Source organism: Bacillus sp. 179-C3.3 HS (assembly GCF_047229225.1).
Lineage (GTDB): Bacteria > Bacillota > Bacilli > Bacillales > Bacillaceae > Bacillus.
This window is the reverse complement of sequence record NZ_JBFEFT010000019.1, coordinates 1-57,671: the sequence shown is the minus strand read 5'-3', so window position 1 is coordinate 57,671 and position 57,671 is coordinate 1. Positions and strand designations below refer to the sequence as shown.

Annotated in this window: 53 protein-coding genes (1 of these 53 running past the window's edge); 52 read left to right on the top strand and 1 reads right to left on the bottom strand. The window is 40.9% G+C overall.

Annotated features, from left to right (window positions below):
* The 15 genes from AB1K80_RS12550 to AB1K80_RS12480 form a co-directional block, all read left to right on the top strand.
* Positions 1 to 199, top strand: the 3' end of a protein-coding gene (locus tag AB1K80_RS12550) for a chemotaxis protein CheW (RefSeq protein WP_412856959.1). Its footprint begins 263 nt before the window's first position; 199 of the gene's 462 nt are visible here — the last part of the coding sequence; its start codon lies off the left edge, out of view; it ends in the stop codon at positions 197 to 199.
* Positions 200 to 211: 12 nt separating this feature from the next.
* Positions 212 to 838: a chemotaxis protein CheC gene (locus AB1K80_RS12545; protein ID WP_412856958.1), complete on the top strand. Its 627-nt coding sequence runs from the start codon at positions 212 to 214 to the stop codon at positions 836 to 838.
* Positions 838 to 1,338 (top strand): chemotaxis protein CheD, encoded by a 501-nt coding sequence (locus AB1K80_RS12540; RefSeq protein ID WP_412856957.1) that lies wholly within the window; start codon positions 838 to 840, stop codon positions 1,336 to 1,338. Before AB1K80_RS12545 ends, AB1K80_RS12540 begins: the two co-directional genes overlap by 1 nt.
* Positions 1,339 to 1,362: 24 nt before the next feature.
* A complete protein-coding gene (locus AB1K80_RS12535) occupies positions 1,363 to 2,130 on the top strand; it encodes a FliA/WhiG family RNA polymerase sigma factor (RefSeq protein WP_412856956.1) in 768 nt (255 codons plus the stop codon).
* Positions 2,131 to 2,151: 21 nt separating this feature from the next.
* Positions 2,152 to 2,691: a Swarming motility protein SwrB gene (locus AB1K80_RS12530; RefSeq protein WP_412856955.1), complete on the top strand. Its 540-nt coding sequence runs from the start codon at positions 2,152 to 2,154 to the stop codon at positions 2,689 to 2,691.
* A 155-nt stretch (positions 2,692 to 2,846) separates the two neighbouring features.
* Entirely contained in the window at positions 2,847 to 3,581 is a 735-nt protein-coding gene (gene rpsB / locus AB1K80_RS12525) for a 30S ribosomal protein S2 (protein WP_412856954.1), read from the top strand.
* A 92-nt stretch (positions 3,582 to 3,673) separates the two neighbouring features.
* Positions 3,674 to 4,555 (top strand): translation elongation factor Ts, encoded by an 882-nt coding sequence (gene tsf, locus AB1K80_RS12520; protein WP_412856953.1) that lies wholly within the window; start codon positions 3,674 to 3,676, stop codon positions 4,553 to 4,555.
* Between the two features lie 134 nt (positions 4,556 to 4,689).
* Positions 4,690 to 5,412 (top strand): UMP kinase, encoded by a 723-nt coding sequence (gene pyrH, locus AB1K80_RS12515; protein ID WP_412856952.1) that lies wholly within the window; start codon positions 4,690 to 4,692, stop codon positions 5,410 to 5,412.
* Position 5,413: 1 nt separating this feature from the next.
* Positions 5,414 to 5,971, top strand: a complete 558-nt coding sequence (gene frr / locus AB1K80_RS12510; RefSeq protein ID WP_412856951.1) for a ribosome recycling factor — start codon at positions 5,414 to 5,416, stop codon at positions 5,969 to 5,971.
* Between the two features lie 129 nt (positions 5,972 to 6,100).
* The gene (locus tag AB1K80_RS12505) at positions 6,101 to 6,883 is read left to right on the top strand and encodes an isoprenyl transferase (protein WP_412856950.1); all 783 of its coding nucleotides are present in this window, start codon (positions 6,101 to 6,103) and stop codon (positions 6,881 to 6,883) included.
* Positions 6,884 to 6,895: 12 nt separating this feature from the next.
* Entirely contained in the window at positions 6,896 to 7,690 is a 795-nt protein-coding gene (locus AB1K80_RS12500; RefSeq protein ID WP_412856949.1) for a phosphatidate cytidylyltransferase, read from the top strand.
* A gap of 39 nt (positions 7,691 to 7,729) precedes the next feature.
* Positions 7,730 to 8,881 carry a 1-deoxy-D-xylulose-5-phosphate reductoisomerase gene (dxr, locus tag AB1K80_RS12495; protein ID WP_412856948.1) on the top strand — a complete coding sequence of 384 codons (1,152 nt, stop codon included), beginning with the start codon at positions 7,730 to 7,732 and terminating at the stop codon, positions 8,879 to 8,881.
* Positions 8,882 to 8,887: 6 nt separating this feature from the next.
* Entirely contained in the window at positions 8,888 to 10,153 is a 1,266-nt protein-coding gene (gene rseP / locus AB1K80_RS12490) for an RIP metalloprotease RseP (protein WP_412856947.1), read from the top strand.
* A gap of 79 nt (positions 10,154 to 10,232) precedes the next feature.
* The gene (locus AB1K80_RS12485) at positions 10,233 to 11,930 is read left to right on the top strand and encodes a proline--tRNA ligase (protein ID WP_412856946.1); all 1,698 of its coding nucleotides are present in this window, start codon (positions 10,233 to 10,235) and stop codon (positions 11,928 to 11,930) included.
* 142 nt (positions 11,931 to 12,072) lie between these two features.
* Positions 12,073 to 16,326, top strand: a complete 4,254-nt coding sequence (locus AB1K80_RS12480; RefSeq protein WP_412856966.1) for a PolC-type DNA polymerase III — start codon at positions 12,073 to 12,075, stop codon at positions 16,324 to 16,326.
* 85 nt (positions 16,327 to 16,411) lie between these two features.
* On the opposite strand, the gene AB1K80_RS12475 is transcribed toward AB1K80_RS12480, so the two are convergent.
* Positions 16,412 to 17,305, bottom strand: a complete 894-nt coding sequence (locus tag AB1K80_RS12475; protein WP_412856945.1) for an AraC family transcriptional regulator N-terminal domain-containing protein — start codon at positions 17,303 to 17,305, stop codon at positions 16,412 to 16,414.
* 170 nt (positions 17,306 to 17,475) lie between these two features.
* Between AB1K80_RS12475 and AB1K80_RS12470 the strand changes: the two genes are divergently transcribed.
* The 37 genes from AB1K80_RS12470 to AB1K80_RS12290 all read left to right on the top strand — a co-directional run.
* On the top strand, positions 17,476 to 18,456 hold the full coding sequence (locus tag AB1K80_RS12470) for an aldo/keto reductase (RefSeq protein WP_412856944.1): 981 nt from the start codon (positions 17,476 to 17,478) through the stop codon (positions 18,454 to 18,456).
* Between the two features lie 263 nt (positions 18,457 to 18,719).
* A complete protein-coding gene (gene rimP, locus AB1K80_RS12465) occupies positions 18,720 to 19,193 on the top strand; it encodes a ribosome maturation factor RimP (RefSeq protein WP_412856943.1) in 474 nt (157 codons plus the stop codon).
* Between the two features lie 32 nt (positions 19,194 to 19,225).
* On the top strand, positions 19,226 to 20,341 hold the full coding sequence (nusA, locus tag AB1K80_RS12460) for a transcription termination factor NusA (RefSeq protein ID WP_412856942.1): 1,116 nt from the start codon (positions 19,226 to 19,228) through the stop codon (positions 20,339 to 20,341).
* Positions 20,342 to 20,356: 15 nt separating this feature from the next.
* Positions 20,357 to 20,647, top strand: a complete 291-nt coding sequence (rnpM, locus tag AB1K80_RS12455) for an RNase P modulator RnpM (protein ID WP_412856941.1) — start codon at positions 20,357 to 20,359, stop codon at positions 20,645 to 20,647.
* The gene (locus tag AB1K80_RS12450; protein WP_412856940.1) at positions 20,634 to 20,936 is read left to right on the top strand and encodes a YlxQ family RNA-binding protein; all 303 of its coding nucleotides are present in this window, start codon (positions 20,634 to 20,636) and stop codon (positions 20,934 to 20,936) included. Before rnpM ends, AB1K80_RS12450 begins: the two co-directional genes overlap by 14 nt.
* 19 nt (positions 20,937 to 20,955) lie before the next feature.
* Positions 20,956 to 23,073 (top strand): translation initiation factor IF-2, encoded by a 2,118-nt coding sequence (gene infB, locus AB1K80_RS12445; protein WP_412856939.1) that lies wholly within the window; start codon positions 20,956 to 20,958, stop codon positions 23,071 to 23,073.
* Positions 23,070 to 23,348, top strand: coding sequence for a DUF503 domain-containing protein (locus AB1K80_RS12440; protein ID WP_412856938.1), 279 nt, complete (start codon positions 23,070 to 23,072; stop codon positions 23,346 to 23,348). The genes infB and AB1K80_RS12440 overlap by 4 nt, the downstream gene beginning before the upstream one ends.
* Positions 23,349 to 23,365: 17 nt before the next feature.
* Positions 23,366 to 23,716 (top strand): 30S ribosome-binding factor RbfA, encoded by a 351-nt coding sequence (gene rbfA, locus AB1K80_RS12435; RefSeq protein ID WP_412856937.1) that lies wholly within the window; start codon positions 23,366 to 23,368, stop codon positions 23,714 to 23,716.
* A 70-nt stretch (positions 23,717 to 23,786) separates the two neighbouring features.
* Positions 23,787 to 24,716: a tRNA pseudouridine(55) synthase TruB gene (truB, locus tag AB1K80_RS12430; RefSeq protein ID WP_412856936.1), complete on the top strand. Its 930-nt coding sequence runs from the start codon at positions 23,787 to 23,789 to the stop codon at positions 24,714 to 24,716.
* An 18-nt stretch (positions 24,717 to 24,734) separates the two neighbouring features.
* Positions 24,735 to 25,700 (top strand): bifunctional riboflavin kinase/FAD synthetase, encoded by a 966-nt coding sequence (ribF, locus tag AB1K80_RS12425; protein WP_412856935.1) that lies wholly within the window; start codon positions 24,735 to 24,737, stop codon positions 25,698 to 25,700.
* A 140-nt stretch (positions 25,701 to 25,840) separates the two neighbouring features.
* A complete protein-coding gene (rpsO, locus tag AB1K80_RS12420; protein ID WP_012009997.1) occupies positions 25,841 to 26,110 on the top strand; it encodes a 30S ribosomal protein S15 in 270 nt (89 codons plus the stop codon).
* Positions 26,111 to 26,291: 181 nt separating this feature from the next.
* Positions 26,292 to 28,409, top strand: a complete 2,118-nt coding sequence (gene pnp, locus AB1K80_RS12415; protein ID WP_412856934.1) for a polyribonucleotide nucleotidyltransferase — start codon at positions 26,292 to 26,294, stop codon at positions 28,407 to 28,409.
* Positions 28,410 to 28,513: 104 nt separating this feature from the next.
* The gene (locus AB1K80_RS12410; RefSeq protein ID WP_412856933.1) at positions 28,514 to 29,491 is read left to right on the top strand and encodes a polysaccharide deacetylase family protein; all 978 of its coding nucleotides are present in this window, start codon (positions 28,514 to 28,516) and stop codon (positions 29,489 to 29,491) included.
* Between the two features lie 33 nt (positions 29,492 to 29,524).
* Positions 29,525 to 30,754, top strand: coding sequence for a M16 family metallopeptidase (locus AB1K80_RS12405; RefSeq protein WP_412856932.1), 1,230 nt, complete (start codon positions 29,525 to 29,527; stop codon positions 30,752 to 30,754).
* A 70-nt stretch (positions 30,755 to 30,824) separates the two neighbouring features.
* A complete protein-coding gene (locus AB1K80_RS12400; RefSeq protein WP_412856931.1) occupies positions 30,825 to 31,748 on the top strand; it encodes an aminoglycoside phosphotransferase family protein in 924 nt (307 codons plus the stop codon).
* A gap of 47 nt (positions 31,749 to 31,795) precedes the next feature.
* Entirely contained in the window at positions 31,796 to 32,068 is a 273-nt protein-coding gene (locus tag AB1K80_RS12395; protein WP_412856930.1) for a YlmC/YmxH family sporulation protein, read from the top strand.
* A 123-nt stretch (positions 32,069 to 32,191) separates the two neighbouring features.
* On the top strand, positions 32,192 to 33,094 hold the full coding sequence (gene dpaA, locus AB1K80_RS12390) for a dipicolinic acid synthetase subunit A (protein ID WP_412856929.1): 903 nt from the start codon (positions 32,192 to 32,194) through the stop codon (positions 33,092 to 33,094).
* Positions 33,091 to 33,687, top strand: coding sequence for a dipicolinate synthase subunit B (gene dpaB, locus AB1K80_RS12385; protein WP_412856928.1), 597 nt, complete (start codon positions 33,091 to 33,093; stop codon positions 33,685 to 33,687). The genes dpaA and dpaB overlap by 4 nt, the downstream gene beginning before the upstream one ends.
* Positions 33,688 to 33,824: 137 nt before the next feature.
* Complete coding sequence (gene asd / locus AB1K80_RS12380) at positions 33,825 to 34,844, top strand: aspartate-semialdehyde dehydrogenase (protein WP_412856927.1); 1,020 nt, start codon at positions 33,825 to 33,827, stop codon at positions 34,842 to 34,844.
* 92 nt (positions 34,845 to 34,936) lie between these two features.
* Entirely contained in the window at positions 34,937 to 36,151 is a 1,215-nt protein-coding gene (gene dapG / locus AB1K80_RS12375) for an aspartate kinase (protein ID WP_412856926.1), read from the top strand.
* Positions 36,152 to 36,181: 30 nt separating this feature from the next.
* Complete coding sequence (gene dapA / locus AB1K80_RS12370) at positions 36,182 to 37,048, top strand: 4-hydroxy-tetrahydrodipicolinate synthase (RefSeq protein WP_412856925.1); 867 nt, start codon at positions 36,182 to 36,184, stop codon at positions 37,046 to 37,048.
* Positions 37,049 to 37,216: 168 nt separating this feature from the next.
* Complete coding sequence (rnjB, locus tag AB1K80_RS12365; RefSeq protein WP_412856924.1) at positions 37,217 to 38,884, top strand: ribonuclease J2; 1,668 nt, start codon at positions 37,217 to 37,219, stop codon at positions 38,882 to 38,884.
* 121 nt (positions 38,885 to 39,005) lie between these two features.
* Complete coding sequence (locus AB1K80_RS12360) at positions 39,006 to 39,734, top strand: ClpP family protease (RefSeq protein WP_412856923.1); 729 nt, start codon at positions 39,006 to 39,008, stop codon at positions 39,732 to 39,734.
* A complete protein-coding gene (locus tag AB1K80_RS12355) occupies positions 39,731 to 39,967 on the top strand; it encodes a YlzJ-like family protein (RefSeq protein ID WP_412856922.1) in 237 nt (78 codons plus the stop codon). Before AB1K80_RS12360 ends, AB1K80_RS12355 begins: the two co-directional genes overlap by 4 nt.
* 109 nt (positions 39,968 to 40,076) lie before the next feature.
* Positions 40,077 to 42,443: a DNA translocase FtsK gene (locus AB1K80_RS12350; RefSeq protein ID WP_412856921.1), complete on the top strand. Its 2,367-nt coding sequence runs from the start codon at positions 40,077 to 40,079 to the stop codon at positions 42,441 to 42,443.
* A 160-nt stretch (positions 42,444 to 42,603) separates the two neighbouring features.
* Positions 42,604 to 43,329, top strand: a complete 726-nt coding sequence (locus tag AB1K80_RS12345; protein WP_412856920.1) for a GntR family transcriptional regulator — start codon at positions 42,604 to 42,606, stop codon at positions 43,327 to 43,329.
* Between the two features lie 102 nt (positions 43,330 to 43,431).
* Positions 43,432 to 44,661: an MFS transporter gene (locus AB1K80_RS12340; RefSeq protein WP_412856919.1), complete on the top strand. Its 1,230-nt coding sequence runs from the start codon at positions 43,432 to 43,434 to the stop codon at positions 44,659 to 44,661.
* 316 nt (positions 44,662 to 44,977) lie between these two features.
* A complete protein-coding gene (locus AB1K80_RS12335) occupies positions 44,978 to 48,094 on the top strand; it encodes an MMPL family transporter (RefSeq protein WP_412856918.1) in 3,117 nt (1,038 codons plus the stop codon).
* Between the two features lie 144 nt (positions 48,095 to 48,238).
* Entirely contained in the window at positions 48,239 to 49,519 is a 1,281-nt protein-coding gene (gene yfmF, locus AB1K80_RS12330; protein ID WP_412856917.1) for an EF-P 5-aminopentanol modification-associated protein YfmF, read from the top strand.
* A complete protein-coding gene (gene yfmH / locus AB1K80_RS12325; protein WP_412856916.1) occupies positions 49,516 to 50,811 on the top strand; it encodes an EF-P 5-aminopentanol modification-associated protein YfmH in 1,296 nt (431 codons plus the stop codon). Before yfmF ends, yfmH begins: the two co-directional genes overlap by 4 nt.
* Positions 50,812 to 50,959: 148 nt before the next feature.
* Positions 50,960 to 51,430: a MarR family winged helix-turn-helix transcriptional regulator gene (locus tag AB1K80_RS12320; protein ID WP_412856915.1), complete on the top strand. Its 471-nt coding sequence runs from the start codon at positions 50,960 to 50,962 to the stop codon at positions 51,428 to 51,430.
* On the top strand, positions 51,414 to 54,533 hold the full coding sequence (locus AB1K80_RS12315) for an MMPL family transporter (protein ID WP_412856914.1): 3,120 nt from the start codon (positions 51,414 to 51,416) through the stop codon (positions 54,531 to 54,533). The genes AB1K80_RS12320 and AB1K80_RS12315 overlap by 17 nt, the downstream gene beginning before the upstream one ends.
* Before the next feature lie 29 nt (positions 54,534 to 54,562).
* A complete protein-coding gene (gene ymfI / locus AB1K80_RS12310) occupies positions 54,563 to 55,291 on the top strand; it encodes an elongation factor P 5-aminopentanone reductase (protein ID WP_412856913.1) in 729 nt (242 codons plus the stop codon).
* Positions 55,292 to 55,364: 73 nt separating this feature from the next.
* Positions 55,365 to 55,622 (top strand): DUF3243 domain-containing protein, encoded by a 258-nt coding sequence (locus AB1K80_RS12305; RefSeq protein ID WP_412856912.1) that lies wholly within the window; start codon positions 55,365 to 55,367, stop codon positions 55,620 to 55,622.
* A gap of 131 nt (positions 55,623 to 55,753) precedes the next feature.
* Entirely contained in the window at positions 55,754 to 56,545 is a 792-nt protein-coding gene (locus tag AB1K80_RS12300; RefSeq protein ID WP_412856911.1) for a DUF3388 domain-containing protein, read from the top strand.
* Between the two features lie 23 nt (positions 56,546 to 56,568).
* Positions 56,569 to 57,468, top strand: a complete 900-nt coding sequence (locus AB1K80_RS12295) for a helix-turn-helix domain-containing protein (RefSeq protein WP_412856910.1) — start codon at positions 56,569 to 56,571, stop codon at positions 57,466 to 57,468.
* 72 nt (positions 57,469 to 57,540) lie between these two features.
* A partial coding sequence (locus AB1K80_RS12290; RefSeq protein WP_412856965.1) for a CDP-alcohol phosphatidyltransferase family protein occupies positions 57,541 to 57,671 on the top strand: 131 nt, incomplete at its 3' end.

Below are 57,671 nucleotides of genomic sequence, written 5' to 3'. Positions count from 1 at the left end.
TGAGGTTGGCTGGATTGTTGATGAGGCAAACGATGTCATCACAGTACATCAAGATGAGGTAGAATCTTCTCCAGATTCAGCTGAAAAAGAAGGCCAATCATGGGTTACAGGGATTATTAAACATGATCAGCGTCTATTTAACATCATTCATGCTGGGGCTGTTCTCGACAAAAACATTCAAGGTATACCTGTTCATTAAGGAGGATGTGGAATGGACATTTTCAATGAGATAAAAGATGAGCAGTTAGATATATTAAGAGAGGTTGGGAATATAGGAGCAGGCCATGCAGCGTCTGCTCTGGCCAACCTTTTAAATCGAAAAATAGATATGGCAGTCCCATATGTTAAGATGCTGTCGTTTGAAGAAATCATGGATTTCTTTGGTGGTGCAGACCTACCAGTTGCAAGTATCTTCCTGCGAATGGAAGGAGATTTATCTGGCTCTATCTTTTTCATTATGCCGTTTGAGCAAGCAGAACAATTTGTTAGAGAGCTTGTACAAGACCCGGCATTTGATATTGATACCATCCATGAACATGTCCTAGGGACATCCGCACTGCATGAATTAGGAAACATCTTAGCGGGCTCTTATTTATCAGCACTTGCCGATCTCACAAAATTGCAGCTTTATCCAAGTGTTCCTGATGTGACACTTGATATGTTTGGTGCTGTGATTAGTGAAGGATTAATGCAGCTTAGTCCACTTGGTGATCAGGCGATTGTCATTGATACATCCATTTTTGATGATCAAAATAAGCAAGAGCTGAAAGGCAATATGTTTTTATTACCGGACTTTGAATCGTATGAAAAACTATTCGAAGCGTTAGGGAACCTATAATGAACGTGCAAAATCCGGCAGTCGTAAAAGTTGGTATAGCGGACGTTCAGTTTGTGAAAGGCCCAGATCGAATTCGGACAACGGGCCTTGGTTCTTGCGTTGGACTTGTCTTGTTTGATCAAGAGAAAAAGCTAGCAGGTCTTGTCCATGTCATGCTTCCTGATTCATCACTTGCTAAAGGAACGGTAGAAAACTTGGCAAAATATGCAGACACAGGGGTCAAGCATACAATTGATCTGCTTTTAAAAGAAGGAGCCCGTAAACACGCACTAAAAGCGAAGCTCGCCGGTGGTGCTGAAATGTTTAAATTTAAATCAACCAATGATTTGATGAGAATTGGGCCTAGAAATGTATCAGCTGTTAAAGAACATCTGTCTCTTTATCAAATTCCGATCATTAGTGAGGATACGGGTGGAAACAATGGCCGTACAATTGAATTCGATCCGCTTACGACAGACTTAGAGATCCGCACTGTGAAGCAAGGAATTACGAAGATATAAAAAAGGAAGTATAGGGGGAGAAAGATGCAATCCTTAAATTACGAAGATCAGGCGCTATGGGCTAGATGGAAAGAGTGGAAAGACCCAGCTGCTGGAGATGATCTTATGCGTCGCTATATGCCGCTCGTCACATATCATGTTGGAAGAATTTCCATCGGTCTCCCGAAGTCAGTGCATAAAGAAGACTTGATCAGTCTAGGGATGCTCGGTTTATATGATGCCCTTGAGAAATTTGACCCTGGAAGAGATCTGAAGTTTGATACATATGCATCCTTCAGAATTCGCGGGGCTATCATTGACGGTCTTCGTAAAGAGGACTGGCTGCCTCGTACATCAAGAGAGAAAACAAAAAAAGTAGAAGCGGCTATTGAAAAGCTTGAACAGCGCTATTTGCGAAATGTGACACCAACTGAGGTTGCAGAAGAATTAGGCATGAGTGAACAGGATGTTGTCACAACAATGAATGAAGGCTTCTTTGCGAACTTACTCTCAATTGATGAGAAACTGCACGATCAAGAAGACGGTGAGAACGTTCAAGTCATGATCCGTGATGAGAAGACGGTGACACCTGAAGAGAAAATGCTGAAAGATGAGTTAATTGAACAACTTTCGGAAAAAATTACAGAGCTTTCGGAAAAAGAAAAACTCGTGATTAGTTTATTTTATAAAGAGGAATTGACATTAACGGAAATTGGTCAAGTCCTTAACTTATCCACTTCGCGCATTTCGCAAATTCATTCAAAGGCATTGTTCAAGCTAAGGCATTTGCTTGATAAAGCCATTCAATCCTAAAGAGTTAGTGAGTGAAAAAATATGCTATGGCTAATTAGCTTTATGCTACATGCTGCACTTATTTATTTTGTGATTATTCTATATACGAGAATGAATTCGCTGAAAGCAACAGAACAAAAACAGCGAGAGCTTCTAGAAGAAACGGAAAATACCCTGGCTGCTTTTTTGATGGAAGTCAAAGAAGAGAATGAGAAACTATCAAAGGTAGCAGCCGCTTCCCCTCGTTCTTTAAATGAAGATCTGAATACGGATCTTCAGCTAGCAGAACAACCTCAATCATCAACTGAATCCCAACAATCGATCATTAGTGAAGATCCAGTCCCAGAGCACTTGTCGGCTCTCCTTAGCGACGTTGAGGTGCAGGAAGAGAAGGTTAATGTCCCGGATTCAAGTGAAGACATAGAAGACACTACGCCTTCTGTAAACGAAAAAGAAGACACATTCCAAGATCAAGTGAAAGCCCTATATGATCGCGGGCTGACGCTAGATGAAATCGCAAAAGAATTAAAGACTGGTAAGACAGAAATCGAGCTTTTATTAAAATTTAGCGGAAAGCTGTAAAGGATTCTTGATTGTCAGTCGATCATATGTTATATTATTTCTTGGTGTTAAATACACACGCTTAATGATTCAGATGAAGGTGCTGCCGTGGCGCAGTTTTATGTGAACATGACTTAAGCGGAGGAAAAAAAACCATCATATTAGGAGGCAATAAAATGTCAGTTATTTCTATGAAGCAATTGCTAGAAGCTGGTGTTCACTTCGGTCACCAAACACGCCGTTGGAACCCAAAAATGAAGCGTTACATCTTTACAGAGCGTAACGGTATCTACATCATCGATCTTCAAAAAACGGTGAAAAAAGTAGAAGAAGCTTACAACTTCACGAAAAACCTTGCTGCTGACGGAGGAAAAATCCTTTTCGTTGGAACAAAGAAACAAGCACAAGATTCAGTGAAAGAAGAAGCAATCCGTTCTGGTATGTTCTACGTAAACCAACGCTGGCTTGGTGGAACACTTACAAACTTTGAAACAATCCAAAAGCGCATCAAGCGTTTGAAAGATATCGAAAAAATGCAAGAAAACGGTACGTTCGACGTTCTTCCTAAGAAAGAAGTCGTTCAACTGAATAAAGAATTAGAGCGTCTTGAGAAATTCTTGGGCGGAATCAAAGAAATGAAGAGTCTTCCAGATGCACTTTTCATTATCGACCCTCGTAAAGAGCGTATTGCAGTTGCAGAAGCTCGTAAACTGAATATCCCAATCATCGGTATCGTTGACACGAACTGTGATCCAGACGAAATTGATGTTGTGATCCCTGCAAACGATGATGCAATCCGTGCTGTAAAACTTCTAACTGCTAAAATGGCAGATGCTATTCTTGAGTCTAAACAAGGCGAAGAAGAAGCTGTTGTAGAAGAAACAACAGAAACTGAAACAACAACTGCGTAACCTATTTAAAAAGGTGATAAGAGGGATATGCCTTTTATCACCTTTTTTTCACCTAGTAATCCGTGTTTTCACATAGAAGGAGGAAATGTAAAATGGCAATTACTGCACAATTAGTAAAAGAATTGCGCCAAAAAACTGGTGCGGGTATGATGGACTGTAAAAAAGCGTTAACTGAAACTGATGGTGACATCGAAAAAGCAATCGACCTTTTAAGAGAAAAAGGTATCGCAAAAGCTGCGAAAAAAGCAGATCGTATTGCTGCTGAAGGTTTAACTCTTACGAAAACAAATGGCAACACTGGTGTTATCTTAGAAGTAAACTCTGAAACTGATTTCGTTGCGAAAAACGAAGGGTTCCAATCACTTCTAAACGAACTTGCAGATCATTTACTTGCAGCAAAACCTGCAACACTTGAAGAAGCTCAAGCTTCTAAAATGGAAAACGGTTCAACAGTTGAAGAATATATCACAAATGCCATTGCAAAAATCGGAGAGAAAATCACTCTACGTCGTTTCGCTGTTATCACAAAAGACGATAACGCTGCATTCGGTTCTTACCTGCACATGGGTGGCCGTATTGGTGTATTAGCTGTTCTTGATGGAACAACTGATGAAGAGCTTGCAAAAGACGTTGCAATGCACGTTGCTGCTGTTAACCCTAAATACATCTCTCGTGACCAAGTGTCAGAAGAAGAAGCAAACCGTGAGCGTGAAGTATTAACACAACAAGCGCTTCAAGAAGGCAAGCCTGAAAACATCGTTGCGAAAATGGTTGAAGGTCGTCTAAACAAATTCTTCGAAGAAATTTGCTTACTTGACCAAGCATTTGTTAAAAACCCAGATGAAAAAGTGAAACAAGTTGTTGGTGCGAAAAACGCAACAGTTCAAACGTACGTTCGTTATGAAGTGGGCGAAGGCATCGAAAAACGTCAAGAAAACTTTGCTGAAGAAGTAATGAGCCAAGTGAAAAAATAATGTTTGAAAAGCTCTCTGGGGCTTTTGTAGGGAGCACAACCACTGTGTTCCCTATTTTTTAGAGGATATTGATTTACAAAAGACAGTTTCTTACGCATAATAAGAGACGGTATAGTTTACACTTGGAGGTTATCATGAGCAAACCGAAATATAAACGCATTGTACTGAAGCTAAGTGGTGAAGCACTAGCAGGTGATGCTGGAAATGGCATTAATCCGACTGTCATCCAATCAATCGCAAAGCAAGTAAAAGAAATTGCAGAACTTGATGTTGAAGTTGCAGTCGTTGTAGGCGGTGGAAACCTTTGGCGCGGAAAAACAGGTAGTGACTTAGGAATGGACCGAGCGACAGCTGACTATATGGGCATGCTTGCAACAGTAATGAATTCACTGGCTTTACAAGATAGTCTAGAAACACTTGGTATTCAGTCTAGAGTACAAACCTCTATTGAAATGAGACAGGTTGCAGAGCCATACATAAGAAGAAAAGCGATCCGTCATCTTGAGAAGAAACGTGTCGTCATTTTTGCTGCAGGTACTGGAAACCCTTATTTCTCAACAGATACAACAGCAGCGCTTCGTGCAGCAGAAATTGAAGCTGATGTGATTTTAATGGCGAAAAACAATGTAGATGGTGTCTACAGTGCTGATCCTCGTACAGATGCGGAGGCAGTAAAATATGAAAAGCTTTCTTATCTTGATGTATTAAAAGAAGGGCTTGCTGTCATGGATTCTACTGCGTCCTCATTATGTATGGATAATGATATTCCATTAATCGTATTTTCCATTATGGAAGAAGGAAATATAAAACGTGCCGTAAATGGCGAATCAATCGGAACAATCGTGAGGGGGAAATAACGTGTCAAAAGAAGTGTTGAACCAAACGAAGGATAAAATGGAGAAAGCTGTACAAGCATACGGACGTGAATTAGCAACTGTTCGTGCTGGAAGAGCAAACGCTTCTCTATTAGATAAGGTCACAGTGGACTATTACGGTGCACAAACACCACTTAACCAAATCGCATCGATTTCAGTTCCAGAAGCACGTATGCTGATTATCACACCTTACGATAAAACAGCGATCGGTGATATCGAGAAAGCCATCCAAAAGTCTGATCTTGGCATCACACCAACTAGTGACGGGAATGTGATCCGTATTGCGATCCCTGCACTAACAGAAGAAAGACGTAAAGAGCTTGTGAAAGTTGTGAAGAAATACTCAGAAGATGCGAAGGTAGCTGTTCGTAACGTTCGTCGTGATGCAAACGATGATTTGAAAAAGCTTGAGAAAAATGGTGAGATCACTGAAGATGAATTAAGATCATCTACAGAAGATGTTCAAAAATTGACAGATGAATATGTATCTAAAATCGATGACGTGACGAAAGATAAAGAAAAAGAAATCATGGAAGTTTAAGAAAAAAATCTGTACAATAGATATTAGTGAAAAGACCCTCTTCATGTTTACAGGGGGTTTTTTTGTTAATACTGTTGATGACTATATTATTAGCGGGAACGCAACCTTTTTGGGTGATGGAGGAATCTCATGCTCAATATACTCAAAAATTGGAAGAATCAGCAAACAGCAGCTTCCAACTTAGAAAGTCTGACAAAAGAAGATATATTAAATGGAGATATTCCTGAACATATCGCCATTATCATGGATGGGAACGGAAGATGGGCGAAAAAACGTGCGCTTCCACGGGTAGCAGGACATCATGAAGGGATGAAAGTCGTCAAGCGCATGACAAAGCTTGCAAATGAGCTCAATGTCAAAGTGCTGACTTTGTATGCTTTCTCTACGGAAAATTGGAAACGTCCAAAACTAGAAGTAGACTTTTTAATGAAGCTTCCTGAAGAATTTTTGAACATCTACCTGCCTGAACTCATCGAGGAAAATGTCCGTGTGCGCTTAACAGGTGATCCAAACGGTCTTCCGCCGCATACGAAACAAGCGGTAGAGAACGCAGTAAAGAGTACGGCAAACAATGACGGGCTTATTTTGAACTTTGCGCTCAATTATGGAGGGCGGACAGAAATCGTCTCAGCATGCAGACAAATTTCTGAAAAAGTCAAAGAAGGTAAGCTACAAGCAGAAGACATCACAGAAGAAATGTTTTCAGCTTATTTAATGACAGAATCTCTTCAAGATCCGGATTTGCTCATTCGTACGAGTGGAGAAATTAGATTAAGCAACTTTATGCTTTGGCAAATTGCCTACAGCGAATTTGTCTTTACGGATGTGCTTTGGCCTGACTTTTCTGATGTGCATTTGATAAACGCGATTGGAGAGTATCAGCGCCGCGGCCGGAGGTTCGGTGGAATTTAGAGGGTGGTGCAGATGAAACAAAGAATTTTGACGGGTGTTTTGGCAGCTGCGGTGTTTTTGCTCGCTGTCTATTATGGACAGATGCCATTTACCCTGCTGATTTATTTAATGGGAAGTGTCGCTCTCTTTGAGCTGCTCAGAATGAAACAGATTTCGATTTTCAGCTTTCCTGGTGTCGTCAGCTTAATATTGCTTTGGCTTTTAATGGGCGGAGAGAATAGCTTTTTCACCAACGTGGACGCATCGAAAATACAGATTGCTTTATTCGCAATCTTAATTCTTTTAACTTATACAGTACTGAGCAAAAACTCTTTCACATTCGATGAGGTTGCCTTTGTTGTATTAGCCACATTATATATTGGCGTAAGTTTTTATTATTTTATTCAAATCAGAGGTTTATATGGCATGAGTGCGATCTTCTTCGCGGCGGTGATCATTTGGTCTACCGACTCAGGCGCCTATTTTATTGGGAAATCAATGGGGAAACGAAAGCTTTGGCCTGAGATTAGCCCAAACAAAACAGTAGAAGGATTTATCGGTGGAATCGTCACAGCGGTCGTGTTGTCTTTTGTGTTTCAGGCGATTACAGGATTTTTGCCATCATATCTGCTTGTTATGTTTATTACCCTTTTGCTCAGTGTTTTTGGGCAACTTGGCGACCTTGTGGAATCTGCTTTAAAGCGTCATTATCATGTGAAGGATTCAGGGAGCATCCTTCCTGGTCACGGCGGAATTTTGGACAGGTTTGACAGCTTTTTATTCGTTCTACCGTTTTTATACTTACTGCTGGCTACGTTTGCTAGCTAATCCGATAGAAACAAACTGAACGAGAGAAGGAGTGGCAATTTGAAAAATATTTCGCTATTAGGCGCAACAGGATCAATTGGAGAACAAACATTAGATGTCATCAAACAGCACCCGGATACATTTCAACTGAAAGCCATGACATTTGGCAGAAATGTAGAAAAGGCGATTCCAATTATTGAATGCTTCCAGCCTGAATTCGTCGGGTGTATAGACGAAGAAACGTACCTCACGCTTAAAAGGCATTCATTTACATACGATGTCAAAATGGCGATCGGTGATGAAGCCAACATCGAGGCTGCTACGTATGAAGCAGTAGACGTTGTTGTGAATGCACTTGTAGGAAGTGTTGGACTTGTTCCTACTTTAAAGGCGATTGAACAAAAAAAGACGATCGCACTAGCAAATAAGGAAACACTTGTGACAGCTGGACATATAGTAAAAGAGTACGCCAAACAATATGATGTCCCTTTACTGCCTGTCGATAGTGAACATTCCGCTATTTTTCAATGCCTTCAAGGTGAACTAGCTAAAAATATTGAACGTTTAATTGTGACGGCTTCAGGTGGCAGCTTCCGGGACAAAGGACGAGCTGAACTTGAGGGCGTAACAGTTGAACAAGCATTGAATCATCCAAACTGGTCGATGGGAGCAAAAATCACAATAGATTCAGCGACCATGATGAATAAAGGGCTTGAAGTGATTGAGGCACACTGGTTATTTGATATACCATATGATCGAATTGATGTACTTCTACATAAAGAAAGCATCATTCATTCCATGGTGGAATTCCATGACAAAAGTGTCATGGCGCAGCTTGGTACACCTGATATGAGGGTCCCGATTCAATACGCGCTCACATACCCAGACAGAATGCCTTTAAAAGAAGCGAAATCATTGAATCTTTGGGAGTTAGGACAATTGAATTTCCAAAAAGCGGATTTTAACAGGTATCGCTGCTTACATTTTGCTTATGAATCAGGTAAAATAGGAGGGACAATGCCTGCTGTGCTCAATGCAGCAAATGAAATTGCAGTGGATGCATTTCTGACAGGCAAAGTCACGTTCCTGCAAATTGAAGAATTGATTGAGAAGGCACTAAACAGACATCATGTGATTTCCAAGCCTAGTTTGCAAGATATCCATGAAGTGGACAAAGATACACGAGACTTTGTTCAATCAATCCTCACATAAGGTGGTATGTTCGTGAATACAGTCATTGCGTTTATTATTATTTTTGGAACGCTCGTTTTTTTCCACGAGCTTGGCCATTTAATCATGGCGCAACGCGCAGGTATTTTATGCCGCGAGTTTGCCATTGGTTTTGGGCCGAAGATCTTCTCTTTTAAACGAAAAGAAACCGTTTATACCATTCGACTCCTCCCGATCGGTGGATTTGTTAAAATGGCAGGAGAGGACCCCGAAGTGATTGAAATTAAACCAGGTCACACAGTCGGGCTCTTATTCAATGACCAAAATGAAGTGGAAAAGATCATTTTAAATGATAAAGAAAAATATCCTGATGCGCTTGTCATTGAAGTCGAGCAAATTGATCTCGATCATGCCATGAGAATTTCAGGATATGAAGCTGGAAATGATGATATCCTGACTGGCTACAATGTGAGCCAAACGAGCTTCTATATTGTAGATGGGGAAGAAATTCAAATTGCCCCTTACAATCGTCAATTTAACTCAAAAACTGTCTGGCAGCGTATTAAAGCCATTGCAGCCGGTCCAATTATGAACTTTATCTTGGCGTACGTGATTTTGGTTGCTTTAGGATTTATCCAAGGGGTCACTGTGGATGAGCCAGTACTCGGTAAGCTGACGCAAGATGGCAGAGCGGCACAAGCTGGGCTTATGCAAGGTGATGAAATCATCTCCATTAATGGGGAGAAAATGAATTCTTGGACAGATGTGGTCCAAACGGTTCAAAAGAACCCTGATAAAAAAATGGATGTTCTGATTGACCGAGACGGTAAACAAAATACAGTTGAAGTGATACCAGAAGCTGTAAAGGCAGAAGACAAAACGATTGGCCGGTTTGGATCATATCCACCAACAGAAAATGGATTCCTCAAAGTGATTTCATCTTCAGGCACAACTGTTGTCTCCACCGCAGGGCTCATTTTAACGAACTTGCAAAAAATTGTGACAGGTCAATTTTCAATTGATATGCTTGCAGGTCCTGTTGGTATTTATGACATGACAGGGGAAGTGGCCAAGCAAGGTGTCCTGACCCTCATGCAGTTTGCTGCTTTCCTCAGCATCAACTTAGGAATCGTGAACTTATTGCCGATTCCTGCATTAGACGGAGGACGTTTACTGTTCTTGTTCGTCGAAGCCATTCGCGGCAAACCTATTAATCGTGAGAAAGAGGCGCTTGTCGTCTTTATCGGTGTCGCATTCCTCATGCTGTTAATGTTAGTGGTTACGTGGAATGACATCCAGAGATTATTTTTATAAAAACGACATCTCTTGTTTCTCCAAGTGGGAAACAAGAGTTTTTGTGAGAAGTTCTATTCATTAAATGAGGTGTAAACATATGAGACAATCCCTGACTTTCATTCCAACTCTTCGAGAAGTGCCTGCAGATGCAGAGGCAAAAAGTCATCAGCTATTAGTTAGAGCTGGATTTATTAGACAAAATACAAGTGGAATCTATCATTACTTGCCACTTGCACATAAAGTCATCCAACGTATTCAAACGATTGTACGTAAGGAAATGGAAAAGGCAGGAGCGGCGGAGTTGTTAATGCCAGTACTGCAACAAGCAGAAATGTGGCAAGAATCAGGCAGATGGTACACGTACGGTCCTGAACTTATGCGTATGAAAGACCGTCATGGCCGCGAATTTTCTCTTGGTCCAACGCACGAAGAAGTCATTACATCACTTGTACGCAGTGAACTAAAATCGTATAAGAAGCTTCCTTTGACGTTGTATCAAATTCAATCGAAGTTCCGTGATGAACAAAGACCAAGATTTGGCTTGTTGCGTGGACGTGAATTCATTATGAAGGACGCATATTCGTTCCATGCATCACCAGAAAGCCTTGATGACACTTACAACAAAATGTTTACGGCTTACTCGAATGTTTTCTCAAAAGTGGGCCTTAACTTTAGACCCGTTATTGCAGATTCAGGTGCCATGGGTGGAAAAGATACACATGAATTTATGGCACTGTCTGAAGTAGGCGAAGATACAATTGCTTATTCTGATACGTCGAACTATGCAGCAAACATTGAAATGGCTGAGGCGGTGTATCAAGGGGAAGAGGCAAATCCTGCTGATTTCAAAGAGCTTGAGAAAGTCCACACGCCAGATGTGAAGACCATTCAAGATGTTTCAGCATTTCTAGAGGTAGCCCCATCAGAATGCATTAAATCCGTTTTATTTAAAGCAGACGATGCGTATGTTCTTGTTCTGACGAGAGGCGATCATGAAATCAATGATGTCAAAGTGAAGAATCTAGTGGGAGCGGAGCTAGTAGAGCTCGCGTCACGTGAAGAAGTACTTGAAGTCATTGGCACAGAGCCTGGGTTTGTTGGCCCAATGCAGCTAGACGCAGATGTGGAGATTTATGCTGATTTGGCTGTGAAAGGAATGACCAATGCAGTCGCAGGTGCGAACGAATCAGATTACCATTATGTCAATGTGAATCCTGCTCGTGATGTATCTGTGAAAGAATATACAGATCTTCGTTTCGTTCAAGAAGGAGATGCATCACCAGATGGTCAAGGTACTCTTCAGTTTGCAAAAGGAATTGAAGTAGGACAAGTTTTTAAACTGGGCACACGTTATTCAGAATCAATGGATGCGACATACCTTGATGAGAACGGACGTGCGCAGCCGATGATCATGGGCTGCTATGGAATCGGGATTTCTAGAACCCTTTCTGCTATCGTTGAACAGCATTATGATGAGAATGGCATCATTTGGCCAGAAACGGTTGCGCCGTATGATCTTCATCTCCTTGCACTCAATATGAAAAATGACGCACAAAAAGAACTAGCAGAGACTTTATATGAGCGTTTAGCAGACGAAGGCTATGATGTGCTATTCGATGATCGTTCTGAGCGTGCAGGTGTAAAATTTGCAGATAGTGATTTAATTGGACTGCCAATTCGCATTAGCTGTGGAAAACGTTCAGACGAAGGCATTGTCGAAGTGAAATTTAGAAAATCAGGTGAGTCACATGAAGTGTCCGTTGATGAGCTAATTTCCTTCCTACGTCAAGCGTAAGCATGTATACTTGAACAAAAAAATGAGGGTACCTCCTATTGAAAAGAGGTACCTTTCTGATTTACAAAAGGAGGGTTCTGTCTTGGATGAACAACTACCGATCACTCGTCGGCAATTTCACATATTACTGAATCAGATTCAAATGACAGATGATGACCTCAGTCGTTACTTTGAAGAAGGTGAAATCGTCAAATTGACGGTGCATAAAGCGACAAAAACGTGGCATTTCCTTTTTAAATTTAAGGCGCTACTCCCTTACGAGGTATATGCCATGTTTGTTCGTCGGCTGACCAATGCATTTTCTCATATTGCACAGGTGACTTGTACCATTGAAGTCAACGATCCGCATATCACAGAGGAGCTCGTGCAATCATATTGGTCACATTGTGTGGAAGAGCTTCAAGGAATTTCTCCTCCAATCATCAGCCTACTTCAGCAGCAAAAGCCAGTCCTGACTGGGCATAAACTCGTGATCAAGACAAAAAGTGAAACAGAAGCCCTTGCGATTAAAAAGAAATACAGTCCAATGCTTCAGGCTGCATTTAAACAAGTGGGCTTCCCGGAGCTGCAATTTGATACCGAAATTTTTGTATCAGATCAAGAGATTCAGAAATTTAGAGAACAAAAGCTGGCAGAAGACCAAGAAAGAGCGATGCAAGCCCTCACTGAAATGGAGAAAAAGGAAAGTGAAGCGCAGGACGAAGCTCCATCTGGTCCTCTGATGATTGGTTATCAAATCAAAGATAATGAAGAAATCCGTACGCTTGATAGCATCATGGACGAGGAAAGAAGAATTACTGTCCAAGGATATGTGTTTGATGCCGAAACAAGAGAGCTGAAAAGCGGCAGAACACTTTGTATTTTTAAGATAACGGATTATACAAACAGTATTTTAATTAAAATGTTTGCGAGAGAAAAAGAAGATGCCCAGCTCATGAAAACGTTGAAAAAAGGCATGTGGGTCAAAGCTAGAGGAAGTATTCAGAATGACACATTTGTCAGAGATCTTGTCATGATTGCAAATGACGTGAATGAAATGAAACCTCAGCTAAAAGAAGATACAGCGCCAGAAGGTGAAAAGCGTATTGAACTCCATTTGCACTCACCGATGAGTCAAATGGATGCTGTTACCGGCATTGGAAGGCTAGTCGAGCAAGCCAAAAAGTGGGGACATGAAGCCATTGCCTTGACAGATCATGCGGTCGTTCAATCGTTTCCAGATGCATATGCCGCAAGTAAAAAGCATGACATCAAAATGTTGTATGGCGTGGAAGTGAACCTGGTTGACGATGGCGTACCTATTGCGTATAACCCAGAGCATCGCTTGTTAGAGGATGCGACATATGTTGTCTTTGACGTAGAAACAACTGGGCTGTCCGCTGTTTATGACACGATCATTGAGCTTGCCGGAGTAAAAATAAAAGGCGGCGAAATTATCGATCGCTTTGAAGCATTCGCGAACCCTCATCACCCATTATCAGCCACAACCATTGAATTAACGGGTATAACGGATGATATGGTGAGAGATGCGCCGGATGTGGTAGATGTCGTACGAGATTTTAAAGAGTGGATTGGAGATGACATCCTTGTCGCGCATAATGCGAGCTTTGATATGGGCTTTTTAAATGCCGCCTATAAACGTCTCCTTAAAACAGATAAAGCATCAAACCCTGTTATTGATACGCTCGAGCTTGGCCGATTTTTGTACCCTGAATTTAAAAATCACCGACTCAACACATTGTGTAAAAAGTTCGATATTGAACTTACGCAGCATCACCGCGCGATTTATGATGCAGAAGCCACAGGTTATCTCATGCTTAAGATGCTCAAAGATGCGGGTGGAAAAGAGATTGCCTACCATGATCAATTGAATGAAAACATGGGACAATCTAATGCTTTTCAGCGTTCACGTCCTTACCATGCGACACTGATTGCACAAAACGAAACAGGCTTAAAGAATCTATTTAAGCTTGTGTCACTTTCTCATATTCATTATTTCTATCGTGTGCCGCGCATTCCGCGCTCACAGCTTGAGAAATATAGAGAAGGGCTGATCGTTGGTTCTGCTTGTGATAAAGGTGAAGTTTTTGAAGGGATGATGCAAAAATCTCCAGATGAGGTTGAAGACATTGCGGCATTTTATGACTATTTAGAGGTACATCCGCCAGAAGTGTATCAGCATTTGCTACAGCTGGAGCTAGTTCGAGATGAACGTGCATTAAAAGAAATCATCACAAATATCGTGAAGCTTGGTGAAAAGCTGAATAAATTAGTCGTCGCCACAGGGAATGTGCACTATTTGCATCCTGAGGACAAAATTTATCGTAAAATCCTGATTTCTTCACAGGGTGGGGCCAACCCGCTTAACCGTCATGAACTGCCAAAAGTTCATTTCAGAACGACGGATGAAATGCTAGAAGCCTTCTCCTTTTTAGGTGACGAAAAGGCAAAAGAGATCGTCGTGACGAATACAAAAAAAGTGTCTGATATGGTCGAAAGTATTAAACCGATCAAAGACGATCTTTACACGCCAAAAATTGAAGGTGCAGATGAAGAAATTCGGGAAATGAGCTACCAAATGGCCCGAAGCATCTACGGAGACGAATTGCCGAAGATCGTAGAAGACCGTATTGAGAAAGAATTAAAAAGTATCATTGGGCATGGTTTTGCCGTTATTTATTTAATTTCTCATAAGCTTGTAAAGAAATCACTCGATGATGGCTATCTTGTAGGCTCAAGGGGATCTGTCGGTTCATCTCTTGTTGCGACATTAACAGAAATTACAGAGGTCAATCCACTTGCACCGCATTACGTTTGTCCAAGCTGTAAACATTCTGAGTTCTTTAACGATGGTTCGGTTGGCTCTGGTTTTGACCTTCCAGACAAAAACTGTCCAGAATGCGGAACGCCTTATAAAAAGGATGGTCACGACATCCCGTTTGAAACCTTTTTAGGCTTCAAAGGTGATAAAGTTCCTGATATCGATCTGAACTTCTCAGGCGAATATCAGCCGCATGCACATAACTATACGAAAGAATTGTTTGGTGAAGAGTATGTGTACCGTGCGGGGACAATTGGTACCGTTGCAGAAAAGACAGCATACGGCTACGTGAAAGGCTACGCTGGAGATCATAACCTCCATATGCGAGGTGCTGAAATAGACCGACTTGTACAAGGGTGTACAGGGGTTAAACGGACAACAGGTCAGCATCCAGGCGGTATTATCGTTGTGCCGGAATATATGGATATTTACGATTTTTCACCGATTCAGTTTCCGGCTGATGCGACTGGGTCTGAATGGAAAACGACACATTTTGACTTCCACTCGATCCATGATAATTTGCTTAAACTGGATATTCTTGGGCACGATGATCCAACGGTGATTCGTATGCTCCAAGATTTGAGCGGAATTGACCCGAAAACGATCCCAACGGATGATCCAGAAGTGATGAAAATTTTCCAAGGGACAGAGCCTCTTGGTGTGACAGAAGAGCAAATTGGATGTAAAACAGGGACACTTGGCATCCCAGAGTTTGGGACAAGATTTGTGCGTCAAATGCTTGAAGATACGAAACCAAACACGTTCTCTGAATTGGTTCAGATTTCTGGTCTATCACACGGGACAGATGTTTGGTTAGGAAATGCACAAGAACTCATTCATAATAAGACATGTGAATTGAGTGAAGTAATTGGCTGTCGTGACGATATTATGGTCTACCTCATCTATCAAGGATTAGAACCGTCCCTTGCTTTTAAAATCATGGAATCTGTACGTAAAGGGAAAGGGCTACCTCCAGAATGGGAAGAGGAAATGAAGAATAATAACGTCCCGAATTGGTACATTAATTCATGTAAAAAAATCAAATACATGTTCCCTAAAGCTCACGCAGCAGCTTACGTTTTAATGGCTGTTCGAATTGCTTACTTTAAGGTGCACCATGCACTTCTATACTACGCTGCATACTTTACGGTACGTGCGGATGATTTTGATATTGAAACCATGACAAAAGGGTCAAATGCGATTCGTGCTGTCATGGACGATATCAATGCGAAAGGGCTAGATGCATCACCAAAAGAGAAAAACCTATTAACGGTCCTTGAGCTTGCGCTTGAAATGTGTGAAAGAGGCTATCATTTCAAAAAAGTCGATTTATATCGCTCAAGTGCAACCGAATTTATCATTGATGGGGATGGCTTAATCCCGCCATTTAACTCTATTCCAGGGCTTGGAACGAACGTTGCGTTAAACATTGTCCGGGCAAGGCAAGATGGCGAGTTCCTCTCAAAAGAAGATTTACAAAAACGTGGAAAAGTCTCTAAGACGATCCTTGAATATTTAGATCGACAAGGCTGTCTAGAAGCACTTCCAGATCAAAACCAGCTATCTTTATTTTAAAAACAAGAAAAAGCGTCCAATATGGGCGCTTTTTCTTTGTGTAAACAATAAAATTATTATGTAAACTAATAATCGGCAGTTAAATTCAATAACTGCTATTCTTTAAAAACTGGTCCATATCCGCTTTTGGCGATAAACCAAACATCCGGCGATATTCACGGCTGAATTGCGAAGGGCTTTCATATCCAATCTGATAGGCAACGCTGGCAACGTCTGATGTTTCAGTCATAAGGAGACGTTTGCCCTCGTTTAGTTTTAATTGCTTTTGGAATTGTATCGGGCTCATCCCGGTAAATGCTCGAAAATGCCGATGCATGGTAGGAACACTCATATTCGCCATTTGTGCTAAATCCTGAACGCGAAGACGCTTATGATAATGAGCTGTGATATGGTCGATGATATGAGAAATGCGAGATGCATGACTTCCTTCAATCATCATTTGCGTGAGTGCCATTCCATTTTCTCCATTTAATATCCAATAGAGAATTTCCTTTTTATATAAAGGCGCTAGCACTGGAATATGCGTAGGGGTTTGTAATAAGCCGACGTACCTGCTGACAGCCTCTTTCAGCAAAGGTTGTGATTCACTTGTAAACATAGCACGTTTCACACCTGTTTGATCGCTGATTTTCTCTTTCATCTCTTGGTATACCTCGATCAACTCTGCGGAAGAGAATTCAATCTTCAATGCCAAATAGGGCGCAGAAGATGATGCTTGGATGACCTGTCCGATCACCGGTAAGTCAATAGATGCAACGATATATTGGTTTGGGCCATATTGAAAAGCTTCATCTCCAAGCCAAACTTTTTTCTCCCCTTGTAAAATCATACAAAAAGAAGCTTCATTCACGCGTGCTATGCGTTCACTTGTCGTAGATTCACGTATAAAAAAAAGGGAAGGAACGAGGGTTGGATGAACGCCATCTTCACTTGTAAATTGTTCAATGATGTCTTTCAGATGTGCATCGTCATTCTTCATAAGATCATTCCTTTCAAACCGTAGCTCACGTTTATTTTACTCAAATTCATCTGACTAAGAAAGGGTTTGATCCGATTAGGCAAGTACATGATATCAATGTGTATGTCAATGCGGGGGCTTTCCTGTCATGATGAATATAGATTAGATAAATGAAAAAGCGAGGGATCGAGATGGATTATGTCAAGTTAGGTCATACAGGACTGGATGTTTCAAGATTGTGTCTTGGGTGTATGAGTTTTGGCGAAGCTGATAAATGGATTCATCCATGGGTTTTAAATGAAGAGAACAGCCGGGTCATCATAAAAAAAGCGCTAGATCTAGGCATCAACTTTTTTGACACAGCCAATGTCTACTCGCTTGGAACAAGTGAGGAATTTTTAGGGCGAGCGATAAAAGACTATGCAAGCCGTGATGAAGTAGTCGTTGCGACGAAGGTACATGGCAAGATGCATGAAGGGCCAAATGGATCGGGATTGTCTAGAAAAGCCATCATGAGTGAAATAGATAAAAGCTTAAAAAGATTACAAATGGATTATGTCGATTTATATATTGTACACCGATGGGATGTGCACACCCCAATTGAAGAAACAATGGAAGCACTTCACGATATCGTAAAGGCTGGTAAGGTAAGATACATCGGAGCATCTGCTATGTACACATGGCAATTTCAAAAAGCGTTATATACAGCTGAGAAAAATGGTTGGACACGCTTTGTGTCGATGCAAAATCATTATAATTTAATGTATCGTGAAGAAGAAAGAGAGATGCTTCCGTTTTGTGAGAGCGAAAAGATTGGTATCACGCCATACAGTCCGCTTGCATCAGGCAGGTTAATACGTGATGGACAAGAGATAACCGAGCGTTCAAAAACAGATCACATACAAAAAATGAAATATGATGCAACACAAGTTTCAGATGAAGGGATTGTCAAGCGTGTGGCAGAGCTTGCGAAAGAGCGTGGTGTTTCGAGAATTCAAATTGCCTTGGCTTGGCTACTTCACAAGAAACAAGTAGCTGCTCCTATTATCGGGGCGACAAGAATTAACCATCTCGAAGAAGCACATGGCGCGCTATCTGTGCAATTATCAGAAGTAGAGATCTCGTTTCTTGAAGAGCTGTATGTCCCCCATTCAATCGTAGGTCATAACTGATCATTTGATATGAGAAAGACCTTGATTTATCCTGTGTTTTCAAAGCAACTTCATTTGCATAAAAAAAATGGATATGGTATAGTTTTTATGGAAATGCTAACGATTACCGAGACAAGAGTGGGGAAACCCGCTCTTTTGTATTGAACAGGCAATTTTTGTCTCGACATTATTCATCCGTTTTCTGCTCCCCTGCTCACATAAAGCGGGGTTTTTATGCAGAATGATTGATAAGAGCGTTTATCGAAAGCACAAGGAGGAAGAGAATGAGCAAAAAAGTAGTGGATATCGTAAGCGACATGGTACAGCCAATTTTAGATGGCTTTCAGCTAGAGCTCGTTGATATTGAATTTGTCAAAGAGGGTCAAAACTGGTTCCTTCGCGTATTTATTGACTCTGACACAGGTGTCGATATCGAAGAGTGTGCCAAAGTGAGCGAAGCCTTAAGTGAAAAGCTTGATGAGGCAGATCCGATTAGCCAAAACTACTTTCTTGAAGTATCCTCTCCTGGAGCGGAGCGCCCATTAAAGAAAAAAGCTGATTTTGAAAAAGCACTTGGAAAAAATGTTTTCATGAAAACATACGAACCAATTGATGGCGAAAAAGCATTTGAAGGTGAGCTTACAAGCTTTGATGGTGAGATAGCAACAGTGACAGTGAAGATCAAGACAAGAAAGAAAGAGATCCAAATTCCATACGAAAAAATAGCGAACGCAAGATTAGCAGTTTCGTTCAATTAACCTTTTCATTGATATAAGGGGGAACCATAAAAATGAGTAGTGAGTTGTTAGATGCCCTGACGGTTCTAGAGAAAGAGAAGGGTATTGGTAAAGAAATTATTATTGAAGCGATAGAAGCTGCACTCATTTCTGCATACAAACGTAATTTTAATCAAGCACAAAACGTGCGTGTTGATTTGAACCGTGAAACAGGAACCATTCGTGTCTTTGCGAGAAAAGACGTTGTGGATGAAGTGTATGATTCTCGCCTCGAAATCTCTGTAGATGATGCAGTCAGCATCAATCCGAACTACATGGTAGGTGACGTTGTTGAGATTGAGGTCACACCAAAAGATTTCGGACGCATTGCTGCACAGACAGCGAAACAAGTTGTTACGCAGCGAGTGAGAGAAGCAGAGCGAGGTGTGATTTACACTGAGTTCATCGATCGCGAGGAAGACATCATGACGGGGATCGTTCAGCGAATCGACAGTAAATTTATTTACGTGTCACTCGGTAAAATTGAAGCCTTGCTACCTGTCAACGAACAAATGCCGAACGAAGAGTACAAACCACATGATCGGATTAAGGTGTATATTACAAAAGTAGAGAAAACGACGAAAGGACCACAGATTTATGTGTCGAGAACACATCCAGGTCTTTTAAAGCGTTTATTTGAAATTGAAGTGCCAGAAATTTATGATGGTACTGTAGAGCTTAAATCGGTCGCCAGAGAAGCTGGAGATCGATCTAAAATTTCTGTACGTACAGACGATCCTGATGTCGATCCAGTTGGCTCTTGTGTTGGACCAAAAGGTCAACGTGTACAAGCGATTGTCAATGAATTAAAAGGCGAAAAGATTGACATTGTTCACTGGTCTAATGACCCGGTTGAGTTTGTTGCCAATGCCCTGAGTCCATCAAAAGTACTTGATGTCATTGTCAATGAAGATGATAAGGCGACAACAGTGATTGTCCCTGATTATCAGCTATCATTAGCGATTGGTAAAAGAGGTCAAAATGCGCGCCTCGCAGCGAAGCTGACAAGCTGGAAGATTGACATTAAAAGCGAAACAGATGCGAGGGAGCTCGGCATTTTCCCAAGAACTGAAGACTCTGAATCTCTTTTCTTAGAGGCAGAACCAGTTGCTGAGGAATCTGACGAATAAGAGGTGATATAAAAGGTGAAAAGCCGAAAAAAAATCCCGCTTAGAAAATGCGTCGTGACGGGAGAAATGAAACCGAAGAAAGAATTGATTCGCGTTGTTCGTTCTAAAGAAGGTGAAGTGTCTGTCGACGAAACCGGAAAAATGAACGGGCGCGGTGCCTATCTTTCTCTCGATAGAGAAACCATTCTTGCGGCGAAGGACAAACGCAGTTTACAGCAGCAATTTCAAACACAGATCGACGAACAAATTTTTGAGAAATTACTAGAACTAGCTGAAAAGGTGAAAAAACCTAATGACAGAATCTAAATGGTATCCTTTGCTTGGTCTAGCAAATCGAGCTCGTAAAGTCGTGTCAGGGGAAGATCTCGTGATTAAAGAAATTAGACATGCGCGTGCAAAACTGGTTCTTCTTGCAGCAGATGCCTCAAGTAACACAGAGAAAAAGGTATCTGACAAATGCAAATTTTATCATGTTCCGGTTAGAAAAATTGAAGACCGTTCCGTACTCGGACGTTCTATTGGAAAGGACGCTCGCGTAGTTGTCGCTGTCACTGACCAAGGCTTCGCAAAGAAGCTCATAAGCTTGCTCGATTAATTTATTTGGGGGTGAACGAATGGCTAAAGTGAGAGTATACGAATACGCAAAAGCCATAGATGTTTCAAGTAAAGATATTATAGCAGCGCTTAAGGATATGAACGTGGAAGTGAAAAATCATATGGCGACACTTGAAGACGACACGGTGAAAAAGCTAGACGCCATATATAAAAAAGCGAAAGCAAAAGAGACAGCGAACGAGAAACCCGCAGAACAAAAAAAACAATCATCAAACAAAATTAATGATAGAAAGAAGAATGACGTGCAGAATAATCAATTTAATAAAAACAAAAAAAACAACAACCAAAACAAAAATAAAAACAAACGCGGGGGGAACAAACCGCAGAACCAACAAGCGAGACCAATGAAGCCGAAAAAAGAACTTCCTGAAAAAATTGAATTTACAAATTCAATGTCAGTTGGTCAGCTTGCCGATGAACTAGGAAAAGAATCAGCTGAAATCATCAAAAAACTGATGATGCTTGGTGTGATGGCAACCATTAACCAAGAGCTCGATAAAGATACCGTTGAATTAATCGCTTCTGAATACGGGGTACCGGTAGAAGAAGTCATCATTTTCGAAGAAACGGAACTAGAAAAGTATGAAGTGGAAGATAAAGAGGAAGATATGCAAGTACGTCCTCCAGTTGTCACCATCATGGGACACGTTGACCACGGAAAAACGACACTTTTAGATAGTATTCGTAAAACAAAAGTCGTTGAAGGCGAAGCTGGTGGAATTACGCAGCACATTGGGGCATACCAAATCGAAGACAACGGCAAGAAAATCACTTTCCTTGATACACCTGGACACGCAGCGTTCACTACAATGCGGGCACGTGGTGCTGAAGTGACTGATACAACAATTTTAGTTGTTGCAGCAGATGACGGTGTGATGCCACAAACAGTTGAAGCTCTTAACCATGCGAAAGCGGCTGAAGTGCCAATCATCGTCGCTGTCAATAAAATTGACAAACCAACAGCGAACCCTGACCGTGTGATGCAGGAATTGACAGAGCATGGTCTTGTGCCAGAAGCTTGGGGCGGGGATACGATTTTTGTTCCACTATCTGCGAAAACTGGGGAAGGCATTGATGAATTGATCGAAATGATCCTTCTTGTCAGCGAAGTAGGAGAGCTTAAAGCCAATCCGAACCGTGCGGCAAAAGGAACCGTTATCGAAGCTGAACTCGATAAAGGTAGAGGATCTGTCGCAACCCTTCTTGTTCAAACAGGTACACTTCACGTTGGTGATCCAATTGTAGTCGGAAATACATTCGGCCGTGTGCGTGCCATGATCAATGACATTGGTCGTCGTGTGAAAACAGCAGGCCCATCGACACCTGTTGAGATTACAGGTTTAAACGATGTACCGAATGCAGGAGATCAGTTCCTCGTATTCAAAGACGAAAAAACAGCTCGTCAAGTGGGTGAAGCTCGTGCTTCAAAACAAATTGATGAACAGCGTTCAGACAAAGCGAAATTATCTTTAGATGACTTGTTTGAGCAAATCAAACAAGGCGATGTCAAAGATATCAACCTCATCGTGAAAGCAGACGCACAAGGTACTGCTGAAGCCCTAACGGCATCACTTCAAAAAATTGAGGTAGAAGGCGTAAAAGTGAAAATCATCCATACGGGTGTTGGAGCTATTACAGAATCTGATATCATCTTAGCCAGTGCTTCTAACGCGATCGTTATCGGGTTTAACGTACGTCCTGATGGGAACGCTAAGAGCACAGCTGAAACAGAAAATGTAGATATCCGATTACACCGCATTATCTACAAGGTCATCGAGGAGATTGAAGCTGCGATGAAAGGGATGCTTGACCCTGAATATGAAGAAAAAGTCATTGGTCAAGTGGAAGTTCGTCAAACATTCAAAGTATCTAAAATTGGAACAATTGCGGGTGGCTATGTCACAGAAGGAACCATTACAAGAGATAGTGGCATCCGTTTAATCCGTGACGGCGTTGTCATTTTTGAAGGCGAAGTAGACGTATTAAAACGATTCAAAGACGACGTGAAAGAAGTTGCACAAGGATATGAGTGTGGGATTACCATTAAGAAATACAATGATATCCGTGAAGGTGATGTCATGGAATCATTCGTTATGCAAGAAATTGAAAGAAAATGATCGGTTATACCGAATGTGAGTGCATGATCTATGATGCGTCCTCACTGAAGGAAAAGCGAGCGGTTCTACAGCGTATCATGACAAGAACGCGACATAAATTCAATATAACCATAGCTGAAATGGATTATCAGGATACATGGCAGCGTACATCAATTGGAATCGCCGTGATTTCCTCCTCTCGGGTTCAAGTGGAAAAAGAACTTCAACGAGTGCTAAGCTTCATTGATTCTTTTCCTGAAATTGAACGAACGATCACGAAAACTGAGTGGTTTTAATTAGAGGTGAAAAGATCATGAGTATGAGAGCAACCCGTGTGGGTGAGCAAATGAAAAAGGAATTAGGAGATATCCTTGGCAGAAAGCTGAAAGATCCGAGAATCGGCTTTTTAACTGTCACTGATGTCGAAGTATCCGGTGATTTGCAAATTGCCAAAGTCTACATTTCCGTCCTTGGTGACGAAAAGAAGAGAGAGGAAACCTTAAAAGGCTTAGCGAAAGCGAAAGGGTACATCCGCTCTGAAATTGGCAGTCGAATGAGACTTCGCAAAACACCAGAACTTCACTTTGAATTTGATGAATCCGTTGATTACGGAAATCGAATTGAAAGCCTAATTGCTGAACTAAACACAAAAGATCACGAATAAGACGTTGAAATAAGGATAGACGATCGATCGTCTGTCCTTTTTCATCGTTTCCGAAAGGAGAGAACCAAAAATGCAGAACGGTATTCTTTTATTACATAAAGAAAAAGGCATGACCTCTCACGATTGTGTATTCAAAGTGAGAAAGATCTTACACACGAAAAAAGTGGGACATACAGGTACGTTAGACCCCGAAGTCACAGGGGTTCTCCCCATTTGCATTGGCAGAGCGACAAAAATAGTTGAATACTTAACTGAAAAATCAAAAACATATGATGCGGAAATCACGATCGGGATGTCTACAACGACAGAAGACCAAACGGGTGAGATCGTTGAGGAGAAAAAGGTACAACACCCAATGACAGAGGAAGAAATTGATGCTGCCCTGAAACAATTCGAAGGAACGATAGAACAAACCCCGCCAATGTTTTCCGCTGTGAAGATAGGGGGGAAAAAGCTCTATGAATATGCAAGAGAAGGAATTGAAATTGAGCGTCCCTCCCGTCAAGTCACCATCCACCGGATTGAGAGAACAACCCCTGTGACATTTGAAGAAGGCAATGTGACATTTAGATTCACTGTTCATTGTTCAAAAGGGACATATGTGAGAACGCTAGCAGTAGATATCGGAAAAAAGTTAGGTTATCCAGCCCACATGTCCCATCTTATTCGAACTGGATCAGGTGACTTTATACTTGCGGAATGTATCACGCTTGATGAGCTGCGCTTCATAAGAGAAGAAGGAAAGGAAGAAGACATTCTTGTTCCAATTGAACGCGCGCTCAATCATTTGCCGAAATGGGAGATAAGTGATACATTAGCAAGTAAAGTGGAAAACGGTGCAGTCCTGCCAATGCCGAATGAATTTGCACATTTAGCAGAGGAGGATCGCGTTGCTGTCTTTACGTCCTCAGGCCGTTGTATCGCGATTTATATGAAACATCCGACCAAATTGGGGCTCATGAAGCCGGCAAAGATCTTATTCCAGGACAAGCAATCTTAAAGAAAAGGTGACCATCTCGTGAAGACTATACATATTTCACACCCACATACACTGAATCAAAAAGATCAAGTCCCATCTGTGATGGCTTTAGGGTATTTTGACGGCGTTCACCTCGGACATCAAAAAGTAATTGGTGCGGCGAAAGACATTGCGGAAAAAGAAGGAATGGCGCTCGCTGTCATGACCTTTCATCCGCATCCATCACATGTGTTGCAAAAAGCACGTGAACCGAAAGACTTAATTACCCCGCTTGAGGATAAAATCGACTTCATTGAAAAGCTCGGAGCTGATTATCTCTACATTGTTCAGTTTTCTGAAAGCTTTGCAGCACTATCCCCTCAGGCGTTTGTGGATCAATATTTGAACGAACTGAATGTGAGGCATGCGGTAGCCGGTTTTGATTTTACATTTGGACGGTTTGGTGCAGGCACCATGGAATCGTTCGATGAATATGGGAAGGGACGATTAGCGGCAACGATTGTACCTAAACTATCTAATCAAGACCGGAAAGTGAGCTCAACGCTCATTCGTTCTGCTTTAAAAAACGGAGACGTTGAATATGTCAGTGAGCTATTAGGAAAACCGTATCAGCTTCGTGGTATCGTCATACATGGTGATAAACGCGGCCGGACAATTGGTTTCCCAACAGCCAATATCGGTTTATCGGCAGAATACATTATACCTCCTACAGGTGTGTATGCAGTGAGAGCAGAAGTGAAAGGCAAAATGTATGATGGCGTTTGTAACGTTGGCTACAAACCCACTTTTTATGAAAAGCGACCCGATCAACCTGCGATTGAAGTGAATTTGTTCGACTTTAACGAAGAGATTTATGGTGAACCGGTTAAATTGCAGTGGTACAAGCGTATCCGTAGCGAACAAAAATTTAACGGGATTGAAGAATTAACCGCTCAAATTCGTCAAGACAAAGAAGAAGTGATTCAATTTTTTCAAAACGAACAAAAACAACCGAAAAATTCATAGAAAAACAGCACTACCATTTGCAAATTCAGCATATTTTTAGTATGATTATTCCTGTAGCTTTAAAACCACTTACTTGGCAGGCCGACTTCACCGACGGTTGCGAGGTAGATGGGGCTAACATGATTTGGAGGTGAAACAGGATGGCTATTACTCAAGAGCGTAAAACTCAATTAATTAGTGAGTTCAAAACACACGAATCTGATACTGGATCTCCAGAAGTTCAGATCGCTGTCCTAACAGAATCAATTAACAACTTGAACGAGCATTTACGTACTCATAAGAAAGATCACCACTCACGTCGCGGTCTTTTGAAAATGGTAGGTAGACGTCGTAATCTTCTTACGTATCTACGTAATAAAGACGTAACTCGTTACCGTGAGTTAATTAACAAACTAGGCTTACGTCGATAATCGTAAAAAGCGGGAGGATTCCCGCTTTTTTATCGTATAATCACTAATATTTTATGGTTAAAATGTTGAAAGAATGGCAAAAACCCTTCTACATACACCTTTCACATTGATATGTGAAAATCATTTTGTTCATAATAAGAATTAACTAAAATTTCAAGATAAGAGAGGAGTTTTTCTCAGAATGGGACAAGAGAAACATGTCTTCACCATAGACTGGGCTGGACGTCAACTAACGGTTGAAACTGGCCAGCTTGCAAAGCAAGCAAACGGAGCGGTTCTCGTACGCTACGGAGATACAGCTGTGCTTAGCTCAGCAACAGCTTCTAAAGAACCAAAACCACTTGATTTCTTCCCGCTCACTGTGAACTACGAAGAAAGATTATACGCAGTAGGTAAAATTCCTGGTGGTTTCATTAAAAGAGAAGGTCGTCCTAGTGAGAAGGCGATCCTTGCGAGCCGCTTAATTGACAGACCAATCCGTCCATTATTTGCAGATGGATTTAGAAACGAAGTACAAGTTATTAGTATCGTCATGAGTGTGGATCAAGATTGTTCATCTGAAATGGCTGCAATGTTTGGCTCATCATTAGCATTATGTGTGTCTGACATTCCATTTGAGGGACCAATCGCCGGCGTTACAGTAGGACGAGTTGATGGAAAACTAATCATCAATCCAAACGTTGAGCAGCTTGAACAAAGCGACATCAACCTTGTTGTAGCAGGTACAAAAGATGCCATCAACATGGTTGAAGCTGGAGCGGATGAAGTGCCAGAAGAAACGATGCTTGAAGCGATCATGTTTGGGCATCAAGAAATCAAACGCTTAATCGAATTCCAAGAAGAGATTGTGAAGGCAGTCGGTAAAGAAAAAACCGATATTCCTTTATACGAAGTAGATCAAGCGTTAGCAGACGAAGTAAAAGGTCTTGCTGAAGCAGATTTACTAAAGGCAATCCAAGTACATGAAAAGCATGCCCGTGAAGATGCGATCAGTGCTGTGAAAAAAGCAGTCATTGAGAAATTTGAAGCAGAAGAGCGTGACGAAGCGACAATGAAACAAGCGAAAGACGTCTTGAATAAGCTTGTCAAAAACGAAGTTCGCCGCCTGATCACGGAAGAAAAAATACGTCCAGATGGACGCGGTGTAGATCAAATCCGTCCACTTTCTTCAGAAGTAGGACTTCTGCCAAGAACGCACGGTTCAGGTCTATTTACAAGAGGACAAACACAGGCGCTCAGTATTTGTACATTAGGTGCACTTGGCGATGTGCAAATTCTTGACGGTCTAGGCGTTGAAGAATCAAAACGTTTCATGCACCATTACAACTTCCCGCAATTTAGTGTTGGTGAAACTGGCCCAATGCGTGGCCCAGGTCGCCGTGAGATCGGACATGGTGCACTAGGTGAACGTGCATTAGAACCAGTGATCCCATCTGAAAAAGATTTCCCATACACGGTTCGTCTTGTTTCAGAGGTTCTTGAATCGAACGGATCTACTTCACAAGCAAGTATTTGCGCGAGCACACTTGCTATGATGGACGCAGGTGTACCGATTAAGGCACCAGTTGCAGGAATTGCAATGGGACTTGTAAAGTCTGGTGACTACTATACAGTGCTGAGTGACATTCAAGGAATGGAAGATGCACTTGGTGATATGGACTTTAAAGTAGCAGGTACGTCTAAAGGTGTTACGGCACTACAGATGGACATTAAAATTGATGGTCTATCAAAAGACATTTTAGAAGAAGCTCTTCAACAAGCGAAAAAAGGAAGAATGGAGATTTTAGATAGCATGCTGTCTACAATACCTACTTCTAGAGAAGAATTGTCACGTTACGCACCAAAAATCTTAACGATGACAATCAATCCTGATAAAATTCGCGATGTCATTGGACCAAGCGGTAAACAAATTAATAAAATCATTGAAGATACCGGTGTGAAAATCGATATTGAACAAGACGGTACAATCTTTATTTCTTCTACTGAACAGGACATGAACCAAAAAGCGAAGAAAATTATTGAAGATATCGTAAGAGAAGTTGAAGTTGGTCAACTATACTTAGGTAAAGTGAAACGCATTGAAAAATTTGGTGCGTTCCTAGAAATCTTCAGTGGTAAAGATGGGCTGGTTCATATTTCTGAGCTTGCGCTTGAGCGCGTGGGCAAAGTAGAAGATGTTGTGAAGATTGGTGACGAGTTACTTGTAAAAGTCACTGAAATTGACAAACAAGGCCGAGTCAACCTGTCTCGCAAAGCCGTTTTACGTGAAGAAAAGGAAAAAGAAGAAAAGCAGTCGTAAGTGAGGATCAATAAGATGTGTAAGAAGCCAGGTATCCGTGCCCGGCTTCTTTCTATTCTACGGGTAACACAGTAGTTCTAGCTTGTTTCCCTTTCTCATAATTTATGGTAGAGAGGGAGGGACAATCATTGAAAAAAATGTTACCAATTATTGTGTTTCTGTTTTTACTGCTTTTGTCTTATCAAACAATGAAACAGCCGGCAACTGTTGCATATATCGAAACAATGAAAGGACATGCGGAGGTTGTATCTGTTTCTAAAGATATTTTGTATCAAGAGATTGAATCGAAGTCGTCTGACTATGAAGTGAAGGCGCAAAATGCTAAGATTGATAAAGTGTGGAAAAAAATGCCCGGCTTAAACGGACAAACTGTTGATATCATGGCTTCATATGAAAAAATGAAAGTCACTGGTACGTTCGATGAGAAACAGCTTGTGTTTAAAGAAACAAAGCCAGCCGTTCATTTACACGAGCTTGGCGCTGAGCCGATATATAAAGGGCATCCTGACAAGAAAATGACTGCCTTTCTCGTCAATGTCGCTTGGGGTGACGAGTACTTAAAACAAATGTTGGATACGCTCCAAAAGCATCAAGTCAAAGCGACCTTTTTCTTGGAGGGTAAATGGGTGAAGAATAGCTCAGAGCTGGCTAGAAAAATCATGGCAGATGGCCATGAAATTGGAAATCATTCATACAATCACCCGGATATGAGCACACTGACAAGAGAACGAGCTTTAGAGCAGATCACCAAAACAAATCGTCAAATTGAACAAACCCTGGGAAAAAAACCGAAATGGTTTGCCCCTCCAAGTGGAAGCTTCAAAGAAGAAACAGTGAAGCTGGCTGCACAAGAAGGAATGGAAACCATTATGTGGACGGTAGACACCATTGATTGGAAAAAACCAACACCAGAGATATTACAACATCGGGTACTAGGGAAGATTCACAATGGGGCGATGATATTAATGCATCCAACAGATGCAACGGCGAAAAGTCTCGACAAACTCATCACTCAATTGAAAGAACGAGGATATGAATTAGGAACGGTTTCTGACCTCCTAAGTGAAAAGAGACACCCGTGATGCGATCTGTTTGTTGAATAGGAGGAGCAAAATTTGGTCAAAACGTATACATGCCAAAACGGAGTAAGAATTGTACTCGAAAACAATCCCACTGTGAGATCTGTCGCAATAGGTGTCTGGATTGGAACTGGTTCAAGACATGAAACACCAGAAGTAAATGGGATCTCACACTTTTTAGAGCATATGTTCTTTAAAGGAACGAAAACAAGATCTGCACGCGATATTGCAGAATCCTTTGATCGCATTGGCGGACAAGTAAATGCGTTTACATCAAAAGAGTACACTTGCTATTACGCAAAGGTGCTTGATTCACATGCGGGTTACGCCCTTGATGTGTTAGGCGACATGTTTTTCCATTCTGCTTTTGATGAAGAAGAGCTAAAGAAAGAGAAAAATGTCGTATATGAAGAAATCAAAATGTATGAGGACACACCAGATGATATCGTTCATGACCTTCTAAGCAAAGCGATTTACGGTCAGCACTCATTGGGCTACCCAATTTTAGGAACGGAGGAAACACTCTCTACCTTTAACGGTGACTCACTTAGAGCATATATGGATGAATTCTATACACCAGATCGGGTAGTGATCTCTGTAGCTGGTAATGTGGAAGAAAGCTTCATCAAAGACATTGAAAAATTATTTGGCTCTTATGAAGGCAAAGGGAAGAAGCAGGCTGTGGAAGCCCCTGAATTTCATTATGAGAAGCTTACGCGTAAAAAAGAAACAGAGCAGGCACACCTATGCTTAGGCTTTAACGGCCTTCCAGCAGGTCATGAAGACATCTATGATTTAATTGTTTTAAACAATGTTCTGGGCGGAAGCATGAGCAGCCGGTTATTCCAGGATGTCAGGGAAGATAAAGGACTTGCTTATTCAGTATTTAGCTACCACAGTTCATTTGCTGATAACGGAATGCTGACCATTTATGGTGGTACTGGAGCCAAGCAACTAAACCTTCTATCAGAAACCATTTTACAAACATTAGATGTATTAAAACGAGACGGAATTACCAAAAAAGAGCTTGAAAACAGCAAAGAGCAAATGAAAGGTAATCTGATGCTTAGCCTTGAAAGTACAAATAGCAAGATGAGCCGAAACGGTAAAAATGAGCTGCTTCTTGGCAAACATCGCACGCTTGATGAAATCATTGATGAAATTAATCAAGTGACGTTAGACGGCGTGAATAACTTATCTCGTAGAATCTTTACAGAAGATTATGCGCTCTCCCTTATTAGTCCAACAGGTGATCAGCCATCATAATACACATCACGGCAGACTTCTTTATATGAGGTCTGCCGTTTATTTTACAAAAAGAAAGGAGACAGTGACGATGGAATACGAAGAATTAAAGCGACTTTCTCCGCATCTCAGTCAAGCCACCTCTTTTCAGCGGATGACATCTGGTTTTTCAGGTGACCAAACGTTTGTCGTCAAAACACGCCATCATGAAAAATTCGTGCTCAAGTTAAGCGATCCACATAAACATGATCGATTAAAAAGTAAAATGCCTCTCCTTCAGTCATTTAAAGAGCAAGGCATTCTTTGCTCAGAAGTGATAGATATGGGCGTAAACAGGGAATATCACTGTTTTTATCGCGTGTTTCCTTACATCGAAGGAGAAAATGCTAGAGAATCCATACAGACACGAACCGATGAAGAGCAGTATGAAATAGGCAGACGTGCTGGCAGGCAACTGCGAAAGATGCATACATATGCTGCGCCACCTTCTATCGCACCATGGGATGAGCGAGCGACGGAAAAACACGAAAGATATGTCCATGCCTATCAAACGAGTGGGGTGAGATTTGATTTTGATCACACTGCATTACAATTTATCACCTCTCATATTGAAGTGATAAAAGAGAGACCGAATCAATTCCAGCATGATGATTTTCATTTAGGGAACCTCCTCATAAACGGAAATCAATATGCTGGAGTCATCGATTTTGATCAATCGGATTGGGGAGACCCGATCCATGATTTTTATAAATTATCTTTATTTAGTAGCGAAATAAGCATACCGTTTGCTGTTGGACAAATAGATGGCTATTTGAGTGCACAGCCAGAAAAAGAGTTTTGGTTGCTTTTTTCCATTTACACAGCGATGAGCCTTTTTTCTTCCATTGTTTGGACAATGACATATGATCCAGCTCACTTGAATGACATGATTGAACGAGTGAATAGAATCATGAAAGAGCATCAATGTTTTCATCGGCTCGAACCGATTTGGTATACGAATGACGGACGGGTCTAATTGATCTTGTCGAAGCATATATGATATGGAAGGAGCGTGATGCGATTTTGAGATTAAGTGAACTATCAGGAAAAGAGATTGTTGATATCAAAAGAGCGGAGCGACTTGGTGTGCTTGGACAGACTGATCTTGAGATCAATGAACTGGACGGTCAGATCACAGCACTCATTATCCCTTCCGTCAAATGGTTTGGCTTTCGAAAACACGGAAATGATATACGCGTTCCGTGGCATCACATTCAAAAAATTGGATCAGATATGATCATTCTCGATGTGCCTGAAGAACTTCAGCCACACGGGGAAAAAGAGCACCCATCATAAAAGGGTGCTCTTTTTCTTTTCTCTACGGGAATTGTTCACAGGCTGAAACCTCTCCTCATATGCTGAAAGGGAGATTCAGAAAAAATTACAGACTTTTTTAAATAAAGAAGGTGAACGGTCAGTATGTTGAGCGGTTTAACGGTTGCGGTGATCGGGGGAGATGCAAGACAGCTTGAAATCATTCGCAAGCTGTCACAGCAGCATGCCAAGGTGTTTTTAGTCGGGTTTGATCAACTAGATCATGGCTTTATCGGTGCTGAAAAACTGAAAATGTCAGAGCTACCATTTGAACAGGTAGACAGCATGATCTTGCCAGTATCAGGCGCAACAGATGAAGGTGTCGTTGCCACAGTTTTCTCAAATGAGAAAGTTGTGCTAGAAGCTGATTGTTTAGAAAGAACCCCTACACATTGTACCTTGTACTCAGGTATTTCGAATACGTACTTAGACAATCTGGCAAAGCAGGTGAACCGCAAGCTTGTCAAGCTGTTTGAGCGAGATGACATTGCCATTTATAACTCTATTCCAACAGTCGAAGGAATTATCATGATGGCCATTCAGCAAACAGACTATACGATCCATGGTTCGCATGTAGCCGTCCTCGGGCTTGGGAGAACAGGGCTCACAATTGCTAGAACATTTCGAGCGCTAGGTGCTGAAGTCAAAGTAGGTGCGGCTGATACCGCGCATTTAGCAAGAGGCTTTGAAATGGGGGTTGAACCATTTGCGATGGATCGTTTAAAAGAAGAAGTCGCAGATGTTGATATTATGATTAATACGATTCCAAGTTTAGTCATTGACTCATCTGTCATCGTCAATATGACACCTAAAACACTGATTTTGGATATCGCCTCCCGGCCAGGCGGAACGGATTTTGACTTTGCACAAAAGCACGGAGTGAAGGCACTACTTGCACCAGGTCTTCCGGGGATTGTCGCTCCAAAGACTGCAGGACAAATCATTGCAAAAGTGCTTGCTGGACTCTTATGTGAACTTGCAGAGGAGAAAAGGGGAATGGAATCATGACAACATTAAAAGGGAAAAGAATTGGCTTTGGCTTAACCGGTTCCCATTGTACGTATGAAGCTGTATTTCCACAAATTGAATCACTGGTGAATCAAGGAGCAGAAGTGCGCCCTGTGGTGTCATTTACAGTACAAAATACGAATACGAGATTTGGAGAAGGCGCCGAATGGATTGAGCGGATTGAAAAACTAACAGGATTTCAAGTGATTGACTCAATTGTCAAAGCAGAGCCACTCGGACCTAAGCTGCCACTTGATTGTATGGTGATTGCTCCTTTAACAGGCAATTCAATGGCAAAATTAGCAAATGCGATGACAGACAGTCCTGTCTTAATGGCAGCAAAGGCAACCATTCGAAACCATCGTCCAGTCGTGTTAGGCATCTCGACTAACGATGCACTAGGCTTAAATGGTACAAATCTGATGAGGCTGATGTCGACAAAGAATATCTTTTTTATTCCATTCGGTCAAGATGACCCATTCAAAAAGCCAACATCGATGGTAGCAAATATGGATCTTCTTTCCAAAACAGTCGAGGAAGCCCTCCAGCATAAACAAATCCAGCCCATTTTAATTGGGTCTCACGAAAAATAGAATGACTAGAAAATCATGAAAGATTCAAAAAATATACTTCAAGCCTCGCTTTTCTATGGTAAAATAAAATGTAAAAAGTCATAGGATGACCATCCGTAGGAAAAGTATGAATGGATGGATCGGAAGGAGTTTTACTGATGGGAAGAGGATTACATGTAGCTGTAGTTGGAGCGACTGGGGCTGTCGGTCAACAAATATTAAAAACACTCGCTGACAGAGATTTTGAATTGGATACACTTACTCTACTATCCTCAAAACGTTCTGCTGGAACGAAAGTGACATTCAGAGGTCAAGAGTATACCGTTCAAGAAGCAACACCTGAAAGCTTTGAAGGAGTAAACATTGCATTATTTAGTGCTGGAGGAAATGTATCAAAGGCGCTAGCTCCTGAAGCGGTCAAACGAGGCGCTATTGTCGTTGACAATACAAGTGCTTTCCGTATGGACGAAAATACCCCTCTCATCGTACCAGAGGTAAACGAAAAAGATTTGAATGACCATCAAGGAATCATTGCAAACCCTAACTGTTCAACCATTCAAATGGTGGCGACACTAGAACCACTTCGTCAAGCATATGGTTTGAAAAAGGTCATTGTCTCCACCTATCAAGCTGTATCAGGTGCGGGAAATGAAGCGATTGATGAGTTATATAGCCAAACACAGGCTATTATAAATAAAGAAGATGTGACACCAGAAGTCATGCCTTATCAAATTGCATTTAATGCGATTCCGCAAATTGATAAATTCCAAGACAATGGTTATACATTTGAAGAAATGAAAATGATCAATGAAACGAAAAAAATCATGCACATGCCAGAGCTAGAAGTAGCGGCTACATGTGTGAGACTTCCGATTGAAACAGGCCATTCAGAATCGGTTTACATTGAACTGGATGCAACGAACGCAACAGTAGAAGACATTAAGTCAACACTAAAAGCTGCACCAGGTATTACGTTACAAGATGATCCATCTCAACAAATTTATCCAATGCCTGCAGCTGCTGTTGGAAAAAATGACGTATTTGTCGGCCGCATTCGGAAAGATTTGGACCGTCCAAATGGGTTCCATTTATGGATTGTATCTGATAACCTGCTCAAAGGCGCTGCATGGAACACAGTTCAAATTGCAGAAAGCTTAAAAGCATTAAAATTAGTGTAAGATTCAATGGATGATGAGGACGAATAGAAGAGAGTTAGGCATCTTTCGCCTGCTCTCTTCTGTTACGTCAGAATGAACTTGGAGTGAAAACAGTGAAAATAATTGTCCAAAAATTTGGCGGGACTTCTGTCAAAGATGATCAAGGGAGAAAAAGGGCGCTTGCCCATATCTTATCTGCAAAAGAAAAAGGTTATAAATCGGTCGTCGTGGTTTCGGCAATGGGACGAAAAGGTGATCCTTATGCGACGGACACGCTGCTTGGATTGCTTTATGGGGATGCACAGCACATGACAAACCGCGAAAAAGATTTACTTGTCTCTTGCGGAGAAAATATTTCAGCTGTTGTGTTTTCAAGCATGCTGAACGAACATGGTGTAAAGGCGGTGGCGATGACCGGTGCACAAGCAGGATTTTTAACCGATCAAGAGCATACGAGTGCGAAAATCATTGACATGAAATGTGAACGTCTCGAGGCAACCCTTTCTGAACACGATGTCGTAGTTGTGGCTGGATTCCAAGGGGCGGCGAAAAATGGCGACGTCACAACAATCGGACGAGGTGGGAGTGATACATCGGCTGCTGCTTTAGGAGCTGCATTACAAGCAGATTTCATTGACATTTTCACTGATGTAACAGGTGTCATGACAGCAGATCCTCGTATCGTTGAAAATGCGAAACCACTTCGAGTGGTCACGTATACAGAGATTTGTAACCTCGCATATCAAGGCGCTAAAGTCATTCACCCGAGAGCTGTCGAAATTGCTATGCAAGCAAAAGTACCCATGAGGGTCCGCTCAACATACTCTGATGATGAGGGTACACTCGTGACGTCACACTACTCAGATAAAATGAGTCATGATGTGTATGACCGCCTCATTACTGGGATTGCACATGTGAATGACGTGACACAAATCAAAGTGCCGGCAAAAGAAGGGCAATACAGCGTCCAAACAGAGGTCTTTAAAGCGATGGCAAATGCACAAATCAGTGTTGATTTCTTTAACATTACACCGAGTGAAATTGTGTACACGGTGACCGGCGCAATGACTGAAAAGGCAACAGCCATTCTGAAAGAACTTGGCTACACACCAATCGTTACGTCCAATTGTGCAAAGGTGTCTGCTGTAGGCGCTGGAATTATGGGGGTACCAGGTGTTACGTCTAAAATCGTATCGGCTCTTTCTGAACAAAACATCCCAATTCTACAATCAGCCGATAGTCATACGACCATTTGGGTTTTAGTGCATGAAGAAAATTTGAGAGCGGCTGTAAATGCCCTGCACGAAGTGTTTGAACTTTCAAGATAAATGTGATTGAATCATGATGAGGTGAAAAAAATGAATTTCGGAAATATCGCAACAGCTATGATTACACCTTTTGATAAAAAGGGCAACATTGATTTCCAAAAACTATCAATTCTCATTGATTATTTATTAAAAAATGGCAGTGACTCTCTCGTTGTTGCAGGGACAACAGGTGAATCACCAACTTTATCAACTGAAGAAAAAGTCGCTCTTTTTCAGCAATCAGTGAAATTAGCGAACGGTCGTTGTAAAATCATTGCAGGAACGGGTAGTAACAACACAAATGCGTCTATCAAATTAACGAAAAAAGCAGAAGAAGCTGGCGTCGATGCAGTGATGCTTGTCGTTCCTTACTACAACAAGCCATCACAGGAAGGCATGTATGCACACTTTAAAGCCATTGCCGAGTCTACATCTCTTCCTGTCATGCTTTACAATGTACCGGGAAGAACAGTTGCTTCTTTAGCACCTGAAACAACGATTAAATTGGCACAAATCCCAAACATTGTTGCGATTAAAGAAGCGAGCGGTGATCTAGATGCAATGACAAAGATCATTGCAGAAACACCTGAAGATTTCGATGTGTACTCAGGTGACGACAGCTTAACACTTCCTGCTGTTGCTGTTGGAGCAAAAGGGGTCGTCTCGGTTGCCTCCCATATCGTAGGACTGGATATGCAGCAAATGTTAAAGAGCTATGCTTCTGGTCAAACAGCAAACGCAGCATTGATTCATCAAAAGCTGCTCCCGATTATGAACCAGCTTTTCTCAGCACCAAATCCAACACCTGTCAAAACAGCCCTACAGCTTAAAGGACTGGATGTCGGATCTGTTCGTCTCCCGCTTTTGCCTTTATCGGAAGAAGAGAGACTGAATTTAAGCAGCGTACTCAATAGCTGATCAAAACAAATTTCGGAAGCGGTCATTCTCAGATGTCCCTGAGGATGACCGCTTTTTATACATAAACACTTTCTTAAAATGTGACTTCATCTTGTTTTCTAAAATTAGATTCAGTTATAATAGCATTAAGCGATGATGGACGGGCTTGAGACTAGGAGGATAAGAATTTTGAAAAAGAAAAATACAGAGAACGTAAGAATTATTGCACTGGGAGGCGTTGGGGAAATCGGGAAAAATTTATATGTCATTGAAATTGACTCTGACATTTACGTTGTCGATGCTGGCTTAATGCATCCTGAAAACGAAATGTTAGGCATTGACGTCGTCATTCCTGATATCTCTTATTTAACTGAACGAGCTGATCGGGTGAAAGCAATTTTTCTTACCCACGGACATGATGAGGCAATTGGAGGCGTATTCCATTGCTTAAGTAAATTGTCTGTACCAGTCTATGGAACAAAACTGACCCTTGCGTTACTTCGTGAAAAGCTGAAGCAATATGGCTTCAATCAAAAAGCGGATTTACGTGAGGTACATGCGAAATCGGTCATTACATTTGACACAACAAAGGTATCATTTTTTAGAACGAATCATAGCATCCCAGACTCTGTGGGAGTGAGCTTAAAAACCTCTCTTGGTTCTATCGTATGCACAGGTGATTTTAAATTTGATCAAACCCCAGCGCTTAACCAAGCCTGTGACATCGGAGAGATTGCAAAAATCGGGAATAATGGCGTTTTGGCCCTTCTTTCAGATAGTGCAAATGCTGAAAAACCAGGGTATACACCGTCTGAGGCGATTGTGCAAGACGAAATTTCAAATGCAATGTACAATGCTGAAAATCGTGTCATTGTAGCTGTTTCGTCTTCTAATATTAATCGTATCCAGCAAATCATTAATGCAACGATTCAAAATGATCGTAAGCTAGCGGTTGCTGGAAAGAATATGATGACAACCCTGCAACTTGCGATCAAGCTAGGCTATGTGACAGCAGATGAAGAATTATTTGTCCCAGTGCAAGAAGTAAAAAAGATGGCGAAGCAAGATGTGGTCATCTTAACAGCAGGAAGTTACGGCGAGCCGCTTGCTGCATTAACAAAAATGGCTAAACAAAATCACAAACAGCTCCATATTGAAAAAGGTGATACAGTCTTGATTGCGTCAACTCCTCTACCAGGACAAGAATTGACGTACTCAAAAACCGTTGATTTCCTCACAAGAAGTGGCGCACATGTGATTTTTGCCCAAAAACGTGTACATGTATCCGGACACGGCTGTCAAGAAGAACTAAAATTGATGCTCAATCTACTAAAGCCGAAGTATTTGATCCCTGTAAACGGAGAATACCGTATGCAAAAAGCACATTCCCGTATTGCAGAGGAAGTAGGCATGAAGCGCAGTGACATTTTCTTGATTGATAAAGGGGATGTCGTTGAATTCAGAGGGCAAAACGTGAAGATCGGTGAAAAGGTTCACCAAGGGAACATTTTAATTGATGGACTTGGTGTAGGAGATATTGGGAATATCGTATTGCGTGACAGACGTCTCTTGTCTCAAGATGGCATTCTCATTGTCGTTATTACACTTGATAAACAAAAGAAACAATTAATTTCTGGACCTGAAATCATCACAAGAGGGTTTGTTTATGTGAGAGAATCTGAAGAGTTGATTGTCAAAGCGACAGAGCTCGTCAAAGGCATTGTCAAAGAGCAAACGGAAAACTCCGTTGTTGAATGGTCAACACTGAAACAATCCATGCGTGATGCGTTAAATCAATTCCTATATGAAAAAACAAAACGAAAGCCGATGATCATTCCAATCATTATGGAAGTGTAACGGCAAAGCCCAAGGAGCAAAAGCTCTTTGGGCTTTTTTGATGTGGGGCAAGGAAAGCCGGATGGAATGAGGTCTTCTTGTTCATAATAGGAGGAGAGCATCTAGGAAAGGATGGAGACAGATGGACGAAAAAAATGAACAACCGTCTGAGCGAAAGTCAGAAGAAAAAGATAGCATTATGAGCAAAATCCAACAGCTTGGTGAAACGGCTGTTCCCCAATTACCACAAGATACGAATATACATTGTCTCACCATCATTGGCCAGATTGAAGGTCATATGCAGCTCCCGCCACAAAACAAAACAACCAAATATGAACACGTCATACCGCAAATCGTTGCAGTAGAGCAAAACCCAAAAATTGAAGGTCTTTTAATCATTTTAAATACAGTAGGCGGAGATGTGGAAGCTGGATTAGCCATTGCCGAAATGCTTGCGTCTTTATCAAAACCAACGGTATCCATCGTACTAGGGGGCGGTCACTCGATTGGCGTGCCGATTGCTGTATCGTGTGATTATTCATACATTGCAGAAACCGCTACAATGACCATCCACCCAGTGCGTCTCACAGGATTAGTCATTGGTGTACCGCAAACCTTTGAGTATTTAGATAAAATGCAAGAACGTGTCATTAATTTTGTCACAAGGCATTCAAGCATTACAGAAGAGAAGTTCAAAGAGCTCATGTTCTCAAAAGGGAATTTGACGAGGGATATCGGGACAAATGTGATTGGTCATGAAGCAGCTGAATACGGACTCATGAATGAAGTAGGTGGCGTCGGACAAGCGATAAAAAAATTAAATGAATTAATCAAGGAAAGAGCATCTCAAAATGAGGGGCTGATTCAATGATCTTATATACACCTATGCCATACGAAGCCATTTACGCAGATACGAATGACGACCGCAAATTAAAGGAGATACAAATTCAAGGCGTACCTGTCATGGTTGAAATGAAAGAAGATGAAGCAGAAATTGTTCAAATCATGAGTACCAATCCAATGGATTTTCTTAATCAAGAGCTCGCACCAGGCAAGCGATTGAAGTTGAATTTAGGGACCAATCAAACCAACGCATATGAATGAATCTATGCTATAATAGAGGGAAAACTTACAACAGATGCAGCCCGTGCTAGGCTGCTTTCTTTCTGATCTTTTCGTAAGTTCTATTTTCTTTCGTAGTAAGGTGATGAGAATGGCAAAAAAGAGAAAACGTAAGACAAGAAAAAAACAAAATAAACAACTAAAACTGAAATTCGAGTTAAATGGGTTAGTCTGTATTGCCATAGCAATCATTGCCATTTTGCAGCTAGGTGTCGTCGGACAAACCTTTGTATATGTGTTCCGATTCTTTGCAGGGGAATGGTTTATCCTTTGCCTGATCGCCTTATTCCTTTTTGGTGTGACAATCTTTTGGAAAAAACAAATTCCTGATGTGTTTACTAGAAGGAAAGCAGGGCTTTACTGCATCATTGCGAGTATCCTTTTACTATCACATGTCAAGCTCTTTCAGCATTTATCAACAGCAGGGGCCATTGGCTCTCAAAGTGTCATACGGAATACGTTTGAGCTCTTCTTAATGGATATAAAGGGTCAAACGGGCTCGCCTGATTTAGGAGGCGGAATGATCGGTGCCATTTTGTTTGCTGCTTCATATTTCTTATTTGCACAAGCAGGATCTCAAATCATGGCGATTGTGCTCATGCTAATCGGAATTGTCTTATTGACCAACCGATCACTGCAAGAAATGATGAAAAAAGTGACCCTGCCGATTGCACAATTTTTGATCAAGCAGTGGAAGGCGTTTGTCCAAGATATGAAAGACATGAGACAAGCAAGTAAACAGACAACTGCACAGAAAACAACTGGAAAGAAAAAACGTTCACGTGTTCAAGAAACTGAACAAGATGATCAACTGATTCCCGAGGAGGAAACCTTGGTTTCTGACAATAGTCAGCCAATCATTTCAAGCTTCGCAGACAGGGATGATATGATAACGCCTCCGGTTCAACATGTGCAGGTCAAAAAAGATGCTGAACCTATTGATCAGACTAGACACGAAGCATCTCAAGAGACAATGGACGAACCAAAAGAAGCTCCACCAATGACGTTTACGGAACTTGAGAATAAAGATTACGAATTGCCGTCTCTTGATCTGTTAGCAGAGCCGCAGCATTCCGGCCAGCAAACAGATAAGAAAAACATATACGAAAATGCAAGAAAGCTTGAAAAAACCTTTCAAAGCTTTGGTGTGAAAGCAAAAGTCACACAAGTTCACTTAGGACCAGCTGTCACAAAATACGAAGTCTATCCGGATGTTGGGGTGAAGGTGAGTAAGATTGTCAATTTAAGTGATGACCTTGCCCTTGCGCTAGCAGCAAAAGATATTCGGATCGAAGCGCCGATTCCGGGCAAATCAGCCATCGGCATAGAAGTGCCAAATGCAGAAATTGCGATGGTGTCATTAAAAGAAGTATTAGAATCAAAACAAAATGACCGCCCAAATGCAAAACTTTTAATCGGACTTGGCCGAAATATTTCCGGAGAAGCGGTACTGGCAGAAATGAACAAAATGCCCCATTTGCTTGTAGCAGGGTCGACCGGAAGCGGTAAAAGTGTCTGTATTAATGGCATTATTACAAGTATTCTCATGAGAGCAAAGCCTCATGAAGTGAAAATGATGATGATTGATCCGAAAATGGTTGAACTGAATGTATATAACGGCATCCCGCATCTATTGGCTCCAGTTGTAACGGCTCCGAAGAAAGCATCACAAGCACTGAAAAAAGTGGTGAGTGAAATGGAACGCCGGTATGAATTGTTCTCTCATACGGGGACGAGAAACATCGAGGGATATAATGATTACATAAAGCGCATGAATCAAACAGAAGAAGCCAAACAGCCAGAGCTGCCATATATTGTTGTCATCGTCGATGAGCTTGCTGATTTAATGATGGTCGCCTCATCTGATGTAGAAGATTCCATTACGAGACTCTCTCAAATGGCACGTGCTGCTGGTATTCATTTGATTATTGCCACTCAAAGACCGTCTGTAGATGTTATTACAGGTGTCATTAAAGCGAATATCCCATCTCGTATTGCATTTAGCGTGTCCTCACAAACAGATTCAAGAACCATCCTTGATATGGGGGGCGCTGAAAAGCTACTTGGCAGGGGGGACATGCTGTTTTTACCTGTTGGTTCGAACAAGCCAGTCCGAGTACAAGGCGCCTTTTTATCAGATGAAGAAGTAGAACATGTGGTTGATCATGTGATCACACAGCAAAAAGCCCAATATCAAGAGGAAATGATTCCAAGTGAAGAGACACAAGATCAGCTTGCGGCAGTAGATGATGACTTGTATGATGAGGCAGTTGAATTGATCATCGGTATGCAAACAGCTTCTGTCTCGATGCTACAAAGGAGATTCCGCATTGGCTATACCCGAGCGGCACGTTTGATAGATGCAATGGAAGAACGGGGCGTTGTAGGACCATATGAAGGTAGTAAACCAAGAGAAGTCCTTCTTTCAAAAGAACAGTATGACGAGCTCTCTTCATAAGAAGAGGGCTTTCCTAAAATAAAGTTAACGATATATACATTATGTAAACTGAATATCAGACTATTTATTTATTTTCAAAAACATGATATAGTTATGTTCATCTATCTCGGATTATAGATTTCTCATCTTATCATTTGCATTGATTTGACGGAGGGAAAACATGTCGACCAAAACAGACAATCGCCACTTATATTTGAAAGTGATTGACCGTATTAAAGAGGATATTCAAAATGGCGTTTATGCCGAAAAAGAAAAGCTCCCCTCGGAGTTTGAGCTCTCAAAGCAATTAGGTGTAAGCAGAGCAACACTGCGCGAAGCCCTTCGTATATTAGAAGAAGAGAAATATTTGATTAGAAGGCACGGTGTAGGTACCTTTGTAAACTCTAGACCGCTTTTTTCAACAGGTATTGAACAGTTGACAAGTGTCACGAAAATGATTGAGCAGGTGAATATGACACCTGGGACCATCTTTTTGTCCTCTCAAGAAGGGGAGCCTACAGAAAATGATGTCATTCGTTTTCAGTGTGACGAATCAGATGTCATGTTTTCGATGGAGCGTGTTCGAACGGCGGATGGACAACCTGTTGTGTATTGTTTAGATAAAATACCTGTGAAACATCTACCCGCTTCTTTTACGCATGAAGAAGAATCATTATTTGAGCTGTTTGGAAGAGAACCACACAGTGGGATCAAATATGCTGTGGCAGATATTGAACCAATTGGGTATCACGATCAAGTCTCACCTATATTAGATTGTGATCCTGAAACGGCACTTTTATTACTAAAGCAAATGCATTATGATCATGATGATCAGCCGGTCTTATACTCGCTCAACTACTTTCGAGCGGATAAATTCAGCTTTCATGTCATTCGTAAACGATTTTAACAAAGCAGTCGCTCCTTCAGCGATTGCTTTTTGTTTACCCATACATAATTACTGTAGAACTTGCCACACTATCAAGTAACAGTATACAGAATTGGGTGAACGATGTTGGGCGAGAAAACAGTCAGTAAAAAGAATATTATTGCATTATCATCAGTGCCTTTAATCATGACACTTGGCAATTCCATGTTGATACCAGTATTGCCAGCGATAGAAAAGGAACTTTCCATTACATCTTTTCAAGTCTCTCTCATTATCACGGTCTATTCCGTTGTTGCCATCTTATGTATTCCAGTTGCTGGATATTTGTCTGACCGTATTGGAAGAAAAAAGGTGCTCCTTCCATGCCTTTTAATTGCCGGACTTGGAGGTGCTGTGGCAGCCGTTGCTTCAACTATGATGAAGGAGCCTTATATGTGGATACTATTCGGAAGGGTTCTTCAAGGGATTGGTTCAGCAGGAGCAGCGCCAGTTGTTATGCCGTTTATCGGTGATTTGTTTCATAAAGATGAAGAGGTAAGCGCTGGTCTTGGTGCAATTGAGACATCCAATACAGCAGGGAAGGTACTAAGCCCCATTATCGGTGCATTATTAGCTTCTTGGTTTTGGTTTATGCCGTTTTGGTTTATTCCGTTATTCTCCATCACAAGCTTTCTGATGGTGTTGTTTATGGTCGAGTCGGCGAAAAGAGAAGAGGAATCACCAACATTTAAAGAATTTTTGAAGTCAACAAAGAAGATTTTTAAACATGAAGGCCGCTGGCTTTATGCTATCTTTGGAATTGGCGGTTTTATTATGTTTCTTCTTTTTGGTGTGCTCTTTTACTTATCTGATAATTTAGAAACAGCCTATCAGATAAAAGGGGTCAAGAAAGGGCTCCTTCTTAGTATCCCACTCCTTTTTTTATCCATTAGTTCCTACATCGCTGGCAAGACGATCGGAAACGAGAAGGGTAAAATGAGAATCTATTTAATTGTTGGCATGGCTCTTTTATCTCTTTCATATATGTTCTTATGGTGGAATCACAGTTTTTATTTATTATTTATCTGTTTGAGTATTGGTGGGATTGGGATTGGTATTACACTTCCTGCTCTTGATGCACTCATTACAGAAGGAATTGAAAAGGAGCAATGTGGAACGATCACTTCTTTCTATAGTAGCATGAGGTTTATCGGCGTCGCGTTAGGACCGCCAATTTATGCGTATCTTATGGATCAAGGAGACTCCATTGTTTTTATCCTCTCGACCATTTGTAGTCTTATTTCATTGTTTTTGGTGCTGTTTTTCATCCAGCCAGATGAAAAAGATGAAAGGAAACAATTGAAAACGGTTTAAACATAGAAAAAAGACGGCAATTTGCCATCTTTTTTCTTTTTTATAAATTGACATGTAAAATTTTGATAGTTAAACTAATGTATAGTAATATTTTTAAATTAATCCAATTGGAGGTGTTTTTTATTACATTCATTTTCTGTCTTTGTTTAGTCAGAAAAGGAGCTCGTGGATGATGATGGATGTGTGTTTCTTCAACACGAAAAGACAATTGAATAGGTCATCCTGCTATAAGCACGTTGAAGGAGTCGCAGTCAGCACTTCAGACACGCTCAAAACAGCAAATTGATTGATGAACTAGAAGGAGCTTGAAGCAGCTATGTTGCAAATTATTAAAGCAAGATGGATGATTTTAGTGGTGTGGATGATAACAGCTGTTGTTCTGTTTTTTACTGCGCCCGATCTAGAAGACTTAACAAGGGAAAAAGGGCAATTAAAGGTTCCGGAGGGAACACCGACATCTGAAGCGCTTCACCTATTGGATAAGCTGTCAGGTAAAGACGGTAAAAAAGACACTGGTGTCATCGTATTCTCCGAGCCACAACTATTCCCTAAGAAAGAAAAGGAATTAAAAAAGGCTTTAACTACACTCATAAAGCATGCTCCAGAACTCCACATTGACGGAATCACTTCGTATTTTCATGAAGATCCGGACATTCAAAACCAACTTTTATCAAAGGATAAAAGTACACTTCTTGTTCCTTTCAAATTCGACCACTACGAAACAAAAGCTATGAAAGTTAAAGATCAAATTGAGGAAGTTTTAAAGCCCTATAACGTTTCATTCCAAATGACGGGTCAAAAATTTGTGGATTCAGATGTTATCAAAAGCTCCCAAGAAGGTCTGAAGAAAACTGAACTTATTACGATTATTTTTATTTTCTTTATTTTAATCATTGTGTTCAGATCGATCTTGGCACCTGTTGTTCCACTTATTACGATTGGTATTTCTTACGCAGTCAGCCGGAGTATTGTGGCTTTTCTTGTGGAATATACCCAATTTCCTCTATCTAATTTCACTCAGATTTTTATGGTAGCGATTATGTTCGGTATAGGAACAGATTACTGTATCTTACTTTTAAGCCGGTTTAAAGAGGAGATCGGGCAAGGACGTGATGTACAAGAGTCCATTATTGTCACTTATAAATGTGCAGGAAAAACGGTTTTCTTTAGTGGGCTAGCTGTATTAGTTGGTTTCTCCAGTATTGGTTTTGCCAAATTCCAGCTGTACCAATCAGCCGTTAGTGTGGCTGTAGGAGTGGGGATCTTACTGATCGCTCTTGTCACCATTGTTCCGTTTTTTATGTCTGTTTTTGGAAAATCTCTGTTTTGGCCTTCAAAAAGAGAGAATATCCATCATCCGCAAAGCAAAATGTGGGAAATGGCAGGTCGCTTTTCATTTAAGAGACCACTCATTAGCTTAGGAGTTGTGGCATTCATTACCGTGCCACCTATTATCATGTATGATGGGAATCTTTCCTATAACAGCTTAAATGAAATTGGAACAAAGTATGAATCAGTGTCCGCTTTTAATAAAATATCAGAGCAATTTGGCTTTGGTGAAGCACTTCCACTGAACGTACTAGTTGAAAGTGATAATGCGTTAGATAATCAGAAAAACATAGTGATGATTGAAAAGCTGACCCGTAAACTATCAGATATTGATGAGGTCAAGGCTGTCCGAAGTGTCACACGGCCAGTCGGAGATGGATTAAGTCAGCTATACGTGACTTCCCAAGCGAAAGAACTAGGGGGAGAGCTTGGCAAAGGACATGAAGGAATTGGACAAATTTCTGATGGTCTTTCAGAAGCAAATTTGGAGCTTCTAAAACAAAAGCCGAAAATTCAAAACTCTGCTAAAGGTATCGATCAATTGATTCATGGCACAAAAGCTATAAAAAGTGGCGTCGGAGAAGTAAGAGAATCATTGATTGCTTTAGAAGATGGAGTCAAGCGCAGTAAGGATGGAGTCGGAACCATTCGAACAAAAATCAAAGAAGCGAAAAAAAACCTAGAGCAAGAATATCAAAGCAGTCAAGCGATGATCACAGACCTAGAGGCGATGGTCAAAAAATTTAAGGGCCATGCAAAATCAAACCAACAGCTCATCACAACGATCAAGAAAGTCAAAAAATCTTACGAGGATATCTCTTTCGAAGCGCTTGAAAAACGAATGCCAGAAATTAAGGATATGGATGAATATCAAGACATTAAGAAGGTATTCAAAGACTCTAAAGAGATCGTAGATCAAGCGACAAAACAATTGGACACATATGAAGAAGAGGCATCTGCATTTAATGAGAAAATCAAGAAAGCAGATGAAGTCATTCAAACAATGTCAAGTAAACAAGAGGACGTCAAACGGCAAGTACAAGCATTAATGACGGGGCTAGATCAAATTTATGATGGACTTGAGCAAACAAATAAAGGACAAAAACAATTAATTAAAGAAATGCCTAAAATTGAAGATGGGGCAGACCAGCTTGCAAACGGTCAAAAGACATTAAAAGAAGGATTTAACCAGCTTTCATCCAAACTGAACGTCTTAACAGATGGGTTAGATGAAAGTATTACAGGACTTGAGCAAGTCAAAAGTGGCTTCACAGAAGCAGATGACTATCTCAAGCAATTACAACAGGCACCGGATGAAGAAATAACCGGCTGGTTTATCCCAGAAGAAGTATTAAAACGTTCAGAGTTTAAACGAATATTCAATACGTATATGTCTCCAGATCGTAAATTAACAACGTTTGAAGTTATTTTAAATGTGAATCCATACAGCAATGAAGCCATGAAAGGTGTCGCTAAAATTGAGGACACGCTGGATCAATACCTTCCAGTAAGTGGCTTGAAGAATGCAAACTATGGTGTATCTGGCATATCAAGTTTAAATGTTGACTTAAAAGAAACATCTGACGGTGATTTTATACGCACAGTGATCTTTATGTTAATTGGCATCTTTTTCATTTTAATTATATTATTGCGTTCAATCGTCATGCCGATATACTTAACTCTATCGCTCATTCTTACGTATTTTACATCGATTGGATTGACAGAGTGGATTTTTAAAACAATCTTTGGATACGATGGCGTCAGCTGGGCCGTTCCGTTTTTCAGCTTTGTGATTCTTGTGACGCTCGGGATTGATTATTCGATCTTCCTTATGGATCGATTTAATGAATGGAAGGGCGAGCATGTACAAGCATCAATGATATCTGCGATGAGAAACATGGGCTCAGTCATTATTTCAGCAGTCGCTATTTTAGCGGGAACGTTTGCCGCTATGCTGCCTTCAGGTGTACTGTCACTTGTTCAAATTGCAACCGTCGTCCTCATTGGACTTCTGCTGTACGCCTATGTCGTATTGCCACTATTTATACCAGTCATGGTACGTATTTTTGGTAAATGGAATTGGTGGCCATTTAAAATAAAATAATCACCAGCGTCTCTGCGTTTGCAGAGGCGTTTTTATTTCCTATCCTTTCCTCTGATTGATATAATGACTATTAAATGGCTGTTTCACGTATATATCAGCTAGGTATTAATACATAATAATTAGGATGAACAAAGGAGGTTTCTCATGACATATTTACAAGAGAAGACAATCAAAACACCCGGTCTTCATACACATATCGTCAAAACAGAAAAATTTAAAACGGTTACGATCCAATTTAAAATGCTGGCGCCTCTTTCTAAAGAAAACGTAACGTTGCGTTCTCTATTTCCGCATGTCCTATTAAGAGGAACAGAAAAAATGCCGAAAACAGGCGAGTTACGCGCTTATTTTGATGAGTTATATGGCGCAACGGTTTCAGCAGACATGGCGAAAAAGGGAGAACATCATGTCATTACATTTCGCTTAGAATTGGCGAATGAAAAATATTTAAAAGATCAAACGCCTTTACTAGAAAAGGGATTTGCACTATTAGCTGATCTTTTATTCCATCCTTATCTAGAAGATGGGGTGTTTAGTGATGTATATGTTATGCAAGAGAAGCGGACGTTAAAACAGCGAATTCAAGCGGTTTATGATGATAAAATGCGTTATTCTAACTTGCGGCTTGTACAAGAAATGTGTAAAGGGGAGCCTTATGCTCTTCACGTTAACGGGGAAATGGAAGATGTAGAAGCCATCACAGCCAGCACGCTGTTTGAAGCGTATCAACAAGCCCTTCAAACAGACCAGCTTGATCTGTACGTGGTGGGAGATGTTGATGAACAGGACATCGAGCGAATGATCACCACTTACTTTAACACGAGTGAAAGAGAGCCGGTGAAGCAAAATGACAAAACATCTAGCTCACAAAAAGAACCAATTGAAGTGATAGATGAAGAAGATGTGAAGCAAGGTAAGCTAAATATCGGCTTTCGCACCCACACCACGATTGCTGATCCAGATTATCCAGCCCTTCATCTTTTTAATGGAATATTTGGCGGCTTTTCGCATTCAAAACTTTTTATCAATGTACGTGAAAAAGCCAGTCTGGCATACTATGCAGTTTCAAGACTAGAGAGCTTTAAAGGCTTAATGATGGTCATGTCGGGGATTGAAGTCGCTAACTACGAACAGGCGGTTGAGATCATTAAAGAGCAATTTGAAGCGATGCAAAAAGGAGATTTTACAGACGAGGCGATCGAGCAAACAAAGGCTGTAGTCAAAAATCAGCTACTAGAAACCATTGATACATCTTATGGTACAGCCGAATATTTATATCAGCAGGCGGTTATTCCAACAGGACAGACCCTTGATTCCTTTTTAGAAGCGTTAGAGCAAGTGACAAAAGAGGACATCATCAAAGTCGGTCAGAAAATTGAATGGGATACGACCTATTTTCTCAAAGGAACGGAGGGTGTTTCATGACGGTGAAGACAATTCAATTCGATCAGTTGCAAGAGACAGTCTATCACGAAAAAATGGAGAACGGATTAGACGTCTATGTCCTGCCGAAGCAAGAATTTAACAAAACATACGCCACCTTTACAACCAAATATGGTTCGGTCGATAACGAATTTGTGCCTCTAGGTCAAAAGGACATGATCCGTGTGCCAGACGGTATTGCCCACTTTTTAGAACATAAGCTGTTTGAAAAAGAGGACGGTGATGTGTTCCATACCTTTAGTAAACAAGGAGCATCTGCTAACGCCTTTACGACATTTACGAGAACGGCCTATTTATTCTCAAGTACCTCAAATGTCGAACAAAACCTTGAAACACTGATTGATTTTGTGCAAGATCCCTATTTCACAGAAAAAACGGTTGAAAAAGAAAAAGGAATCATTGGTCAAGAAATCAATATGTATGACGATAACGCAGACTGGCGTTTATTCTTTGGCTTAATTGAAAACCTGTATCAAGAGCATCCCGTCAGAATCGATATTGCTGGAACAGTTGAAAGTATTGCTCCTATCACAAAAGACCATCTATATGAATGCTATGAAACGTTCTATCACCCGAGCAATATGCTGCTTTTCGTTGTTGGTCCTGTTGATCCGAAGCAAATTTTAGAACAAGTAAGATCGAACCAAGCGAAAAAGCCCTTTACAGACCAGCCTGAAATTAAGCGGAAACAAATCAATGAGCCTGAGAAGGTGTATCGTCAAGAATATGAACTGCCGATGAACGTTCAAAGTGCCAAATGCTTACTTGGCTTAAAAACGAAAAACCCTGATAAATTGGGCAAACAGCTATTAAAACACGAACTTGGGATGAATCTGATTTTAGAGACGCTATTTGGCAAAAGCTCTTTGCAATATGAGAACATGTATGAAAAAGGTTTGATTGACGAAACGTTCAGCTACGATTATACAGAGGAAGGTGGTTTTGGTTTCACTTCCATTGGTGGAGATACAAACGACCCTGATCAGCTAGCAGCGGAATTAAAGCAAACCTTGCTTCAGGCAAAGAGCTTAATGACTGAAGAAAAAATTGAACTCGCCCGCAAGAAAAAAATCGGCAGCTTCTTAAAAGCCATGAACTCACCAGAATACATCGCCAATCAATTTACGAGATATGCGTTTTTAGAGATGAGCTTATTTGATGTCGTGCCGATGTTAGAGCAAATTCAATTACAGGACATTCAGCAAATTTTAGATGAAGAAATTAGTGAAGAGCGGATGTCTGTTTTCAAAGTCGTGCCAAAACGAAATAAATGATCAAAAAGACAAACTCTTGAAGGAGTTTGTCTTTTTTCATTCAAATAAAATGAAAGTGTTTTCATTAGAGGAATATGAATTGACAAGAGTTTTGGCTATTAGTTAAACTGTTTAATAGTTAAACACTTAAACTAAAAAGGAGCAGCCGATGGAAGAAAATAAAATTGCACAACTCATTCAGAGATATGCAGATGTCTACATTATGATGGAGAAGAAAGTGGCGAGTTTAATTGCTGAAAAGCTCGATAAAGAACTGACACTTGACCAGTATTATTCATTACGATATATCAATTTACACCCAGGATGTACTTCAACAGACCTTGCCACCGCTTGTAATGTCAACAAAAGTGCCGTGACATCAATGACCAATCGACTCTTTAATAAACACTACATTGTACGAGAACACAATCAAGTCGATAGAAGAAATGTGCACCTGTATGTCACCGAAGAGGGAAAGAATGTTGTGAGCCGAATGGAAAAACAACTACAACAGCTCGTTCGGTCTTATTTTGAAAAGATAGAAGAGAAGGAAATGGAGTCATTTATTCAAACCTATGAAAAGCTTTACCAGATCATCACCGAAGAGGAGGAACACAACACTCATGAGAGCAATCATTAAGGGTAGATGGCTCATCGCCATTTTATGGGTTGTATTAGCAGCCGTGTTATTCATCACTGCTCCTAATATGGCACAATTAACAAAAGAAAAAGGTCAAATTTCCGTACCGGAAGAGTACCCGTCTTCATATGCTGATCAATTACTCAAGCAAATGTCTGAAAACGGGGATGCCGAAGAATCAATCGTGCTTGTCTTTCAAGAAAAAAATCTTGTAAAGGAAAGAGAAGCGTCATTAAAGAAAGCGATAGAGATTTTAGAAAAAGATAAAGACCTTCATGTAGAGGACATCACCTCTTATTTTGAAGCGAACAAAGACATCAAACAACAAATGCTTTCAAAAGATGAAACGACGCTCCTTGTCCCACTGACATATGATTCGAACAAAATTCAAGCGTCTGTTTTTCAAGAGAGAGTCAAAGAAAAGCTTAAAAACCTCAATCTGACATATGAAATGACAGGTCAGCCGTTCATTGACAATGATGTACTGACGAGTTCTCAAGAGGGTTTGAAGAAGACAGAATATATTACGATTGGCTTTATCTTAATTGTTCTCGTGCTTGTCTTTAGATCAGCAGTGGCTCCGCTCGTCCCATTGCTCACCGTCGCACTATCTTACTTGGTGAGTCAGTCCATTGTGGCGTATTTAGTCAAATATGTAGACTTTCCGCTCTCGACATTTACGCAAATCTTTATGGTGGCGATTATGTTTGGGATTGGAACAGACTACTGCATCTTACTTTTAAGCCGATTTAAAGAAGAACTGTCTCACGGTAAAGATAAAATAGAAGCCATTATGACGACATATAAAACGGCGGGTAAAACCGTTTTATTCAGTGGTATCGCCGTACTTATTGGATTCACATGTATTGGTTTCGCTCAATTCCAGCTTTATCAATCAGCGGTGGCAGTTGCAGTTGGAGTCGCTGTGTTAATAGTGGCACTCCTGACCGTTGTTCCATTTTTCATGGCGGTTTTAGGGAAAGTTTTATTTTGGCCAATTAAAGGCGACATCGCTCACCCGCAATCAAAAATATGGGAAACAGCCGGTCGTTTCTCATTTAAGAAACCACTTTTTAGCTTATTGATCGTAGGAATCATTACACTTCCGCCAATTCTCATGTATAAGGGGACACTCTCTTACAACAACCTTGATGAAATTGGTGATAAATATGAATCGGTCAGTGCATTTCAAACGATTTCTGACAAGTTCGGACCAGGTGAAGCACTTCCAGCGACAGTTGTCGTCAAAACGTCTGATGCCCTTGATACAAACGAAGGACTGATTGCGATCGAAAAATTAAGTCGTGTGATTGAACAAACTGATGGGGTGAGTAAAGTCAGAAGTGCAACCCGTCCTGTTGGAAAAGGTCTGAATGATTTATATGTCAAGACGCAAGCCGAACAACTAAATACTGGACTTGATCAGAGTCATGTCGGATTGGCTAAGATCGAGGATGCTTTGACGAAAATGAGTCAATCCATCGAAGAGCAAACACCACAAATCAAATCATCTGGTAAAGGCATTAACCAATTAATTACTGGTACCGAATCCGTACAGTCAGGCATACAAAACGTTGAGAAAGCGTTAAGGCAGTTAAAAGACGGGATCGATCAAAACAAAAAAGGTGTTAGCGCCATTAAAGAAGAGATAAAGGGTGCGAAAAAGGAATTAACCGATCAAGTAGCACAAGTGAATCAGCAAGTCGCTCTTTATCAAACCATTTCAAAAGAATTAAAGGCAGCCTTATCGCAAGTTGATACATCATCCTCTGCTGCAGCGGATGTCAAAGCATTGATTAGTCAAGCAAATCAACAATTCAGTACACTAGAAAAGCAAATTCCACAGGTGAAAGAAAATGAATCATATCAAGCGATTAAAGAATCATACAACGAGCTTTCTGCTACGCTAAAAGAAGGGGCGAGTCAGGCAGATAGCTACGCAAAACAAGCAAAAGACGCAAAAAAACAACTTGAATCAGCCGATGCCTTTATCGCAAAAGCTTCCGAACAACAAGCTGTTTTTACAAAACAAATCAATCAGCTTATTGATGGGTTAGAACAAGTTGAAAATGGCCTTGATCAAACAGCTAAAGGGCAAGGGCAGATAGCGGATAAAATGCCGGAGCTTGAAAATGGGGCAGGAAAGATCATTGACGGTCAAAAACAAATGAAAGATAAAATTGGCAGCTTTGGTGATGATCTCACGAAGCTGACAGATGGTCTAAATGCAAGTGTGGATGGCCTGAAGGAAATTTCAAGCGGTCTAATGGGGGCAGGTGACTACTTAGATGAATTGAAGAATGCACCAGATCAAGATATGGCTGGTTGGTTTATTCCAAAAGATGTGCTGAATAATAAAGCATTCAAACAAGTATTTGACTCATACATGTCTGATGATCGCACATTGACAAAGATCGATGTCATTTTAGAAAAAAACCCTTATGGCAATGAAGCCATGTCGACAATAAAAGAAGTAGAAGCTTCGCTTAAACGTGCGCTACCTGAAACGAACTTGAAAGATGCTTCATTTGGTGTTGCAGGTGTCACTAGTATGAACGCTGATTTAAAACAAATGTCGGATCAAGATTTTAATAAGACGGTTCTTTATATGATGATCGGGATTTTCCTGATCTTGGTGATTTTATTCCGTTCACTTGTAATGCCGCTTTACTTAGTCGCATCACTTATCTTGACTTATTTTACAGCCATCGGGGTAACCGAATTTATTTTCATTCACTTCTTTGGGTATCCGGGCATTAACTGGGCGGTTCCATTCTTTGGGTTTGTTATTTTGATGGCGCTTGGTGTTGACTATTCGATCTTCCTAATGGAACGATTCAATGAATATCGAACAAAAGACATTCAGATGGCCATGACTGAATCAATGAAGAATATGGGGTCTGTCATCATGTCAGCGGCTGTCATTTTGGCAGGAACATTTGCAGCAATGCTCCCTTCTGGTGTATTGTCTCTCTTACAGATTGGCACCCTTGTTTTAACAGGGCTATTGCTGTATGCACTTATTGTGCTACCATTGTTCGTACCAGTGATGGTGAAACTATTTGGATCAGCAAACTGGTTTCCATTCAAACGAAAAGAATAGGCATTTTATATAGAAAGTAGGAACGATTTATGAGCAATTGGGCGCTTATTACTGGTGCCAGTGGCGGGATTGGGCAGGCGACAGCCAAAAGGCTTGCCCAAGAAGGGTGCCACCTTATGTTGCATTATCATCAAAATCAGCAGGCAGTGGATCGTCTTTCTGCTTATTTGGAAGAGACATATCGAATTCAAACGTACGTTGTTCAAGCTGATTTATCTCATGCAAATGGCGTGAATGAACTTGTTCGCCGCTTACCACACGATCCAGATATTTTGATTTACAATTGCGGCAAAAGTCATGTTGGTTTAGTGACAGATACAAAGAAAAATGAACTAACCGATATGGTACAACTACATGTCACAAGTCCATACGAACTTACGCAACTGCTTTTACCAGCAATGGTCCAAAAAAAAGAGGGGGCCATTATCATGATCAGCTCTATATGGGGAGAAACTGGTGCCTCATGTGAAGTGCTCTATAGCATGGTAAAAGGAGCGCAAAATGCATTTGTTAAAGGCTTGGCAAAAGAACTTGCCCCAAGCGGAATTAGAGCGAATGCCGTTTCTCCAGGAGCTGTTCAGACCGATATGCTTCAAAGCTTTTCACAAGAGGATCTAAAGATGCTAGAAGAAGAGATCCCGCTTGGCAGGCTGGCTAAACCTGAGGAAATTGCAGATGCGATTTGGTTTCTCATGTCTAAACAATCAACATATATCACAGGCCAAGTGTTATCTGTAAATGGTGGCTGGTACTGCTAAAAAACGTGTATAATTCATCCCTCCATGACAAATGCTATGGCTGTAATTCATCTTTTCGAATGGAGGAATGGACATGTCTGTACTCGAAAACTGGGATCAATGGAAAAACTTTTTAGGTGACCGTTTAAATCATGCACATGACAAAGGTTTATCAGATGATACCATCAATAATCTTGCGTATGAAATTGGCGGATATCTAGCAAATGAAGTTGAAGCAAAGAATGAGCAGGAAAGAGTACTAGCTGACCTTTGGAGCGTGGCATCAGAGGATGAACAGCGTGCCATTGCAAATATGATGGTGAAGCTTGTTGAAAATAACAGCTCACACTAAACAAAAAGAGGGGTCGTCTGCGCCTCTCTTTTTATTTTGACTGTTTCACAACATTGTGCTTTCTAAAAACGTGAAAATGCTTTATGATATAGGAAGGTAAAAATTTGCCACAATGAAGGGGGTAATATCATTTGGCAAAGCTCGAATGGTATTTTGAATATGAGATCCAAGTAAACCGTCCCGGACTTTTAGGAGACATTTCTTCTTTAATGGGGATGCTTTCAATTAATATTGTGACAATTAATGGTGTTGATGTATCAAGACGCGGAATGCTTTTGCGCTGTGACCATACAGATCAAATTAAGCGCCTTGAATCAATTTTAAATACAATGGAAACGATAAAAGTAACGAAATTAAGACAACCGAAACTTCGTGACCGCTTGGCGATTCGTCACGGACGATACATACAACGTGATGCGGATGACAAGAAGACGTTCCGATTCGAAAGGGACGAGCTTGGACTACTTGTGGATTTTATGGCGGAGCTCTTTAAAAAAGAAGGTCATAAACTGATTGGTATTCGCGGAATGCCGAGAGTTGGTAAGACAGAATCAATCGTGGCTTCAAGTGTGTGTGCGAGTAAAAGATGGCTATTTGTGTCGTCTACACTTTTAAAACAAACGATTCGCAGTCAACTGATTGCTGATGAATATAGCCCAGATAACGTCTTTATTATTGATGGGATTGTCTCTACAAGAAGAGGTTCAGAAAAGCACTTACAGCTGTTGAGAGAAATTATGAGACTGCCTGCTACGAAAGTGGTGGAGCATCCAGATATCTTTATTCAAAACTCAGAATATACGATGGATGACTTCGACTATATCATTGAATTACGTAATAGTGCAGATGAAGAAATTACATATGAACATGCTGAAGAGCCGCAAGTGTTTGACCATTCTGGTTTTACGGGCTTCAATTTTTAATATGGTAATGGAAGGTGTTTGTTTTGACTGAATTGGGAAAACGGCTCGTTGAGGCCAGAGAGGAAAAAGGGATGTCGCTTGAGGATCTGATGGCGGCAACCAAAATCCAAAAGCGCTATTTGCTAGCAATCGAACAAGGAAACTATGATATTATTCCAGGTAAATTTTACGTCAGAGCGTTTATTAAACAATATGCCGAAGCCGTTGGACTGAACCCTGAACAATTGTTCGAAGAATTTCGTAAAGATGTACCAAGTACGTATAACGATGAAGTATCGGATAAATTATCGAATATCAAACCTCAAAGAGAGCTGCCAAAGCCTGCTTCAAAGGTGTTAGAGTTATTGCCGACCATCTTAATCATTGGTGGTATTCTTGTGGTGATCGCGATCATTTATGTGATCGTTCAAGCCGTAAACCAAGATAGCGGTCCAAAGGAGAACCAAGAAGCTCCTCAGCAATCGGAATCAAAGTATGAGGTGTCTAAGGACTCATCATTAGCGGAAGATCAACAGAAAAAAGAAAAAGATGCAGCAAATGATCAAGATAAGACATCTGAAAAAGAAGAAACAGCAAAAGATGATGAGGCCGTATCTATTAAGCCGATCAATACTGAAGGTTCAACAACAACGTATGAAGTGTCAGGTGTAGATGAAATGGAGTTAACGATTTCTGCCACACAAGCTTCATGGTTGCGTGTAAGAGATGAATCTGGAAACGTCCTGAAGATGGGCGAATTGGCAAGTGGCGAGTCTTTTAAAACGGATCTGACTGACCTCTCTCAAGTCGATATTCGTCTAGGGAATGCGTCTGGAATTGATATGAAAGTCAATGACGAGACACTTAAGTATGAATTAGATCCGAAGAACACCATGACACAAAACATTGTGATTGTGAATAAAGGAAAGGAAAAGTCATCTTAAGCAAGTAGATGACTTTTCTTTTGTTCCTACTATTATATAGGTAAAAAATGCATTATTGGAGGAATGGATATCATGTTTAACTTACCAAATAAAATTACACTTTCTCGGATCGCCTTGATCCCTGTATTTATGATCATTATGCTTGCACCTATAGACTGGGGTGTTGCACGCTTTGGTGATGTCAGTATTGAGGTCACTCATCT

What these genes read in the sequence shown, in the direction of transcription:
- dpaA (WP_412856929.1), top strand. Translation starts at nt 32,192, where the DNA reads ATGTTGAGCGGTTTAACGGTTGCGGTGATCGGGGGAGATGCAAGACAG.
- dapA (WP_412856925.1), top strand. Translation starts at nt 36,182, where the DNA reads ATGAATTTCGGAAATATCGCAACAGCTATGATTACACCTTTTGATAAA.
- rseP (WP_412856947.1), top strand. Translation starts at nt 8,888, where the DNA reads ATGTTCGTGAATACAGTCATTGCGTTTATTATTATTTTTGGAACGCTC.
- AB1K80_RS12355 (WP_412856922.1), top strand. Translation starts at nt 39,731, where the DNA reads ATGATCTTATATACACCTATGCCATACGAAGCCATTTACGCAGATACG.
- AB1K80_RS12305 (WP_412856912.1), top strand. Translation starts at nt 55,365, where the DNA reads ATGTCTGTACTCGAAAACTGGGATCAATGGAAAAACTTTTTAGGTGAC.
- infB (WP_412856939.1), top strand. Translation starts at nt 20,956, where the DNA reads ATGGCTAAAGTGAGAGTATACGAATACGCAAAAGCCATAGATGTTTCA.
- AB1K80_RS12350 (WP_412856921.1), top strand. Translation starts at nt 40,077, where the DNA reads ATGGCAAAAAAGAGAAAACGTAAGACAAGAAAAAAACAAAATAAACAA.
- AB1K80_RS12500 (WP_412856949.1), top strand. Translation starts at nt 6,896, where the DNA reads ATGAAACAAAGAATTTTGACGGGTGTTTTGGCAGCTGCGGTGTTTTTG.
- nusA (WP_412856942.1), top strand. Translation starts at nt 19,226, where the DNA reads ATGAGTAGTGAGTTGTTAGATGCCCTGACGGTTCTAGAGAAAGAGAAG.
- AB1K80_RS12345 (WP_412856920.1), top strand. Translation starts at nt 42,604, where the DNA reads ATGTCGACCAAAACAGACAATCGCCACTTATATTTGAAAGTGATTGAC.
- rpsB (WP_412856954.1), top strand. Translation starts at nt 2,847, where the DNA reads ATGTCAGTTATTTCTATGAAGCAATTGCTAGAAGCTGGTGTTCACTTC.
- rbfA (WP_412856937.1), top strand. Translation starts at nt 23,366, where the DNA reads ATGAGTATGAGAGCAACCCGTGTGGGTGAGCAAATGAAAAAGGAATTA.
- AB1K80_RS12535 (WP_412856956.1), top strand. Translation starts at nt 1,363, where the DNA reads ATGCAATCCTTAAATTACGAAGATCAGGCGCTATGGGCTAGATGGAAA.
- rimP (WP_412856943.1), top strand. Translation starts at nt 18,720, where the DNA reads ATGAGCAAAAAAGTAGTGGATATCGTAAGCGACATGGTACAGCCAATT.
- ymfI (WP_412856913.1), top strand. Translation starts at nt 54,563, where the DNA reads ATGAGCAATTGGGCGCTTATTACTGGTGCCAGTGGCGGGATTGGGCAG.
- AB1K80_RS12400 (WP_412856931.1), top strand. Translation starts at nt 30,825, where the DNA reads ATGGAATACGAAGAATTAAAGCGACTTTCTCCGCATCTCAGTCAAGCC.
- AB1K80_RS12320 (WP_412856915.1), top strand. Translation starts at nt 50,960, where the DNA reads ATGGAAGAAAATAAAATTGCACAACTCATTCAGAGATATGCAGATGTC.
- AB1K80_RS12475 (WP_412856945.1), bottom strand. Translation starts at nt 17,305, where the DNA reads ATGAAGAATGACGATGCACATCTGAAAGACATCATTGAACAATTTACA.
- yfmF (WP_412856917.1), top strand. Translation starts at nt 48,239, where the DNA reads ATGACATATTTACAAGAGAAGACAATCAAAACACCCGGTCTTCATACA.
- AB1K80_RS12540 (WP_412856957.1), top strand. Translation starts at nt 838, where the DNA reads ATGAACGTGCAAAATCCGGCAGTCGTAAAAGTTGGTATAGCGGACGTT.
- AB1K80_RS12450 (WP_412856940.1), top strand. Translation starts at nt 20,634, where the DNA reads ATGACAGAATCTAAATGGTATCCTTTGCTTGGTCTAGCAAATCGAGCT.
- AB1K80_RS12505 (WP_412856950.1), top strand. Translation starts at nt 6,101, where the DNA reads ATGCTCAATATACTCAAAAATTGGAAGAATCAGCAAACAGCAGCTTCC.
- AB1K80_RS12485 (WP_412856946.1), top strand. Translation starts at nt 10,233, where the DNA reads ATGAGACAATCCCTGACTTTCATTCCAACTCTTCGAGAAGTGCCTGCA.
- pyrH (WP_412856952.1), top strand. Translation starts at nt 4,690, where the DNA reads ATGAGCAAACCGAAATATAAACGCATTGTACTGAAGCTAAGTGGTGAA.
- truB (WP_412856936.1), top strand. Translation starts at nt 23,787, where the DNA reads ATGCAGAACGGTATTCTTTTATTACATAAAGAAAAAGGCATGACCTCT.
- AB1K80_RS12335 (WP_412856918.1), top strand. Translation starts at nt 44,978, where the DNA reads ATGTTGCAAATTATTAAAGCAAGATGGATGATTTTAGTGGTGTGGATG.
- yfmH (WP_412856916.1), top strand. Translation starts at nt 49,516, where the DNA reads ATGACGGTGAAGACAATTCAATTCGATCAGTTGCAAGAGACAGTCTAT.
- AB1K80_RS12410 (WP_412856933.1), top strand. Translation starts at nt 28,514, where the DNA reads ATGGTAGAGAGGGAGGGACAATCATTGAAAAAAATGTTACCAATTATT.
- AB1K80_RS12360 (WP_412856923.1), top strand. Translation starts at nt 39,006, where the DNA reads ATGGACGAAAAAAATGAACAACCGTCTGAGCGAAAGTCAGAAGAAAAA.
- AB1K80_RS12545 (WP_412856958.1), top strand. Translation starts at nt 212, where the DNA reads ATGGACATTTTCAATGAGATAAAAGATGAGCAGTTAGATATATTAAGA.
- AB1K80_RS12530 (WP_412856955.1), top strand. Translation starts at nt 2,152, where the DNA reads ATGCTATGGCTAATTAGCTTTATGCTACATGCTGCACTTATTTATTTT.
- asd (WP_412856927.1), top strand. Translation starts at nt 33,825, where the DNA reads ATGGGAAGAGGATTACATGTAGCTGTAGTTGGAGCGACTGGGGCTGTC.
- AB1K80_RS12470 (WP_412856944.1), top strand. Translation starts at nt 17,476, where the DNA reads ATGGATTATGTCAAGTTAGGTCATACAGGACTGGATGTTTCAAGATTG.
- dpaB (WP_412856928.1), top strand. Translation starts at nt 33,091, where the DNA reads ATGACAACATTAAAAGGGAAAAGAATTGGCTTTGGCTTAACCGGTTCC.
- AB1K80_RS12340 (WP_412856919.1), top strand. Translation starts at nt 43,432, where the DNA reads ATGTTGGGCGAGAAAACAGTCAGTAAAAAGAATATTATTGCATTATCA.
- tsf (WP_412856953.1), top strand. Translation starts at nt 3,674, where the DNA reads ATGGCAATTACTGCACAATTAGTAAAAGAATTGCGCCAAAAAACTGGT.
- AB1K80_RS12480 (WP_412856966.1), top strand. Translation starts at nt 12,073, where the DNA reads ATGACAGATGATGACCTCAGTCGTTACTTTGAAGAAGGTGAAATCGTC.
- pnp (WP_412856934.1), top strand. Translation starts at nt 26,292, where the DNA reads ATGGGACAAGAGAAACATGTCTTCACCATAGACTGGGCTGGACGTCAA.
- AB1K80_RS12315 (WP_412856914.1), top strand. Translation starts at nt 51,414, where the DNA reads ATGAGAGCAATCATTAAGGGTAGATGGCTCATCGCCATTTTATGGGTT.
- rpsO (WP_012009997.1), top strand. Translation starts at nt 25,841, where the DNA reads ATGGCTATTACTCAAGAGCGTAAAACTCAATTAATTAGTGAGTTCAAA.
- AB1K80_RS12440 (WP_412856938.1), top strand. Translation starts at nt 23,070, where the DNA reads ATGATCGGTTATACCGAATGTGAGTGCATGATCTATGATGCGTCCTCA.